Origin of the sequence: Aliterella atlantica CENA595 (assembly GCF_000952155.1) — a bacterium.
Classification (GTDB): Bacteria; Cyanobacteriota; Cyanobacteriia; order Cyanobacteriales; family Chroococcidiopsidaceae; genus Aliterella; species Aliterella atlantica.
In genome coordinates this window covers 1-57,671 of sequence record NZ_JYON01000010.1, presented here as the reverse complement: position 1 = coordinate 57,671, position 57,671 = coordinate 1, and the positions used below count along the sequence as shown (strand labels likewise).

50 protein-coding genes, 19 tRNA genes and 2 pseudogenes (1 of these 71 running past the window's edge) are annotated in these 57,671 nt (G+C 42.8%); 25 read left to right on the top strand and 46 right to left on the bottom strand.

Annotated features, from left to right (window positions below; genetic code table 11):
• The 6 genes from UH38_RS11220 to UH38_RS11195 form a co-directional block, all read left to right on the top strand.
• Positions 1–4: the 3' portion of a 6-carboxytetrahydropterin synthase gene (locus tag UH38_RS11220; RefSeq protein WP_045054738.1), read on the top strand. Its footprint begins 863 nt before the window's first position; 4 of the gene's 867 nt are visible here — the last part of the coding sequence; its start codon lies off the left edge, out of view; it ends in the stop codon at positions 2–4.
• A 138-nt stretch (positions 5–142) separates the two neighbouring features.
• Entirely contained in the window at positions 143–358 is a 216-nt protein-coding gene (gene isiD, locus UH38_RS11215; protein WP_045054737.1) for a protein IsiD, read from the top strand.
• On the top strand, positions 359–1,558 hold the full coding sequence (coaBC, locus tag UH38_RS11210) for a bifunctional phosphopantothenoylcysteine decarboxylase/phosphopantothenate--cysteine ligase CoaBC (protein WP_045054736.1): 1,200 nt from the start codon (positions 359–361) through the stop codon (positions 1,556–1,558).
• 98 nt (positions 1,559–1,656) lie between these two features.
• The gene (locus tag UH38_RS11205) at positions 1,657–2,565 is read left to right on the top strand and encodes a putative selenate ABC transporter substrate-binding protein (protein ID WP_045054735.1); all 909 of its coding nucleotides are present in this window, start codon (positions 1,657–1,659) and stop codon (positions 2,563–2,565) included.
• Positions 2,566–2,765: 200 nt separating this feature from the next.
• Positions 2,766–3,542, top strand: coding sequence for a phosphonate ABC transporter ATP-binding protein (locus tag UH38_RS11200; protein ID WP_045054734.1), 777 nt, complete (start codon positions 2,766–2,768; stop codon positions 3,540–3,542).
• Positions 3,517–5,220, top strand: a complete 1,704-nt coding sequence (locus UH38_RS11195) for a PhnE/PtxC family ABC transporter permease (RefSeq protein ID WP_082065365.1) — start codon at positions 3,517–3,519, stop codon at positions 5,218–5,220. Before UH38_RS11200 ends, UH38_RS11195 begins: the two co-directional genes overlap by 26 nt.
• Here the strand turns inward: UH38_RS11195 and UH38_RS11190 are convergent.
• The 5 genes from UH38_RS11190 to psaA all read right to left on the bottom strand — a co-directional run bounded on the left by UH38_RS11190 (position 5,212) and on the right by psaA (position 12,295).
• Positions 5,212–5,799 carry a gamma-glutamylcyclotransferase gene (locus UH38_RS11190; protein ID WP_045054733.1) on the bottom strand — a complete coding sequence of 196 codons (588 nt, stop codon included), beginning with the start codon at positions 5,797–5,799 and terminating at the stop codon, positions 5,212–5,214. The two genes, UH38_RS11195 and UH38_RS11190, sit on opposite strands and share 9 nt — an antisense overlap.
• A 123-nt stretch (positions 5,800–5,922) precedes the next feature.
• Positions 5,923–6,834 carry a hypothetical protein gene (locus UH38_RS11185; RefSeq protein ID WP_045054732.1) on the bottom strand — a complete coding sequence of 304 codons (912 nt, stop codon included), beginning with the start codon at positions 6,832–6,834 and terminating at the stop codon, positions 5,923–5,925.
• Between the two features lie 156 nt (positions 6,835–6,990).
• Positions 6,991–7,611, bottom strand: coding sequence for a Uma2 family endonuclease (locus UH38_RS11180; RefSeq protein WP_045054731.1), 621 nt, complete (start codon positions 7,609–7,611; stop codon positions 6,991–6,993).
• 133 nt (positions 7,612–7,744) lie between these two features.
• On the bottom strand, positions 7,745–9,958 hold the full coding sequence (gene psaB / locus UH38_RS11175) for a photosystem I core protein PsaB (protein WP_045054730.1): 2,214 nt from the start codon (positions 9,956–9,958) through the stop codon (positions 7,745–7,747).
• A gap of 78 nt (positions 9,959–10,036) precedes the next feature.
• Complete coding sequence (gene psaA, locus UH38_RS11170) at positions 10,037–12,295, bottom strand: photosystem I core protein PsaA (protein WP_045054729.1); 2,259 nt, start codon at positions 12,293–12,295, stop codon at positions 10,037–10,039.
• A gap of 402 nt (positions 12,296–12,697) precedes the next feature.
• On the opposite strand from psaA, the gene UH38_RS11165 reads away from it, so the two are divergent.
• Positions 12,698–14,287 carry a hypothetical protein gene (locus UH38_RS11165; protein WP_072044913.1) on the top strand — a complete coding sequence of 530 codons (1,590 nt, stop codon included), beginning with the start codon at positions 12,698–12,700 and terminating at the stop codon, positions 14,285–14,287.
• Between the two features lie 108 nt (positions 14,288–14,395).
• On the opposite strand, the gene UH38_RS11160 is transcribed toward UH38_RS11165, so the two are convergent.
• From UH38_RS11160 to sufU, 4 genes are read right to left on the bottom strand one after another with little or no spacing between them, the layout of a single operon-like run.
• Positions 14,396–15,613 (bottom strand): aspartate aminotransferase, encoded by a 1,218-nt coding sequence (locus UH38_RS11160; protein WP_045054728.1) that lies wholly within the window; start codon positions 15,611–15,613, stop codon positions 14,396–14,398.
• On the bottom strand, positions 15,610–16,773 hold the full coding sequence (locus UH38_RS11155) for an iron-containing alcohol dehydrogenase family protein (protein ID WP_045054727.1): 1,164 nt from the start codon (positions 16,771–16,773) through the stop codon (positions 15,610–15,612). Before UH38_RS11155 ends, UH38_RS11160 begins: the two co-directional genes overlap by 4 nt.
• Positions 16,774–16,796: 23 nt before the next feature.
• On the bottom strand, positions 16,797–17,315 hold the full coding sequence (locus UH38_RS11150; RefSeq protein WP_045054726.1) for a Ycf51 family protein: 519 nt from the start codon (positions 17,313–17,315) through the stop codon (positions 16,797–16,799).
• 9 nt (positions 17,316–17,324) lie between these two features.
• Positions 17,325–17,798 (bottom strand): Fe-S cluster assembly sulfur transfer protein SufU, encoded by a 474-nt coding sequence (gene sufU / locus UH38_RS11145; RefSeq protein ID WP_045054725.1) that lies wholly within the window; start codon positions 17,796–17,798, stop codon positions 17,325–17,327.
• Between the two features lie 261 nt (positions 17,799–18,059).
• Here sufU and UH38_RS11140 point away from each other — a divergent pair, with 261 nt between their 5' ends.
• The 6 genes from UH38_RS11140 to UH38_RS11120 all read left to right on the top strand — a co-directional run bounded on the left by UH38_RS11140 (position 18,060) and on the right by UH38_RS11120 (position 20,365).
• A complete protein-coding gene (locus tag UH38_RS11140; protein ID WP_160295950.1) occupies positions 18,060–18,821 on the top strand; it encodes a tetratricopeptide repeat protein in 762 nt (253 codons plus the stop codon).
• A 153-nt stretch (positions 18,822–18,974) separates the two neighbouring features.
• On the top strand, positions 18,975–19,211 hold the full coding sequence (gene mazE, locus UH38_RS11135; RefSeq protein ID WP_045054723.1) for a type II toxin-antitoxin system MazE family antitoxin: 237 nt from the start codon (positions 18,975–18,977) through the stop codon (positions 19,209–19,211).
• Positions 19,198–19,554 carry a type II toxin-antitoxin system PemK/MazF family toxin gene (locus UH38_RS11130; protein WP_045054722.1) on the top strand — a complete coding sequence of 119 codons (357 nt, stop codon included), beginning with the start codon at positions 19,198–19,200 and terminating at the stop codon, positions 19,552–19,554. The genes mazE and UH38_RS11130 overlap by 14 nt, the downstream gene beginning before the upstream one ends.
• Before the next feature lie 11 nt (positions 19,555–19,565).
• Positions 19,566–19,700: a hypothetical protein gene (locus UH38_RS27870; RefSeq protein WP_268748875.1), complete on the top strand. Its 135-nt coding sequence runs from the start codon at positions 19,566–19,568 to the stop codon at positions 19,698–19,700.
• 79 nt (positions 19,701–19,779) lie between these two features.
• Positions 19,780–20,043 (top strand): hypothetical protein, encoded by a 264-nt coding sequence (locus tag UH38_RS11125; RefSeq protein WP_045054721.1) that lies wholly within the window; start codon positions 19,780–19,782, stop codon positions 20,041–20,043.
• Complete coding sequence (locus tag UH38_RS11120) at positions 20,027–20,365, top strand: type II toxin-antitoxin system RelE/ParE family toxin (RefSeq protein ID WP_045054720.1); 339 nt, start codon at positions 20,027–20,029, stop codon at positions 20,363–20,365. The genes UH38_RS11125 and UH38_RS11120 overlap by 17 nt, the downstream gene beginning before the upstream one ends.
• Positions 20,366–20,398: 33 nt before the next feature.
• Here UH38_RS11120 and UH38_RS28020 read toward each other — a convergent pair whose 3' ends face one another.
• Complete coding sequence (locus UH38_RS28020; protein ID WP_045054719.1) at positions 20,399–21,358, bottom strand: DnaJ C-terminal domain-containing protein; 960 nt, start codon at positions 21,356–21,358, stop codon at positions 20,399–20,401.
• 145 nt (positions 21,359–21,503) lie between these two features.
• Entirely contained in the window at positions 21,504–23,519 is a 2,016-nt protein-coding gene (gene dnaK, locus UH38_RS11110) for a molecular chaperone DnaK (RefSeq protein WP_045054718.1), read from the bottom strand.
• Positions 23,520–23,779: 260 nt separating this feature from the next.
• Here dnaK and UH38_RS11105 point away from each other — a divergent pair, with 260 nt between their 5' ends.
• Together UH38_RS11105 and UH38_RS11100 are read left to right on the top strand one after the other, a co-directional pair.
• Entirely contained in the window at positions 23,780–26,317 is a 2,538-nt protein-coding gene (locus UH38_RS11105) for a sigma 54-interacting transcriptional regulator (RefSeq protein ID WP_200892395.1), read from the top strand.
• Between the two features lie 75 nt (positions 26,318–26,392).
• Complete coding sequence (locus tag UH38_RS11100; protein WP_045054717.1) at positions 26,393–27,856, top strand: glycoside hydrolase family 13 protein; 1,464 nt, start codon at positions 26,393–26,395, stop codon at positions 27,854–27,856.
• 232 nt (positions 27,857–28,088) lie between these two features.
• Here the strand turns inward: UH38_RS11100 and UH38_RS11095 are convergent, their stop codons facing one another.
• From UH38_RS11095 to glgP, 4 genes are all read right to left on the bottom strand, one after another.
• Positions 28,089–28,403 carry a hypothetical protein gene (locus tag UH38_RS11095; RefSeq protein ID WP_045054716.1) on the bottom strand — a complete coding sequence of 105 codons (315 nt, stop codon included), beginning with the start codon at positions 28,401–28,403 and terminating at the stop codon, positions 28,089–28,091.
• A gap of 376 nt (positions 28,404–28,779) precedes the next feature.
• A complete protein-coding gene (gene crtO / locus UH38_RS11090) occupies positions 28,780–30,462 on the bottom strand; it encodes a beta-carotene ketolase CrtO (RefSeq protein ID WP_045054715.1) in 1,683 nt (560 codons plus the stop codon).
• 363 nt (positions 30,463–30,825) lie between these two features.
• Positions 30,826–31,251: a hypothetical protein gene (locus UH38_RS11085; protein ID WP_045054714.1), complete on the bottom strand. Its 426-nt coding sequence runs from the start codon at positions 31,249–31,251 to the stop codon at positions 30,826–30,828.
• 341 nt (positions 31,252–31,592) lie between these two features.
• Positions 31,593–33,806, bottom strand: coding sequence for an alpha-glucan family phosphorylase (glgP, locus tag UH38_RS11080; RefSeq protein ID WP_045054713.1), 2,214 nt, complete (start codon positions 33,804–33,806; stop codon positions 31,593–31,595).
• Positions 33,807–34,217: 411 nt separating this feature from the next.
• Here glgP and UH38_RS11075 point away from each other — a divergent pair, with 411 nt between their 5' ends.
• The 4 genes from UH38_RS11075 (at position 34,218) to UH38_RS11060 (ending at position 41,294) form a co-directional block, all read left to right on the top strand.
• Positions 34,218–35,501 carry a valine--pyruvate transaminase gene (locus UH38_RS11075; protein WP_045054712.1) on the top strand — a complete coding sequence of 428 codons (1,284 nt, stop codon included), beginning with the start codon at positions 34,218–34,220 and terminating at the stop codon, positions 35,499–35,501.
• 16 nt (positions 35,502–35,517) lie between these two features.
• Complete coding sequence (rimM, locus tag UH38_RS11070; protein ID WP_045054711.1) at positions 35,518–36,105, top strand: ribosome maturation factor RimM; 588 nt, start codon at positions 35,518–35,520, stop codon at positions 36,103–36,105.
• 375 nt (positions 36,106–36,480) lie between these two features.
• On the top strand, positions 36,481–39,177 hold the full coding sequence (locus UH38_RS11065; protein ID WP_045054710.1) for a hybrid sensor histidine kinase/response regulator: 2,697 nt from the start codon (positions 36,481–36,483) through the stop codon (positions 39,175–39,177).
• Positions 39,174–41,294 (top strand): two-component system response regulator, encoded by a 2,121-nt coding sequence (locus tag UH38_RS11060; protein WP_235355197.1) that lies wholly within the window; start codon positions 39,174–39,176, stop codon positions 41,292–41,294. The genes UH38_RS11065 and UH38_RS11060 overlap by 4 nt, the downstream gene beginning before the upstream one ends.
• Positions 41,295–41,432: 138 nt before the next feature.
• On the opposite strand, the pseudogene UH38_RS11055 reads toward UH38_RS11060, so the two are convergent.
• The 24 genes and pseudogenes from UH38_RS11055 to UH38_RS10955 all read right to left on the bottom strand — a co-directional run bounded on the left by UH38_RS11055 (position 41,433) and on the right by UH38_RS10955 (position 47,863).
• Positions 41,433–42,641 (bottom strand): annotated as a pseudogene (locus tag UH38_RS11055) (AAA family ATPase).
• A 10-nt stretch (positions 42,642–42,651) separates the two neighbouring features.
• Entirely contained in the window at positions 42,652–43,641 is a 990-nt protein-coding gene (locus tag UH38_RS11050; protein ID WP_045054709.1) for an RNA ligase (ATP), read from the bottom strand.
• Positions 43,628–44,089 carry a hypothetical protein gene (locus tag UH38_RS11045; RefSeq protein ID WP_045054826.1) on the bottom strand — a complete coding sequence of 154 codons (462 nt, stop codon included), beginning with the start codon at positions 44,087–44,089 and terminating at the stop codon, positions 43,628–43,630. Before UH38_RS11045 ends, UH38_RS11050 begins: the two co-directional genes overlap by 14 nt.
• A 39-nt stretch (positions 44,090–44,128) precedes the next feature.
• A tRNA-Lys gene (locus UH38_RS11040) sits at positions 44,129–44,201 on the bottom strand.
• A 12-nt stretch (positions 44,202–44,213) separates the two neighbouring features.
• Positions 44,214–44,286, bottom strand: a tRNA-Lys gene (locus UH38_RS11035).
• Between the two features lie 442 nt (positions 44,287–44,728).
• Positions 44,729–44,811: transfer RNA gene (locus UH38_RS26575), tRNA-Ser, on the bottom strand.
• 83 nt (positions 44,812–44,894) lie between these two features.
• Positions 44,895–44,968, bottom strand: a tRNA-Ala gene (locus UH38_RS11030).
• A gap of 8 nt (positions 44,969–44,976) precedes the next feature.
• Positions 44,977–45,053, bottom strand: a tRNA-Met gene (locus UH38_RS11025).
• 10 nt (positions 45,054–45,063) lie between these two features.
• A tRNA-Leu gene (locus tag UH38_RS11020) sits at positions 45,064–45,138 on the bottom strand.
• An 8-nt stretch (positions 45,139–45,146) separates the two neighbouring features.
• A tRNA-Leu gene (locus UH38_RS26570) sits at positions 45,147–45,221 on the bottom strand.
• An 8-nt stretch (positions 45,222–45,229) separates the two neighbouring features.
• Positions 45,230–45,301, bottom strand: a tRNA-Pro gene (locus UH38_RS11015).
• 76 nt (positions 45,302–45,377) lie between these two features.
• Positions 45,378–45,453 (bottom strand) — tRNA-Leu (locus UH38_RS11010).
• Positions 45,454–45,459: 6 nt separating this feature from the next.
• Positions 45,460–45,538, bottom strand: a tRNA-Leu gene (locus UH38_RS11005).
• 9 nt (positions 45,539–45,547) lie between these two features.
• Positions 45,548–45,620: transfer RNA gene (locus UH38_RS11000), tRNA-Gln, on the bottom strand.
• A gap of 4 nt (positions 45,621–45,624) precedes the next feature.
• Positions 45,625–45,696: transfer RNA gene (locus UH38_RS10995), tRNA-Gln, on the bottom strand.
• Between the two features lie 5 nt (positions 45,697–45,701).
• Positions 45,702–45,776 (bottom strand) — tRNA-Asn (locus tag UH38_RS10990).
• 31 nt (positions 45,777–45,807) lie between these two features.
• Positions 45,808–45,894 (bottom strand) — tRNA-Ser (locus UH38_RS10985).
• A gap of 4 nt (positions 45,895–45,898) precedes the next feature.
• A tRNA-Tyr gene (locus tag UH38_RS26565) sits at positions 45,899–45,981 on the bottom strand.
• 112 nt (positions 45,982–46,093) lie between these two features.
• Positions 46,094–46,164, bottom strand: a tRNA-Met gene (locus UH38_RS10980).
• A gap of 32 nt (positions 46,165–46,196) precedes the next feature.
• A tRNA-Cys gene (locus UH38_RS10975) sits at positions 46,197–46,270 on the bottom strand.
• 4 nt (positions 46,271–46,274) lie between these two features.
• Positions 46,275–46,348, bottom strand: a tRNA-Asp gene (locus UH38_RS10970).
• 271 nt (positions 46,349–46,619) lie between these two features.
• On the bottom strand, positions 46,620–47,009 hold the full coding sequence (locus tag UH38_RS10965; RefSeq protein ID WP_045054708.1) for an alr0857 family protein: 390 nt from the start codon (positions 47,007–47,009) through the stop codon (positions 46,620–46,622).
• Positions 47,010–47,023: 14 nt separating this feature from the next.
• On the bottom strand, positions 47,024–47,545 hold the full coding sequence (locus tag UH38_RS10960) for an HNH endonuclease (protein ID WP_235355195.1): 522 nt from the start codon (positions 47,543–47,545) through the stop codon (positions 47,024–47,026).
• 81 nt (positions 47,546–47,626) lie between these two features.
• On the bottom strand, positions 47,627–47,863 hold the full coding sequence (locus UH38_RS10955; protein ID WP_144405668.1) for a hypothetical protein: 237 nt from the start codon (positions 47,861–47,863) through the stop codon (positions 47,627–47,629).
• 94 nt (positions 47,864–47,957) lie between these two features.
• On the opposite strand from UH38_RS10955, the gene UH38_RS10950 reads away from it, so the two are divergent.
• The 3 genes from UH38_RS10950 to UH38_RS10940 all read left to right on the top strand — a co-directional run bounded on the left by UH38_RS10950 (position 47,958) and on the right by UH38_RS10940 (position 51,373).
• Positions 47,958–48,296 (top strand): hypothetical protein, encoded by a 339-nt coding sequence (locus tag UH38_RS10950; protein ID WP_045054707.1) that lies wholly within the window; start codon positions 47,958–47,960, stop codon positions 48,294–48,296.
• 297 nt (positions 48,297–48,593) lie between these two features.
• Complete coding sequence (locus UH38_RS10945; RefSeq protein ID WP_082065364.1) at positions 48,594–50,771, top strand: sensor histidine kinase; 2,178 nt, start codon at positions 48,594–48,596, stop codon at positions 50,769–50,771.
• Between the two features lie 23 nt (positions 50,772–50,794).
• Positions 50,795–51,373 carry an SRPBCC family protein gene (locus UH38_RS10940; protein WP_045054706.1) on the top strand — a complete coding sequence of 193 codons (579 nt, stop codon included), beginning with the start codon at positions 50,795–50,797 and terminating at the stop codon, positions 51,371–51,373.
• Positions 51,374–51,534: 161 nt separating this feature from the next.
• On the opposite strand, the gene UH38_RS10935 is transcribed toward UH38_RS10940, so the two are convergent.
• Positions 51,535–51,607, bottom strand: a tRNA-Glu gene (locus tag UH38_RS10935).
• Positions 51,608–51,714: 107 nt separating this feature from the next.
• Complete coding sequence (locus tag UH38_RS10930) at positions 51,715–51,993, bottom strand: Npun_R1517 family heterocyst differentiation transcriptional regulator (protein WP_045054705.1); 279 nt, start codon at positions 51,991–51,993, stop codon at positions 51,715–51,717.
• A 792-nt stretch (positions 51,994–52,785) separates the two neighbouring features.
• On the opposite strand from UH38_RS10930, the gene UH38_RS10925 reads away from it, so the two are divergent.
• Entirely contained in the window at positions 52,786–53,334 is a 549-nt protein-coding gene (locus tag UH38_RS10925; protein WP_045054704.1) for a LeuD/DmdB family oxidoreductase small subunit, read from the top strand.
• A 50-nt stretch (positions 53,335–53,384) separates the two neighbouring features.
• Entirely contained in the window at positions 53,385–53,732 is a 348-nt protein-coding gene (locus UH38_RS10920; protein WP_045054703.1) for an NAD(P)H-quinone oxidoreductase subunit M, read from the top strand.
• A 111-nt stretch (positions 53,733–53,843) separates the two neighbouring features.
• Here UH38_RS10920 and UH38_RS10915 read toward each other — a convergent pair whose 3' ends face one another.
• From UH38_RS10915 to UH38_RS10895, 5 genes are all read right to left on the bottom strand, one after another.
• On the bottom strand, positions 53,844–54,110 hold the full coding sequence (locus UH38_RS10915; RefSeq protein WP_045054702.1) for a hypothetical protein: 267 nt from the start codon (positions 54,108–54,110) through the stop codon (positions 53,844–53,846).
• Positions 54,111–54,320: 210 nt separating this feature from the next.
• Positions 54,321–54,560, bottom strand: a complete 240-nt coding sequence (locus tag UH38_RS10910) for a hypothetical protein (protein WP_045054701.1) — start codon at positions 54,558–54,560, stop codon at positions 54,321–54,323.
• Positions 54,561–54,591: 31 nt separating this feature from the next.
• A complete protein-coding gene (locus UH38_RS10905; RefSeq protein WP_045054700.1) occupies positions 54,592–55,716 on the bottom strand; it encodes a beta-ketoacyl-ACP synthase in 1,125 nt (374 codons plus the stop codon).
• 10 nt (positions 55,717–55,726) lie between these two features.
• On the bottom strand, positions 55,727–56,515 hold the full coding sequence (locus UH38_RS10900) for a peptidylprolyl isomerase (protein WP_235355193.1): 789 nt from the start codon (positions 56,513–56,515) through the stop codon (positions 55,727–55,729).
• A gap of 3 nt (positions 56,516–56,518) precedes the next feature.
• The gene (locus UH38_RS10895; protein ID WP_045054698.1) at positions 56,519–57,112 is read right to left on the bottom strand and encodes a photosystem I assembly protein Ycf4; all 594 of its coding nucleotides are present in this window, start codon (positions 57,110–57,112) and stop codon (positions 56,519–56,521) included.
• Between the two features lie 405 nt (positions 57,113–57,517).
• On the opposite strand from UH38_RS10895, the pseudogene UH38_RS26275 reads away from it, so the two are divergent.
• A pseudogene (locus UH38_RS26275) lies at positions 57,518–57,671 on the top strand (photosystem II D2 protein (photosystem q(a) protein)); the annotation flags it as partial.

Sequence of the window (57,671 nt, the reverse complement as noted above, 5' to 3'; positions counted from 1 at the left end):
GTAAATTTTCAGTGTAAGTGTGACAATAATTTACTTATAGGCTACACAAGATCGCTTCAGCCATTAGAATAGATACGGTAGTCGCGGTAATGCGGCTGTACCTGATGCTGCATTTTAGTGTTGCTCAAGGGAGGTGCAAGATATGCTAGAAACTTTAAGCATTTCCAAACAGGATATTGCTGCGATGTCCGCGATTGACGTGACCCAATTAGCCGCACGTCTAGAGCAAGATAATTACACTAATGCTTTTGACGGGTTGAATGATTGGCATTTACTCAGAGCGATCGCTTTTCAACGCCCTGAATTGGTAGAACCTTTTGTCTACTTGTTAGATTTAGAACCTTACGACGAATCGTAGATGCTCTCTGGTAGGCGCGTTTTAATAGGTGTAGGTGGCGGTATTGCTGCCTACAAAGTTTGTGAATTGGTTTCAACTTTATTCAAGGCTGGGGCTGAAGTTAAGGTAATTTTGACCGATTCAGCCCAACAATTTGTTACTCCTTTAGCTTTAGCTACTTTATCTCGCCATCCGGCTTATACAGATGCAGATTTTTGGCAGCCAACTCATAACCGTCCGTTGCATATAGACTTGGGGGAATGGGCGGAAGTTTTGGCAATCGCGCCTTTGACTGCTAATACTCTAGCTAAATTGGCTTGCGGTATGGCTGATAATTTGCTAACTAATACAGTATTAGCTTCCAACTGTCCGGTCTTGCTAGCGCCAGCTATGAATACTGAGATGTGGGAGCAAGTAGCAGTGCAGCGCAATTGGCAGCAGTTGTTACTAGATAAACGCTATCACCCAATGCAGACGAGTTACGGGTTGCTAGCTTGCGATCGCGTGGGTGCAGGGCGCATGGCGGAACCTGGGGAGATATTTACGCACGTGCGATCGCTTTTGCATACCAGAGGGCGGCGAGACTTGTTAGGGAAGCAAGTTTTAATTAGTGCCGGGGGAACGCGAGAATATTTAGATCCGGTACGATTTATTGGCAATCCCTCTACAGGCAAAATGGGTATAGCTTTAGCCCAAGCTGCATTGCATCGCGCGGCAAATGTGACGCTAGTTCATGCCCCAATTAGTGGGAATGTACCGTCAGGAGTAAAATCAGTTGCGGTTGTAAGTGCCAAAGATATGCGACAGGCGATGTTAGACAATTTCCCTACAGCCGATGTAATTGTCATGTCGGCGGCGGTGGCGGATGTCAAGCCAGCAAATTCTAGCGATCGCAAGTTACCCAAAAAATCGCTACCTACCGAACTACCTTTAGAATTTGTAGCCGATATTGTGGCAGAATTAGGAAGTTTAAAACAGCAGCATCAATATTTAATTGGTTTTGCGGCACAAACAGGCGATATCGTTTCCCCTGCTATGGAGAAGTTACGCACCAAAAAGTTAGATTGCATCGTAGCCAACCCGATCGATCTGCCTGATAGTGGTTTTGGTAGCGATTCTAACCGCGCTGTATTTATAGATAGCCAAGGAAGACAAGTAGACATTCCGCCTTGTAGTAAGTTGCAAATGGCTCATACTTTGTTTGACTTGGTTCAATTTTAACCATATTAAGCAGATTATCTATTAATTATTAAAGTCTAAGTATTTAACTGTGTTATATGTTTTAATGCTAAAGCTAATTATTTCGATCCCAGCTACAAATGTCTAAGTTTAGAAGTGCTATTTGCTTGTTGCTACTATTACCGTTTCTACTATCTGCTTGTGCAAATAAAGAGGCTGCTACTTCTGTGCAAGTGCAACCATTGGTAACAGGTGCAATTCCCGACCAAGATCCGCAAAAATTGCAACGTCAATATAGTAAATTAGGTGCTTATTTAGAAAAGGAATTAGGCGTACCAGTAGAATATAGACCTGTTGTTGACTATACAGCAGCAGTGACAGGGTTTAAAGTTGGCGATTTAGATTTAGTCTGGTTTGGCGGCTTAACTGGAGTACAAGCAAGGTTGCAAGTTAAAGGTGCAGAAGCGATCGCGCAACGAGATGTAGATGCTAAGTTTCATAGCGTATTTATTGCTAATAAAAATAGTGGCTTAAAGCAAATAAAAAATAATCCCGACTTCCAGGAATTAAAAGGGCATACTTTTACTTTTGGTAGCGAATCCTCTACGTCAGGGCGTTTGATGCCGCAATACTTTCTCCAACAAGCTGGTATTAAACTTAACGATTTTAAAGGTGAGGTGGGTTTTTCTGGCGATCACGATAAAACTATCAAGCTTGTGGAAGCTGGTAGTTACGATGTTGGGGCGGTAAATGAGAAAATTTGGCTCAAAAGGTTAGCTGCTAAGGAAGTGAATGTAAATAAGGTAGCTGTAATTTGGCGATCGCCTGCTTATTACGATTATCACTGGGTAATTAATCCTCAAGTCAAACAGCGCTATGGTGCAGATTTTGTAAGTAAGGTACAAACAGCTTTACTTAAGTTAGATCCCAACGTACCGGAACACAAAGAAATCCTCGATCTTTTAGATGCCAATAAGTTTGTTGCTACGCAAAACTCCAACTACTCTCAAATAGAGAAAGTAGGTAGAGAAATTGGCAAAATTAAATAATCTCCTGAAAAATTTTAGTTTAAATAACTTAGCTATTAAAGCTAGATATTTTTGCTCAAAACTATTGCTTTTTGCATGGTAATGCCATACTATAGTAAGTGTATTTCTCTAACTAAATGCTTGTTAAAGGTAGGTAGTTGGAGCGCAGAGGACAATGTCCTCTGCGCGGAAATTTTTAGATTTTAAAATAGTAGCAGGTGATGCAAAATCGAGGTAAAATTACTGCTGCTATAACTAATAACCAATATCCAATATTTGAGTGTAAAAACGTTACTAAGCAGTTTAATAATTTTCCAGTTATTCAAGAAATTACCTTACAGATTTTCCCTGGGCAAAAAGTTGCTTTAGTTGGTTCTAGCGGTGCGGGTAAAAGTACATTAATTAATTTGCTTAATGGCACAATTCGCCCGACTTACGGGCAGGTATGGGTGTTAGGTAGAGATTTATCTCAGTTAAAGCCCCAATCCGTCAGAAAACTGCAAAGTCAAATCGGTACTATTTACCAGCAATTTCATTTAGTTAATAATCTGCAAGTCATTCATAATGTTAATGCTGGGCATTTGGGGCGGTGGTCGTTTCTGCAAGCGGCGTTTTCATTGATGTTTCCTTTGGAAGTGGAAACTGCTGTTGGGGCTTTAAAGCGTGTGGGAATTGCCGAGAAAGTTTATCAGAGGTGCGATCGCCTTTCGGGAGGTCAGCAGCAACGAGTAGCGATCGCGCGGGTGTTGGTGCAAGATCCGGTGGTTATTTTGGCTGATGAACCTGTTGCTAGTTTAGACCCGGAACTTAGTCGAGAAATTATGCAGTTATTGGCGGAGTTGGGGAAAACTTTAGTTGTAAGTTTGCACGATTTTGAGTTGGCGCGGCGGTTTTGCGATCGGATTGTTGGTTTGCGCCAAGGAAGGGTTCTGTTTGATTGTGCTGCTGAGGCTGTGACTTTAGAGATGGTTGATGAGTTGTATAAGAGGGATAATTAAACCGCAAAGACGCAGAGATTGGAGGTTTGGGAGGGTCTTTGCGATTGTGTTGGGGGCGGTTGGTTGGTCGCTATATGCTGCTGGTGTGTTTCGAGGGGACTTGGTAAATGCTGGTGGGTGGGGTTTGGTGGGACAGTTTTTGGCTGCTGCTACTCGCCCTGAAGTTGGTGCTGAGTTTTTGCTGTTGACTTGCGATGCGGCGCTGAAGACTCTTGCTTTTGCTGCGGTTGGAACTTTTTTTAGTCTGATTGTGGGGTTGGTAGGGGGGATTTTTTGCTCTGAGGTTTGGTGGGAGTCGGTTTTAGGGGTTGGGTTTGGGGTTCCTTGGTTGGTTGTACGCGGGCTGTTGGCGATTCCTAGAGCAATTCATGAGTTGATTTGGGGTCTGTTTTTTATTAATATTTTTGGACTCAATCCGCTGGTTGCGGTGCTGGCGATCGCTATCCCTTTTGGGGCGATTACGGCTAAGGTGTTTGCGGAAATTTTGGATGAAACTCCCCGTCAACCAATGCTTGCTTTGCTAAGTAGTGGTGTTCCGCCTCTTAGTGCTTTTCTTTATGGTTTGATTCCTCTAGCTTTTCCTAATTGGCTTGCTTATGCTTTTTATCGCTTTGAATGCTCGATTCGGGCGGCTGCAGTGTTAGGAATTATTGGCGCTGGTGGTTTGGGTTATCAAATTTATCTCAGTCTGCAATCTCTGCGCTATGAGGAGATGTGGACGCTGTTGTTTGCTTTGGTGGTTTTGAGTGGTTGTACGGATTTGTGGAGTGGCTTGCTGCGGCTGCGGATTGGCGCACCTAGTCGGCTGGATTTGAATGTTTTACAGGTTAAGTCCGTGCAAGGTGGAAATAGCGATCGGGTGCTGTCAGGCGATCGCGCTATTCAGTTCTCGCTGTTTGCTGTTGCGGCTTTACTACTATTTTCTTTTTGGTACGTTCAAGCTGATTTTAGTAAACTCTGGATGCCGCGCACAGGTGAATTATTACTGGGAGTTGTAGAAGATGCTTTTCCACCAGATTTTAGCCAATTAGGTCAGCTTTTTATTCTTTGCAGTCAAACTTTGGCGATGTCTATTTTGGCGATCGCTTTTGCTGGCTGTGGGGGGATAATTTTTTCTTTCCTGGCGGCGAATAATTTGTTGCTAGCTGGGGGAATTTTAGCTGCTGGTAGGAATCATAATCGCTGGTGGGGAATTGGTATTTTAGTTTTGTCTAGATTTTTCTTATTGTTTACTCGCGCTATTCCTGCGCCGATTTGGGCGTTGATTTTTCTATTTGTGCTGTTTCCAGGAATATTACCAGGTGCGATCGCTCTTGGCGTTCATAATTTAGGAATTTTGGGGCGGTTGATGGCTGAAGTTACCGAAAATTTGGACGATCGCCCGTCTAAGTCGCTGACTGCTTTGGGTGCTAGTGGCGCTCAAGTCTTTTTGTATGGAGTTTTACCTGCTACTATGCCGAAATTTATTGCTTACATCCTCTACCGCTGGGAAACTTGCATCCGCGCTACTGTAATTGTGGGTTTGGTTGGTGCAGGTGGTTTGGGGCGCGTGCTAACAGAACAAATTAGTAGCTTTGACTATCCTAGTGTCGTTGCTACTTTGCTATGTTTTATTTGCCTAACTTTTGCTGTAGATATGGTGAGCGCTGCTTTGAGGCGAAGTCTGTTTTCAAGCTGATTTTAAAGCTCTGTGGCGCTGTTGTAGTTGGTGCATATGGTTAAACAAATTCCAGCAATATTGTTCTGGTAAGCCGCAAGTTACCGCACCGCGCAATACTACGTTGAAATACCAATCGTTGGGTGCTAGTTCTTCGGTTAGTTTATCGACAACTACATAAGTACGCACGTCTTTGTAGGTTTTACCGCGACTAGAAATTTCTACTTGTTCGTGCCTGTACCAATTGTGATGCACGCCTTCGCGATCGTCTAGGGCGTAGCTGAGACGTTGGGGTAGATAGTACAGTACGCCTTCAACGCAACTATTAGGATCTTCAATAATATCTAGTACGCCGCAGTTGCGAAAAGCTGAATAGCAGTAGAAACCTAGCCTGTAGCCTTTAAGCGTAGCTGGACCAAGTGCGTAGACATGGGTTTTTTCCCCTAGACTTCGCTTTAAATCCACCGGACACATACAAGAACCATAAGCAAAGTAGTAAAACATCGGCTCTTTCTGTTGCTGCTGGTGCATCCTCAAATTTCTGTTTGTTGAATTATAGGATGCCAAATAGTCTTGAATATGTCCAGTTTGAACGCTCATGTCACACTGTGTTTTTTCCTGTTGGGCAAATTCTAACAGAATATCTCATTTGAATCAACTAAATTCCGAGCGACAAACCGTAGATTATGATTGACGAGGAGAATAGAGTAGTTAGGCGATCGCTCAGTTATTATCAATTAGGGCTGAATCTATAGCAGTGCAATCTCCTAAAATGTTAGCTGCAACCAAACGGGCTGTACCGCGACTATTCCAGTAGTAACCATGACCGTCAGCTACTCCTATACCCATTGCTGCGTGAGCTTGACCAAAAGTACGCGCTCCTCTTTCTGCAGCATTAGCATCAGCCCAAATATATTTATCGCGAAAAAAGATAGTTGGGATTAAACTAGCATTCAAGCTGGCTTTGAGTGGATAAGCAATAATATCGGAAGAATGGATAATGTTGAGCCACCTAAGAGGTTGAGATTTATATGTTTCAGTAAAATCCTTAATTTTTATAGAGTTAACATTGAGCATCATATTAAAAAACAAAATAGGGGAACCCATTGTAGTGATGCTCTTCAAATATGTATGCTGCTCGTTCCTATCGATCGTTGCGCGAATTTCATAGGCTGGATCGTCAGGTGCAAACTTGTCAGAAAATAAAACATCCCACAAGACAACGCTACCAAGAGAGTGAGTAACAATATGTAGCTCTTCATCTGTGGGAAAGTTCTTTACAAAATCAGATAAGGCTTGAGCAATTAGTTCTCTAATCTTTCTACCTCGCTCTGTGTTGAAGTAAGTAAGAATATCACCAAAAAACTCAGAAATAAAATCTTGTCTAAATTCTTGATAGCGAAAAACGTCTCTTACATCAACGTTAGGGTGAGACTTTTTAAAGTCCTGCAAATCTTGATGAATCCAGTTCCAAATTTGACCTATTTGCTTCAAAACATTACCCCAGAAACTAGCGTAAAAATGAGGTAATATTTGCTCTTGTTTGATAAGCTCTTGTTTAATCAAAGATTCTAATTTTTTGGAATATCCTGCATCTTTAGTAGCAACACCATGTATAAAAAATACCAATGCCATAAATAAGCTCTAAATAACTATATGTAATATACAAGGTGAGTTATACAAAATTAAGCCATTCTTGAGTACGAATGATACCTTAGTTATCAATTGGCAATAGAGATATACAATGTTTTCAATTCATATGGTAAACAGTTTATTGTTTGGACTTTGTACTTATGAGCTTGGCAAGCCAGCGTTAAAGATTTCTTGTGCTGTTAAATTCAGTTCAGGGAATGTTAGTGATAGGATGCGATCGCTTTCCCTGAACTGACTGACTTGATATTCGCCTTCCACAAGTTGATAAATTGAAATTGTCGGCTGCTTGGGGTTGCCAATAAACCGCCTTCCACCCAACCCTAGATAATCGACAATCCAATATTCGGGAACACCCATTTTCTCATAATCGCCAGCTTTATTTAGGTAATCATCGCGCCAATTGGTACTTACAACTTCTACTACTAATGGAATTGATTCAGCATAACTAACTGTTGCTTGATTCTTCCATCGCGGTTCTGTAGCTAAATTAGGACGATTTAACAACAGGATATCTGGCGAGTATGCTGTTTCACTTTCAAGTGGTTTGATTAAAGCTGTTTTTGGTATTCGATAAGGTAAATTTAAACGGGTATATTCAGTGACTAATTTTTCCACTAAAAACCCAACAATATCTTCATGGTCGCCTAATGGTTGTGACATCTCAACAATTACCCCATTGTGTAGTTCATAGCAACCGTTGCTAGGTTTCCAATTTACAAATTCTTCAAAGCTTACTACTTTAGGTAAAGCTTGTGTCATATACACCTCAGATTTGATATCTGAACTCAAAATCAACTTTGTCTTTAAGTTTATTCGTCTAACTCTATAACTCTACAAAAAATCCCCCACCATTAGGCAGGGGATTTTATTTATTCAACTACCACTAAGTTAATTAACCAAACTTACCAGCAGTAGAAGCAATCAAGAACGCTGCGTAGGTCAAGACATAGCCAACCGTGAAGTGAGCTAGACCAATCAAGCGACCTTGAACGATAGACATAGCAACAGGCTTATCTTTCCAGCGAATTAGGTTAGCAAGCGGTGTACGCTCGTGCGCCCAAACTAGAGTTTCGATTAGCTCTTGCCAGTAACCTCTCCAGGAGATCAAGAACATGAATCCAGTTGCCCATACTAGGTGTCCGAATAAGAACATCCAAGACCAGACAGCCAAGTTATTCATGCCATACGGGTTGTAACCATTGATCAACTGCGCCGAGTACAACCAGAGATAATCGCGCAACCAACCCATCAGGTAAGTTGACGACTCGTTAAATTGAGCGACGTTACCTTGCCAAACACCTAAATGCTTCCAGTGCCAGTAGAACGTTACCCAACCAATAGTATTGAGCATCCAGAACATAGCAAGGTAGAACGCATCCCAAGCAGAGATATCGCAAGTACCGCCACGACCAGGACCATCGCAAGGGAAGGAGTAACCGAAGTCTTTTTTATCCGGCATCAGCTTAGAACCACGCGCATCCAAAGCACCCTTGACCAAAATCAAGACTGTGGTGTGAATACCCAAGGCAAAAGCGTGGTGGACTAAGAAGTCACCAGGTCCAATTGTCAAGAACAGCGAGTTAGTACCGTTATTAATGGCATCTAACCAACCAGGCAACCAAGCAGCGCCAGCAGTTGAAGCTACGCTATCAGGGTTAGAAAGCAACGTGTCGAAGCCGTACAGTACCTTACCATGAGCGCCTTGAACGAACTGAGCAAATACTGGCTCGATCAAGATTTGCTTTTCAGGAGTACCAAAAGCAACTACTACGTCGTTGTGGACGTACAAACCCAAAGTATGGAAACCCAAGAATAAGGAAACCCAACTCAGGTGCGAAATAATCGCTTCTTTGTGCTTAAGTACGCGGTCTAATACGTTGCCTTTATTTTGTTCGGAGTCATAGTCGCGCACCCAGAAAATACCAGCGTGGGCGAATGCTCCTACCATCAAGAAACCAGCAATGTACTGGTGATGGGTATATAAAGCAGCTTGTGTTGTGAAGTCCTGCCCTATAAATGCATAGGGAGGTAGGGCGTACATATGCTGCGCCACTAACGAGAGCGCTGTACCTAAAGCTGCCAAGTGAATAGACAACTGGAAGTGCAGCGAATTGTTATAGGTGTCGTACAAACCCTGGTGTGGTAAGTTGAACTGACCTTCTGTTTTAGCGCCAAAGAAGTTCTTGGCGTTCAGCATTTCTTTGATGCTGTGACCGATACCGAAGTTGGTACGGTACTGGTGTCCAGCAATAATAAAGATGACTGCGATCGCTAAATGGTGGTGCGCCATATCTGTCAGCCACAAAGATTGCGTCTGAGGATGGAAGCCACCTAAGAAGGTCAAAATCGCATCGCCTGAACCCGTAGCAGTTCCGAAGATATGATCTGCGGTATCTGGATTCTGGGCATACACGCCCCAGTCACCTGTAAAGAACGGGCGCAAACCAGCGGGGTGAGGCAATGTTGTTAAGAAGTTGTCCCAGCCTACGTGCTGTCCGCGCGATTCGGGGATAGCAACGTGGATTAGGTGTCCTGCCCATGCTAAAGAACTTACGCCAAACAATCCTGCCAAGTGGTGGTTCAAGCGTGGTTCTGCACTCTTAAACCATGACAAGCTGGGGCGGAATTTGGGTTGGAGGTGCAGCCAGCCAGCAAACAAGAATGTTGCTGCTAATAGCAATAAACCTACCGCACCTGTGTACAAATCGTTGTTTGTCCGCATCCCAATCGTGTACCACCAGTGGTATACACCAGAATAGGCAATATTTACTGGGTATGTTGCCCCTGCTTGTGTAAACGCTTCTACTGCTGCTTTACCGAAGTGCGGGTCCCAGATTGCATGAGCAATTGGACGGACGTTGAGCGGATCTTTAATCCATTGTTCAAAGTTGCCTTGCCAAGCTACGTGGAACAGGAGGCTCGATGTCCACAGGAAGATGATTGCTACGTGACCGAAGTGGGTGGCGAAAATCTTTTGGTAAAGATTCTCTTCTGTCATGCCATCGTGGCTTTCAAAGTCGTTTCCTGTAGCTATCCCGTACCACAGCCGACGCGTGGTCGGGTCTTGGGCAAGGTCCTGGCTAAATTTTGGAAATTTTGTTGCCATAGGTTTAGTGAATTTGCTTCCCAAAAAAGTTATCGGTAGCTAGCTAGTGCTGATTGGCTAGCTACCAACAACCGAACGCTAACCTACTGAAATTATTCGGGCTTCAAAGAATGCCCAAATAGTGACGATCGCTCCCAAGAGGTAGTGTGCCACTCCCACAGCCCGACCCTGAATAATACTCAGAGCGCGAGGCTGGATTGCTGGGGCAAAATTCAGCTTATTGTGCGCCCAAACAATCGACTCGATCAATTCTTGCCAGTAGCCGCGACCGCTGAACAAGAACATCAAACTAAATGCCCAAACAAAGTGAGCGCCCAAGAATAACAGCCCGTAAGCTGACAATGCCGTACCGTAGGACTGAATTACTTGTGCTGCTTGCGCCCACTGGTAGTCGCGCAACCAACCATTGATGTTGATCGCACTTTGGGCAAAGTTGCCTCCAGTGATATGCGCTATGTTGCCATCTGGATCTATAGTCCCCCATACATCCGACTGCATTTTCCAACTGAAGTGGTAAACAGCGATCGCAATTGTGTTGAACATCCAGAACAGACCTAAGAATACGTGGTCCCAACCGGATACTTGGCAAGTGCCGCCCCGTCCTGGACCGTCGCAAGGGAACCGGAAACCCAAGTTCGACTTGTCTGGAATCAAGCGGGAGTTACGGGCAAATAAGAAGCCCTTGAGCAAAATCAATACTGTGACGTGGATTTGGAATGCGTGGATGTGGTGGATCATAAAGTCCGCCGTACCCAACGCCATCGGCATCATGGCAATTTTGCCACCTACCGCGACAATTCCGCCGCCCCAGACGTAGCTGACAGGTTCTAGCTGGTTAGGAGCCGTTGTTCCTGGAGCTAAAGTTTGAATGTTTTGCACGAACTGAGCGAATACAGGCTGCAATTGAATTGCTGTATCCGAGAACATATCTTGAGGACGACCTAAAGCTTGCATCGTGTCGTTATGAATATACAACCCGAAGCTATGGAAGCCCAAGAACATACATACCCAGTTTAAGTGGGAGATAATCGCGTCGCGGTGACGTAGCACTCTATCTAGTACGTTGTTGCGGTTTACGACCGGATCGTAATCGCGCACCATAAAGATCGTAGCGTGGGCTGCTCCTCCAACGATGAAGAAAGCGCCAATCCACATATGGTGGGTGAACAACGATAGCTGAGTCGCGTAGTCTGTAGCCATGTACGGATACGGAGGCATCGCGTACATATGGTGCGCCACAATAATTGTCAAGGAGCCTAGCATTGCCAGGTTTGTCCCTAACTGCGCGTGCCAAGAGGTTGTCATGTTTTCATACAGACCTCTGTGACCGTCGCCAGTGAACGGACCTTTATGGTTTTCTAAAATTTCCCGAAGGCTGTGTCCGATGCCCCAGTTAGTCCGGTACATATGACCAGCAACTATGAACAACACAGCCAAAGCCAGGTGATGGTGTGCTGTATCTGTCAGCCATAAACCACCAGTTTGCGGGTTTAAACCGCCTTTGAAGGTAAGGAAGTCGGCATACTGACCCCAGTTCAACGTCCAGAAAGGTGTTAACCCTTTGGCGAAACTAGGATACAACTCAGCCATTAAACGACTATTCAAAATAAACTCGTGGGGCAAGGGAATGTCCCCAGGAGCTACGCCTGCATCTAATAGCTTGTTTGTTGGCAGCGCTACGTGGATTTGATGACCTGCCCAAGATAGGCATCCCAAACCAAGTAAGCCTGCTAGGTGGTGGTTCAGCATCGACTCCACGTTTTGGAACCATTCCAACTTAGGAGCGCGTTTGTGATAGTGGAACCAACCAGCAAATAGCATTAAAGCTGCTGCAACTAAACCGCCGATAGCAGTTACGTAAAGCTGAAATGTGCTTGTAAAACCAGCAGCCCGCCAAACATGGAATAAACCAGAGGTTATTTGAATTCCGTGGAAGCCGCCGCCAACATCAGCGTTTAAGATGTCTTGACCCACGATGGGCCACACAACTTGAGCGCTAGGTTTGATGTTTAACGGATCGCTCAACCACGCTTCATAATTTGAAAAGCGAGCGCCGTGAAACTCCATCCCGCTGATCCACAAGAAAACTACTGCCAAGTGACCGAAGTGGGCAGCGAAGACTTTGCGGGATATGTCTTCTAAATCGCTCGTATGAGTATCAAAATCATGGGCGAGGGCGTGGAGGTTCCAAATCCAAGTAGTGGTTTTTGGACCTCTAGATAAGGTGCGGTCAAAGTGACCCGGCTCTGCCCACTTCTCGAAAGAAGTAGGTACTGGATCTACATCGACTACAACCCTTGCCTTTTTCTCCTCTCGCTCAGGAGGACTTATCGTCATTCAGACTCTCCTCTCTAGACAAGGAACCAGGAATTGTTAACACCATTTGCCTTAGAGCTAACGCAATGCTACCGCAATATTGAGGCTTAAGCTTTGCTGCTTTGAAGGCAAGGAAGTGAACTTGCTTTCTGATGAATTATAGAGTCTTGACTGTAGGGGTATTAAGGGTTTGTTAACAATAATTCAAAGTTGCTTGCTGGCGGGGTTATTTAGGACTATAAGCGCAGCTAGACTTTAAAAAAAGTCAAGAGAGTTTATACACAAATTACAAAAATTTACATTATTTAAAGTAATTGTCGCGATTAGCGATCGCCATTACCGAGAAAATCTCTAGCTCCAGTTTGCGGGAAGTTTTCAGCAGCTAAGATAATTGAATGGTGTCCTGATGGGAGTTGGATCTAAGTGTTGGCTAAAAACTGGTGGCAGAAAATAACTAAAACTTGCAGTATTAGTCTAGTTGCGATCGCACTAACAGTAATTTTGACAAGTTGTGGCAGCACTAAAGCCACTACACTACTTGCGCCTAGCAATAGCAAAACTGCCCAAGCTGGAGACATAGCCGAAGTTTCCCCACCAGAAGCGATTCAAACTTTACGCCAATCATTAGAAATTTACCAACCACAAGTCAACATCCTCAGCCCCCAAGCTGATGAAGTGTTTCAAGATGACAAAGTAAACGTCCAGTTGCAAGTTCGGGATTTACCAATATTTAAAAATCCCGAACTAAAACTAGGTCCGCATTTGCACGTTATTGTCGATAATCAGCCATATATAGCGGTTTATGACGTAAATGAGCCACTAACAATTCCTGACTTAGCACCAGGTACGCATACTTTGCGCGTCTTCGCCTCGCGTCCTTGGCATGAAAGTTTTAAGAATGCTGGCGCTTATGCTCAAACCACATTCCATATATTTACAAAAACGCAAGACAATAACCCAGACCCAGCCCAGCCACTTTTAACATACAGTCGTCCTAAAGGTAGTTATGGGGCTGAACCAATATTATTAGATTTTTACCTCACAAATGCTCCCCTGCGGCTTGCTGCTAAGGACAATGTTGCTGATTGGCGGATTCGCTGCACAATTAACGGTAACAGCTTTGTTTTAGACCGCTGGCAACCAGTTTATCTCCAAGGCTTCAAACCAGGTAAAAACTGGGTGCAGCTAGAATTTATCGACGAAAAGGGCAATGCTGTTAAAAACGTCTTTAACAATACAGTCCGCATCATTACCTACGAACCTAAAGGTAAAGATACTTTATCTAAGTTAGTTCGAGGCGAACTATCAGCAGACGCAGCCAGGGGCATAGTCAATCAAAATTACACTGCTAAGACACCAACCCCAGAACCTTCCCCAATAGAAACACCTAGCCCTACACCTTCTAGCAGCACAACCCCAGAACCTTCACCAATTCCGACAGAAACACCCACAGCACCAGAAGAAGCAACGCAACAGCCTCAGAAATCAGGTGGCTACTTCAATCGCTTCCGTCGCCAAAATAACCAGCCCTCGCCTCTACCTGATATAACACCACCCATAGTCACACCTAGCCCTATACCTGTAGAACCAACACCTCCAGAAGCACCGTTAGAGGAGGATACAGCAGCCAAGGAAGAAGTAGAAACAGTACAACCAACTCAAAAACCTGGAGGCTATTTTAATCGCTTCCGCCGCCCAGTTCCTCAGCCCTCACCTGAGCCACCAACTTTACCAGAAATTATTGATACGCCAACAGTTGCGCCTAGTCCGATACCTGAAGAACCAGAAAACTTAGACGAATTGATAGAAGAAAAAGCAGTTAAGGAAAAGATAGAAACAACCCAACCATCTCAAAAACTTGGAGGCTATTTTAATCGCTTCCGCCGCCCAACTCCTAAACCATCGCCTGAGTTATCGCCAACTTTACCGGAAGTTACTGAGCAACCTGTGGAATCTGAACCTCAGTCCGATTTAGAACCGAAATTAGATATCAAAGAAATTCTGCTGCCATGAGCAAAAGTGCGGGGCGGTTATAAACTGCCTCTGCACAAATGAAGTCTGTCTAGGCGGACTAAGATAATTTCTTATTGTAATGAGGGATGCGATCGCATCTCTAATTTTTCAAGTAATATCGGCGCTACTCAACATAGCGTCTGGCGAGTAACAAATATTAGCTTGCTTAAAGCGTTGCAGAACTTCCGCCAAGCGATCGCATTCAGCAATTAAACTAATGCGTACATAGCCCTCGCCTGCACTACCAAAAGCATTTCCAGGTGTTACTACTACCCCTGTTTGCTGCAATACCGAAAGCGCGAAATCTGTAGAACCCATTCCCTCAGCACAAGGAACCCATAAATACATAGTTGCCTTAGTTTTAGGAATATTCCAACCTAATTCGCCCAACCCTTGAATCAAAAAGTCTCGACGGCGAATATAGCGATTTTGGACTTCGTGCAAATAAATATCTGGTAACTGCAGCGCCGTTTCTGCTGCTGATTGCAACGCGGCAAAAATGCCGTAGTCTAAATTAGTCTTTAAAGTCCTTAACCCTTGAATAATATGGCGGTTGCCTACAACAAACCCTACACGCCAACCAGCCATATTATAGGTTTTAGATAAAGTGTGAAACTCTACACTAATATCTTTCGCCCCAGGAATTTCTAATAAACTTGTCGGCTGATAACCATCAAAAGCTAACTCCGCATAACACAAGTCATGAACTAGGAGAATTTCGTACTTTTTGGCAAAAGCAACAATTTCCTCAAAAAACTCGCGCGGTGCAGTCGCCGCTGTCGGATTACTCGGATAGTTGAAGTAAAGAATCTTGGCTGCTTTAGCCACATCATCGGGAATTGCTGCTAAGTCGATTAACCAGTCGTTTTCTGGCTTGAGAATTAGACTGTGTATTTTACCACCAGCAATTAAAGGACCGCGAAAATGAGCCGGATAAGCAGGATTGGGGACTAAAACCAAATCTCCAGGGTTGATATATGCGATCGCTAAATGCGTTAATCCTTCTTTAGAACCAATTAACGGCAAAGCTTCACTGTCAGGATCTAGTTCGACATCATAGCGGCGATTGTACCAATTAGTAATCGCGCGGCGAAAACTAGCAGTGCCTTCAAACGGGGGATAACCATGATTTGATGAATTTTGCATTGCTGCAACAGCAGCCTCTACTACAGGCTGAGGCGTTGCGCCATCGGGGTTTCCCATCCCCAAATCGATTAAATCTAGCCCTTGCTCTCTGGCTTTAGCTTTTAATTCATCTAAACGCGCAAATACATAGGGGGGCAAAGCTTGAATGCGCTCTGCTGGACTAATCCAACTTAAACTCATTTTACTACCTCGTCTGTTTCTAGCTTAGAGACGCGGTTAACTGAGTCTTTACTATTATTAGGTGCTGTAGTTGAAACCATCGCCGCCATTAGTTGTTCAACGGTAACTTTAAATGGTAAACGATGTATGTCCGATTTTGGCGCTAAAGCAATTTCTGCTGCTTGTTCTAATTCTTTTAAAGTAATATCGCCTAAGCCCAAATCGCTTAACTTTTGCGCCAATCCCAGTTCGCTGTAGAACTTTAATAACTGTTGTCTTGCTGTAGCAGCTAACTGGTTTCCCTGTACCATTTCTTCTAAGCGCAACTGTACCAAAATTCCATAGGCAACTTTTTCCCCATGAATGCTGCTATGTATTGGTAAATGCGTTAAGCCATTATGAACGGCATGAGCGGCTACTGTGCGACATTGCGCTCCTCCTAAGCCGCCAATTACCCCAGCTAGTAAAACTGTTGCATCGACAACTTCCTTCCATGCGCTACCGCCAGGTTCTTTTAAAGCTGCTGCTGACTTTTGGAATAAGATATCGCGTAGTACCCTAGCTTGCTGCACTGCAGAGATAATTAAAGTTTGCTCCGAATCGCCGCTACTAACAGAAGCTTCGTACCATTTAGCGATCGCATCGCCAATTCCTGCAACTAATGTATATTGAGGTGCAGTTGCGACCAAATCGTAATCGAGGATGAGTAAGTCTGGGCAGCGATCTAAACTGACATCATATAGAAATGCCCCTTGCTCGGAATATACGTTAGAAAGCGCCGTCCACGCCGCGCAGGTAGCTGCTGAAGTAGGAATTGTTACTACTGGTAGCTGACACTGGTAAGCAAGTAACTTTGCTGCATCTAGCGCTTTTCCCCCACCTACACCAATAATTAAATCTGCTTGATGTGCTGTCACTCCTTGGCGCATTGAGGCTAAACTAGCTTCGCTGCAATCTGCGCCGTAGTTGGCAATGCTTACTTGTAGTTGCTGCGCGTCTAAAATCGGCTGCAAGCGCGGTAGCGTAACCGCTAAAGTGCGATCGCCACCCACAACAAGGGGACGAGTACCCAAACGCGGGATCGCACTTCCTGCTTGTTCTAGCACCTGGAAACCGCGTAATACTTGAGCAGGAGCGACACTAAGAGAAAGAATTGGGGAATAAGTAGGAGCTTGGTTCATCAATGAGTTGTTTATCTCAGAAATTAAACAGTAGGTTTGGGTAATTGAGCGAGTTTATCGGGAAAAATGTCAATTTGCATTTGCTCGTCATTGCGCTTAGTAAGCGATCGCTTTACTTGTCCTAAATATAAGGGTTTTGACATTCCTGGTTCGGGATGAATGATAGTTCTAGCGCGAATAGTTAGCTTATCTTCCTCTCTACCCAAGCGCCCATTGGAGTACATATCGCTGGCTGCTTGACGCAAAGTTGCTTCTAGTTCGTTTTCGGTAATTGTGGGCGGTACAGCAATTACTGCTATCTCTGCACCAGTATCGTACACTCTAGAAAACTTAACTGCGCCAGGAATAATCGTGCGTGTAATCGGTACTAACCCTAGCGCAAACAATCCGCCTGTCAGCACGCCAAAAAAGCCAGTCACGCCGACTAATTGGAATCTTGCACCCCATTTAAAAACAAAACCTAATATTGCTAGAACAGCACACAGTAATGTAATAATACCTGCCCAGCTAGAAAAAGTGAGAAATTCGTCAGTAGTTGGCATTAGGTTAATTTACTCGTTTTCGTTACTCACAAATTCATCTTCAGGGTCGCTAGCAGTTTCTAAGGCTGCTTTCAAAGTATGCCAAGTGAGGTTAGCACATTTTATTCTGACAGGAAATTGCGCTACACCTTGCATGACGTTCAGTTTCCGCAATTCTTTGGGAAACTCATCTTCACCCTTCATCATGCGTTGAAAGCGTTGTACCATTTGCAGAGCTTCGTCTACTGGTTTACCGCGTAGTGCATCTGCCATCAAGTCTGCTGAAGCCATTGCGATCGCGCAGCCTTCACCTTCAAACTTAACATCTTGGATAGTATCACCTGTCTCATTTAGCTGCACAGTTAATTCAATCGTATCGCCACAAGAAGGGTTATGTCCCTTCTGTTGCCTATGCACTGGGTCAGTTTTACCCTTATGACGTGGCTTTTTATAGTGTTCTAAAATTACTTGTTGATATAAGTCGCGGACGTTGCTTAAAGCCATGATTTATAACATCTAGACATTATTTTTACTTTCTTTTATCCTATCAGGCTCCTAAATTCGTAGCAGGCAATTTATTTGTTGTTCTGCTGGTTATAAATATGCTGGTTTTGGTAGCATAGGGCGATCGCTCGTGTAGCCAAACACCCTTTGCAACAGAACTGTCTACCAAATCGAGACAATCGTGAATTTATAGGTTAGATCCAGATAAGTTAGTAACGGAAAACTTTAGTGTTAAGTGGAAGAAGGGTTTTTAGTGGTTTATTGATCAGTCTTAGTATAATTGCGACTGCGCTACCTGTTTCTCAACCTATTCAAGCACAGACTCCAAATTTAAGTCATCAAGAAATAGAAAAACTGCAACAGCAAGCATTACAGCAAACGCGACAAGGGCAATCTCAACAAGCCCTCTATACACTTCAAAAACTTCTGAAACTGGCGCAACAACTCAAAAACAGAAAAATAGAATTAGGCGCACTTCTCGGTATTGGTCTTAACTACAAAAATATTGGACAAGTGCGACAGGCACTAAAGTATTACAATCAAGCTTTACTAATTTCAAGAGAAGTACGCTATCGATTGGGAGAGGCTGGGATACTCAATGATATTGGCGAACTGTACGCTAGCGTAGGGAAACCTCAAAAGGCATTGGAGTACCTTAATCAAGCTTTACCAATTTTCAGAGAAATACGTTACCGCTTAGGGGAAGCTATAACACTACATAATATCGGTTTAGTCTACAGCACTATCGGGCAACCGCAGAAGTCACTAAATTATTACGATCGAGTTTTAGCAATTAGCCGAGAAGTACGCGATCGCTCAAGAGAAGCTTGGACACTCAACAATATCAGTGAAATTTACAACACTATCGGGCAAACACGAAAGTCACTAGATTATTTTAATCAGGCTTTACAAATTTTTAGAGCAGTGGGTGACAAAGAAGGGGAAACTACAACGCTGAATAATATCAGTGCAGTCCACGATCCAATTAAGCCGCAGCAAAAGTCACTGAAATACTTTTACTAGACCCTATAGTTCTGTTCGGTCGCTAGCCATGTCTACTAATAAAAAGCTATAAAACAGCCATCAAATGCTGCATTTTAGCCTTGAAAATGCTGGGTATATTTAATTATCGTGTGCTTTGGTATGATAATTTTATCCTATTAACTCTGTTGTCTGATGAAACAAAAAATAGCTGTAACTTTAGATGAGCAACTGGTAGCATTTCTCGATGTGCAAGCTGGTGGTAATCGTAGCGAGTATTTAAACCAACTACTTGCCCAAGAACGCAAACGGACAATTGAAGCCCAAACAATTGCAGCGCTTCAGGAAGACTATGCTGACCCAGAGTATTTGGCGGAAGTTCAACTTTGGGATGCTGTAGTTGCTGATGGGTTAGACGATGCCGAAGGGTAGGCTCGAATATCGCCGAGGTGACATCTATTGGGTAACAATGGACCCCACTGTAGGAGCAGAAGTACAGAAGACCCGTTCCTGCTTAGTCCTGCAAAACAATCTCATGAACCAGTACGGCGACGTTACAATCATCTTGCCCTTTCGTCCTGGGAGCAAACAAGCTCCTTATGCTGTCAACGTCAAAGCTTCTCCAGTAAACGGACTAGATCGAGATCGGTTTTTAGATGTCGGTCAGATACGTGCAGTTAGTTATCAGCGATTACGTAATTTAGCAGGAACGCTAGAAGCCCAATATTGGCAGCAAATCCAGCAAGCCTTGAATATTGTTTTGGGCTTTGATTGACTCGCTAGTTTATGCAAGTTGCTACTTGTAGACAAGTCAAAGACTTAGCGATTAAGTTCTACCAAAATCTGAAAAAGGTTATGACTAAAGGAGAAGCACTGCGTCAGGCAAAACTAAGTTTAATTGACAAGCATCCTTTATATTAGTTGCCATTTATCTTAATTGGGGATGCGCGTTAGCTGAAGTGGGTAGAATTGAAGGAGATATTAACTAGGGCAGCAAACTATGCTCAAAACTATTGAAGGCATCTATCAGGATGGACAAATTGAACTTGTCGAGTCACCACAAGATGTCAGCAACAGATCCAAGGTTATTGTCACTTTTATTGACTCTAGCAAAATCGATCCCACTAAACTACGCCAATTAATAGAGCAGTTAGAGACAATTAAGGAGATTGGGCAAGGCTTTGAGGAACTCAACTCTGGTCAAACTCGCCCTATAGGTGATTTCGTGCAAGAAATGCAGCATAAGTATGGTATTTCAAGTTGAAATTACTCCAATTGCAGAAGCTCAGATTGAACAAGCCTATCGTTGGTATCGAGAAATCAATTCTGAGTTTGCTGACCGTTGGTTTCGAGGATTGATGAATGCTATTGCTACTCTGCAAGAAAAGCCCCAGCGCTGTGCCTTGGCTGTTGAGAATGAAATTTTTTCAGAAGAAGTACGACAACTGCTATTTGGAAAAACTAAAAATGCGTATAAAGTGCTTTTTACAATCCGAACTAGCACAGTTTATGTGTTGTACGTCCGCCATACTGCCCAAGCACCACTAACTATAAATGATATAGAAGAGTTAGAAAATGGCATCTAAATAAATTGCTCATATCTTTGCCCTTTATGTTCCCTAAACTGGCAGATCGGCACGAGGATTAAAAGTTTCGATTCTACGCAGTTGTTCGTACAGTTCCCTTTCTTGAGAACTGATGTTTCTGGGAATAACTATCTGAATTTCTACCAATTGATCGCCGCGTCTACCTTGTTCGTCAATATAACCCTTATTTGCAAGCCGTAACCGTTGCCCTGACCTGACTCCAGCAGGTAAATTCATCTTTACTAACCCATCTAAAGTCGGTACTTCGACGGGATTGCCTAAAACTGCTTCGCTAGGGGTAATTGGCAACCTGACAGCTATATCATTACCCTCGATTTGAAAGTAAGCATGAGGCTGTACGGTAATTTTCAAAAACAAGTCGCCGCCGCCTACACCTTGTTCCCTCAAACGAATAGTTTGCCCTGTAAACATCCCTGGTGGCATATTTACTTCTAAACTACGCCCATCTTCTAACCTGATTCTTTCTATGCCACCTTCGTAAGCTTTCTCTAGAGGTACAGTTAGCCTCGCTTCAATATTGCGCCGACTAGGACGAGAACTAACTGTAGTTGAATATTTTGTCGTACCTGGACGAAAAGGATCGGCAGTTTGAGTTGCGCCGACTCTACTTTCTTTAGTTTTGCGTCCCAATACTTGATCGACAAAGCTGTTGAAATCAGCATATTCGCCTAGATCGACATTATCGCCAGCGCGGTTATTACGACTACCTTTAGCAGATTTGCCGCGAAAGCCACGCTGCTTCCAAAATACGCTAAATTGATCGTATTGCGATCGCTTCCCAGGATCGGACAAAACTTCGTAAGCTTCGCCAATATCCTTAAATTTCTCCTCTGCTTCTTTATTGCCTGGATTTAAATCGGGGTGATACTGTCTTGCTAACCGCCGAAATACTCGTTTAATCTCATCATTGTCAGCCTCTTTAGGTACTCCTAAAATTTCGTAATAGTCTTTAAAATTCTGCAAGTTCTGCATTTGCTATTTATCGTTCTCTACAAGCGGTTAGTTTTGGATGGTGCTACTTCAGAAGCTAAGTAATATTTAGTTTCCTATTGCTGACATACTTGGTATCTGTTTTATCACACCATTATCTCTATAACCTCAAAAGCTGCTGTTTAGGCTACAGCCAGTTATCGTCATCGTCATCCCAATTATCTTGATAACTAGGGCGTTGGGGTCTGCGGGCGGGAGGATAGCTACCACCCCCACCGTTATCATAAGGACGATAAGTTCTCCGCGATGGCGGTTCAAAATCATCGTCATCATCAGTAAAAATCCGCTTAATTGAAGTGAACAAGCCTTCATCTTCGTCATCATCGCTGTAATACTGACGCACTTCGCGATTAAGTTCTGACAGTGCATCCTTAAGATCGGCGTATGATTGATCGATACCGCGATCGTTATCTTGACTGAGATATTCGCGCAGTTGGCGAATCAAAACTTCTATCCTTTGGCGGCGATTTCTAGCAAATTGCATCCCAAAATCTAACGCTACTTGCTTGAGTTCTCTTTCTGCTTCCAACGTCAAAGCTTCCGAACGAGTGCGCTTTTCTACTCTTTCCTTGCGCTGGCGGTCTGATTTAGCATATTGTTCTGCTTCTTGCACCATGCGGTTAACTTCGGCTTCGCTAAGAGTAGAAGCACCTTGAATTGTAATGCTTTGCTCTCTACCTGTAGTTCGATCCAAAGCTGTAACTAATAAAATGCCATTAGCATCAACATCAAAGGCTACCTGAATTTGCGGTACTCCACGCGGCGCTGGTGGAATCCCCGTCAGCTTAAATTTACCCAAAGATTTGTTGTCAGATGCCATTTCCCGTTCGCCTTGGAGGACATGAATTTCTACTAAAGTTTGGTTATTTTGACCTGTAGAAAAAATGTCCGATCGCCTAACAGGTATAGTTGTATTGCGAGGAATCAGTTTCTTCATTACCCCGCTTACAGTTTCCAACCCTACCGACAACGGCGTAACATCCAACAGCAATACATCTTTAAGTTCTCCTGCCAAAATACCAGCTTGAATTGCCGCACCAACAGCAACAACTTCATCAGGATTCACATTTTGATTAGGTTCTCGACCGATCAAACCGCGTACTAATTGCTGTACCATAGGCATCCGCGTACCGCCGCCTACTAATACAATTTCATCAATATCAGCAGGTCTGAGGTTAGCATCAGCTAGCGCTCTTTTGACTGGTTTTCTCAGCCGAGTTACTAAGTCGCCGCACAGTTCTTCAAATTGAGTGCGGTTAAAACGAGTTTCTAAGTGTTTGGGTCCGTCAGCAGTAGCGGTAATAAACGGTAAATTGATATCTGTGATGCTGACGCTAGATAGCTCAATTTTAGCTTTCTCTGCAGCTTCCGTGAGGCGTTGCAACGCTTGGCGATCGCGTCTTAAGTCTATCTCTTCTGCTTCCAAAAATTGCTCTGCTAGCCAATCGACAATTTTTTTGTCAAAATCATTACCACCTAACTGCGTATCGCCGCTTGTCGCTTTAACTTCAAATACGCCATCGCCGACTTCCAGAATCGATACGTCAAACGTACCGCCACCCAAGTCAAATACAAGGATCGTTTGACTTTCCTTACGATCCAAGCCATAAGCTAACGAAGCTGCGGTTGGTTCGTTAAGAATCCGCAATACTTCAAGCCCAGCAATTCTTCCAGCATCGCGCGTAGCTTGCCTTTGCGAGTCGTTAAAATAAGCAGGGACGGTAATTACTGCCTCTGTTACCTTTTCCCCTAGGTAACGGCTAGCATCGTCCGTTAACTTCTTCAACACCATCGCACTAATTTCTTCTGGTGCAAAGTCCTTTTCTAGACGCGGACACCTAATTTTGATATTGCCCATTTCATCGCGGCGAATAGTATAAGCTACACGCTTTGACTCTGGACTGAGTTCTGCATAATTGCGCCCAATAAACCGTTTAATTGCATAAAAGGTGTTTTGAGGGTTAGAGATGCTTTGTCTGCGTGCTAGCTGCCCGACAAGGCGCTCTCCGTCCTTGCTAAAACCTACTACCGAGGGAGTAGTTCGCATTCCTTCTGCATTGGCAATTACAACGGGTTTGCCGCCTTCCATCACGGCGATGACTGAGTTAGTTGTCCCCAAATCTATGCCAACTACTTTGCTCATGCGTAACCGTTCTCCTCGCGTATCTTGTCACTCAATAAAGCCACCGAACCAATCATTAAGATTATTGTATCTTGCTGTTGGGGGATGCATTCTTGCAGTGTTAGTTATTGTTTGCTGCGGCTGAAAAAAACAGCAGCCATAATAATTAAACCTAAAAGTGCCAACGGAACCCAAAGATTAGGCAAATCAGATGCAGTCACAAGCGATCGCTAAAATTTTTCTAGAATGCATAAAGATAAAGTAGCTCGAAAGGAGAATAGATGATTGCATCTCCAGATTTATTTGTATGGCTACAAGAACGCACAGCTTTAGGTAGTCTCTCCCCAACGGTACTAGAAGCGATTGCTCAAGTTATTGAAGAACAAACAGTACCGGCAAATAGTCGCTTAGTTGAAGAAGACTTGCCACCGACAGCGCTTTATATTTTAATTAGCGGGCAAGTTGAAAGCGAATGTAGCAACCAATCTAAGCAAGTAGCAGCTTATGGTCTTTTACCAGGAGCAGTTATCAATCTTCAAGAGCTATTATTAGATCGCCCAGCACAATGCGCGATCGCTACTTTAACAGAATGTCACTTATGGGCAGTTCCAGCAGCAAAATTTCAGGAACTCGTAGCTCAATACCCTGAAATTAGTCAAACCTTCTCTCGCCAACTTGCTGAGGAGTTAGTACAACTATCATCCGCCTTAAATTACGAGCAAGAGCGTTCTGTCGCCTTACGTCCTTACTTAGTTACAAAAGCACAACGAGGAATTGTTGGTGCTAGTCGTTATGCGGTACGCCTGCGCCAAGAAATTAGACAAGCAGCAAGCGATCGCAAATCTGTATTAATATTTGGGGAACCTGGTTTAGAAAAAGATAATGCCGCAGCACTAATTCATTTTGGTTCGCCGCAAAGACGAGAACCAATTATTAAGGTCAACTGCGGTATCTTGCAAACTAGCGGTGCAGACTTATTTGGACGCGCCAACGGCAAATCGGGTTTATTAGAATGGCTAGGAGAAGGAACGTTAATTCTCAACAACATTCAAGACTTACCCCCAGAATTATTACCAGCCTTAGCAAGCTTACTCAAAACAGGCAAATATACTCCTGTTAGTCGTGGGGAAGAATCGCCAGCACAAGAGCGCGTTTCTCATGCCCGTATTTTAATTGTTGCAGAATCCTCGCAGCCGCAAATTGCCCGTTGTATTGGTCACACAATTAAAGTACCTCCTTTACGGGTACGAAAAACTGATATTAAAGCTCAGGTAGATTACTATATCAGTCTCTACTGTCAAGCTAGAAGCTTGCGTAAACCCAAAGTTACACCAGAAGCATTGCGCCGCTTGCAGGCTTATGATTTCCCTGGCAACTTGAAAGAATTGCAAAATTTAGTCGAACGTGCGATCGTTCAATCTGGAGGCGCACCAGAACTTACAGAAGAAATCTTTTGGTCAGCCGAAGCCAAGAAAAAGCGCTTTCGCGTTAATTTATTGAATCTTTATCCTGGTTTACGGCGATTTCTCCGCAGCGATTGGTGGACAGATAGAATTAATTATGGTTTTACATTGACTGCATTTGCGATCGTTGTGGTCATGTTATTTATTGGTCCTCAACATCGCAGCGAAAATGTAGCTCTCAATCTATTTTGGGCTTGGTGGTGGCCCTTGGTACTGCTAGGCTTTCCTTTTGTTGGACGGGTATGGTGCGCTGTTTGTCCGTTTATGATTTACGGCGAAGTCACGCAAAAGCTTTCATTGTGGCTAATTCCCAGACAATTAAAAAGATGGCCCAGACAGCAAGCAGAACAATGGGGAGGATGGTTCCTATTTGGCTTATTTGCCCTAATTTTCTTGTGGGAAGAACTGTGGAATCTGGAAGATACAGCTTATCTTTCTGCTTGTTTGCTGCTTTTAATCACTGCTGGAGCAATGATTTTCTCAGCAATTTTTGAGCGGCGGTTTTGGTGTCGCTATTTGTGTCCAATTGGCGGGATGAACGGTTTATTTGCCAAGTTGTCGATGACTGAGTTGCGGGCGCAGCAAGGTACTTGTTCGGCTGAATGCACTACTTATCAATGCTACAAAGGCGGACCGCAAAAAGGTGAGGGGATGGAAACGGATGGATGTCCCTTATACTCTCATCCAGCGCAACTAGAAGATAACAGAGATTGCGTACTGTGCATGACTTGTCTGAAAGCTTGTCCGCATCGTTCTGTTGAATTTAACCTACGTCCGCCAGGAATTGAGCTATGGACGACGCACGTAGCTTACCACTATGAAGTAGCTTTATTATTTTTGCTATTAGGCGGCGTATTTTTGCACCGCTTACCTGAAATTCAAGCAATGAGTCTAGAAAATATAGATATTAAACCGTTTCTACCGCATTTAGGCGCATCTATACTAGCTTTAACTATTCCCATTATTGTGCCAATAGTTGCTTATAGCTTGATGCAAGTAATTTACAAACTCAAAAACACCAAACCGCGTAGTTTTGTGGAGTTAGCCTACGGCTACTTACCTTTAGTATTGGGTGCAAACTTAGCTCACTACTTGCGCTTGGGGTTAGGAGAAGCAGGGCGCATATTACCCGTAACTCTAGCAACTTTTGGTTACAGTGGTGCATCCATGCCCGTATTGGTAGCACATCCAGCAGTCACAGCATTTTTGCAAGGAGTAACGCTGATTTTTGCAGTTTTCTTGACAGTAGTATTAACACAGAAAATTGCTCGTCAACCGTTGCGAAGTCTTTTACCACAACATCTTGCAACTGTTAGCCTAGCTGCAAGCCTATGGATAATTATTGTCGGAAAGTAAAGTTTTCTATCATAAGTTGGAGCCAGAATTTATTAAGTGCTTGTAACGTAGCTGTGAAGAGGTAAATAGCAAGCTATGCAGATCCAAACCCCTGATTGGGTAAAACACGCAGTTTTCTATCAAATTTTTCCAGACCGTTTTGCCAAAAGTAAGCAACCGCACAAAAAAGTTTTACGCACTATACCTTGGGAAGCGTGGGATGATATGCCTACACTCCAAGGCTACAAGGGTGGAGATTTGTGGGGAGTTTTAGAACAATTAGACTACTTGCAGAATCTTGGCATCAATGCAATTTACTTCACGCCGATATTTCAATCAGCTAGCAATCACCGCTATCACACGCACGACTACTACCAAGTAGATCCGATGTTAGGTGGAAATGAAGCTTTTAGGCAATTGCTTGAGGCTTGCCATCAAAGAGACATGAAAGTTGTCTTAGATGGCGTATTTAATCATGCTAGTCGCGGCTTTTTCTTTTTCCATGACGTATTAGAAAACGGTCCTCATTCGCCTTGGGTAGATTGGTTCAAAATTCACGATTGGCCCTTATCTGCTTATAATGGCGACTTTCCAGCTAACTATGACGGCTGGGATGACAATCGGGCGCTACCAGTATTTAACCATGACAATCCTGAAGTTCGGGAATATATCATGGAAATTGCTGAATATTGGCTTAAATTTGGTATCGATGGCTGGCGCTTAGATGTGCCTTTTGAAGTCAAAACTCCTGGTTTTTGGCAAGAATTTCGCGATCGCGTCAAAGCCATAAATCCCGAAGCATACATTGTTGGCGAAGTCTGGGAAGACTCCAGCGAGTGGCTAGATGGCACGCAATTTGACGGCGTGATGAATTACCTATTTGCCGCGCCTACCATCGCTTTTACCACAGGCGATCGCGTGGATATGGAACAAGTTAAAGGTCGTTCCTACCATCCCTATCCACCTCTATTTGCCCATGAGTATGCGGAAAAAATCCAGCATTTACTCCAACTTTATCCTTGGGAAATCCAGCTTACCCAACTTAACTTATTAGCTAGCCACGATACGGCAAGGCTAATTTCGATTGCTGGGGGCGATCGCGCTAGCGTAGAGTTAGCAAATTTACTTCTACTTACTTTTCCTGGCGCTCCTAGTATCTACTACGGCGATGAAGTAGGTTTACCTGGAAAATTAGACCCTGATTCTCGACGCGGTTTCCCCCTAGAAGCGCACTGGGAACGCGAGGTGTTAGATTATCACCGCAAGTTGATTTATCTGCGTCACGACTACCCAGCACTGAGTACGGGTAGTTACGAAGTTTTACACGCTCAAGGAGCGTTGTATGTCTTTGCACGAATCCAAGACGCACAAGAATTGATTGTCGCTGTCAATGCAGGAACAGAGGAGGCAAAAGCTACATTTACAGTAGATAAGCTTAAATCTCAACCAAGTCAAATGCTTTATGGCAGTGGTGAAGCTGTTTGGAGCGATGATGCAGGCTTCCCACACTTAACTTTACACCTACCACCTCGCAGTGGTTGCATTCTTGCAGTGAGTTAAGTCAAATGATGTAGATGCACATTTCAAGTGCTTCTAAAAACAAAAATCATTCAGATAGCGCCATAGGTTTATATATATAAAAGTAAGAAGCTATCTATTGTTGGTAGCTTCTTACTTAATTGATCGTAGTTTTACGCTATTAGATTGAAATTGGAATATTTTCTGTTTCAGATACAAAATGTACCTAAGTAGAAAAATTGTTCTACGTACTTGGAGAATGTCCAGACTCTAGTTAGAGCGAACCACCAGCTTTAGTTAGCATTTCGCCTAACTGTTGCAGCTTAGTACCTGCATCGCCACCAGCACTTGCACCAGCGCTTGAAGCTTGGCTACCAAGTTTTGCTAATAATTGACCGACAGAAGAGCCAGACGCTCCGCCACCTGTCAAAGCACTCTTGAGTTCTTCAAGGGTACTTGCGACTTCCGGTGCTGCATCTTTTAGTTGCTGCTGCCAACTTTCGATATTTGCTACTGCTGCTTCAGGAGGAAGTGAAGTCAAACCACCTTGCAACGCAGAAATAGTTGTATCGAGATCTGCCTGTGCCATTATTTTGAAACAATTTACTTTTCAAGTTTAACAAGCTTTACAGGTTTGTATGTTGATTTTAAGTTAATTTAGATTTAAATTTTTGATTTTAAATATTTAATTTGCCGATAGTCAAGCGCCTTTTAATTAAACTTATATCTATTAATAGAGGCAGTTTTTTAAAAATAAACTTAGAAGGTCTAACATTAGATTATTTAACTACTTCGATAATGATTAATAGATAGAGCGTCTCAGTAATTGAGATTTACTCAGCAGCAACTACAGCAGGATTAATAAACTATTAATAATACGCATCACACCATTATCAGGTATAAGGTGCGATGCTCAGACATCGCACCTTACTACAGCTTGCTGTATTGTTTAGTTCAAAAAGTTACTAACTTTTAAATACAGACTCTACTGTTGATTTAATCGTGTCTTTTGCATCTTTAAGAGTTTGTGCAATGGGGTGCTGTGCTTGCAAAAATACCCGCGCGCAATTGCGCCCAGGTAAACCTGAAATAGAACCGCCAGGATGAGTTCCTGCACCTGTGAGAAATAGGTTATCGATAGGAGTTTTGTAATTAGCTATTTCTGGCAGAGGACGGAAACAAAGCATTTGGTCTAAAGTCATATCTATGTGGTAGTAATTGCCTTTATAAGAACCTAGCCTTTGTCCTAGTTCCGCTGGGCTTTCGACATGACGGGCAATTATAGAGTGATTGAGATTAGGCGAATACTGGGCTAGTTTTGCGATTACGCGGTCTGCTACTTTATTTTTAAGCTCGTCAGTCCAGCCCGTACCTTTTAACCCCGTACCTTCCGCACCAGCAATTTGATAAGGAGCAAAAAACTCAATCCACAGTGTATGTTTGCCTTCAGGAGCCATTGACGGATCGAGGGCAGTAGGCATAACTAGATACATTGACGGATCTTCGTCAGGTATTTTGCCAATTGTGCAATCGGTATGTGCTTTTTCTACATGATTGACAGAATCAGCAATTAATACCGAACCCATCAAGTATTCATTTCTATGTTCGTGATGTTCAAACTTCAGTGGTTCGGATAAAGCACAGTCGATTTTGAGGATAGTTTCATTGTTGTTGACGATGCGACGATCTAAGCGATCGCGCAAACTCGGATCTACATCGTTTTCATCTACAAGCTGCAAAAATAGCCGTTTAGCATCAATATTGGAAATTACACCCTTATTTGCGCGGTATTCCTTGCCTCCAGCTACTCTTACGCCTACAGCTTTACCATCATCAACTAAGACTTGCTCCACATCTTGCTCGGTTAAAATTACCCCACCCTTGCTTGTAACTAACTTAACCAAAGCATCCACCAATCCTCCAGAACCGCCGCGAGGTCTTGCCATACCTGGATTGTGACGCAGTACCATCATCATCGCCCCAAATGCCATCGCTTTTTGCGAAGGTGGCGAACTCAATTCCGCAGATATGCGTGCTAACGGTGCTTTGATAAATTCAGAATCAAAATACTCGTTGATATTATCTAAAGGGCTGCTCAAAATTGTCCGCAGCAAGTCTAAAGTAGGGTCTACACCACCAATAATTCCAAATAAGTCTTGCAACCTTTTTAAGTCGTAGTTGCCAGCAATATCAACTAATGACTTGGGTGGAGAGTTGAAAAAGGCAACAATTGAGTTGACAAAGCGCTGCCAGTATTCCACGTATTTAGCATATTGTTGGGCATCGCGATCGCTAAATCGAGCAATTTCCTGACAAGTCTTTTCTACAGAACGATGTGCTAAGAAATACTTACCATCGGGATGAGGACAAAATACTACTGGGTCGCAGTACAAATACTCTAATCCATATTTTGTCAATTCGAGTTCTTCTACTACTTGCCCTAGATGAATGAATATATGATTAATCGCACAAGGGTTAAATTTAAATCCTGGTGCTTCTTGGGGCATAATTTCTTCAGTTGTCGAACCACCACCAGGAATCGGACGTTTTTCGAGTAACAAGACGCTATAGCCAGCTTTAAGTAGATAGGCGGCACAAACTAAGCCGTTATGTCCAGCGCCAATAATGACGACATCATACGCTTGCATGGATATTATTTAGGATAAGGTCTCTACTTCTGATGTTAAGAAGCGCTTAACAAAGATAAATCATTCGTCAGTTATATAAATTCTGTGTATGCTTTACTACTTTGTCTAGCCTCTACTGCAAAACCGCTCGGTTGAAATATCTTGGCTATCAAGTGTATGAGCTAAAGCACCGCAGAATTTTCTTAAGTGAGACTTGTGTGATGGATAATTTTAAAAACAGTAGATACAACAATTTAATTCTCTCATTTTATAAGTTTTGAGAAAGTTACCTTTTGTCTTACAAATAGTAGAACTATTTCCATTTATATAAATACATATATATTCTAAAAACACTCAGATAAGCATGAATGTTTTTACAAGTGGTTAAGGTCTTACTGTTAACGGAACTGTTAAGAAGGTACTACCATAGCCAGCATAAATATTTCCGCTAGTAGTTGTACTTTCTTTGTATGTCCTAATATCAAATGATTGACTTACTTTTCCCTTCGGGATTACTACACAATATCCAGGATTAGCTGCATGAAAAGTGCTACCAACCATGATTGTAATACCTCCTGCTGGCGCTGGTGTAGATATCCTTACCTCTCCTTTGGGTTGAGTTCCGCTACTTACAGATGAAGGAGTAACTGATAAAAAATTTAATTTTATATTGGGGTTTTCTGTTTCTAAAACACAAACATTACCTCCTCCTGCTAGAGCTATAGGTGAGTTATAGTGTAAAGTTAAAGACGAACAAAATAATGTAGGAAGTGCAATAGTTAAAACTGGGCGAAGATAATTAAATAGCACGACTGAAGCCCCTTAATTTTACTAAGAAGTGAGTGGAAAAATAAATATTATGATTTTGATGTCTGCTTAGAGATTAAAACTTTACTTATTATTTATCTCGGCTAAAATATAATTTATCAATGCTTCAATTTAAGTAACACCGTAAAATTACTTAAATTGAAGCTGTTTTACATAACAAAGGTAAAAAACTCTGAGAAGACACCTACAAAACAGAATCTTTAGCAGATGAATCGAATGCAAATAATGTTAACTCTAAGTATATATTCACTGCTTACGCCCTAACTCCTAATAAAAAAGGGCAACCTTTTCAGATTGCCCTTTCCGCAAAAATAAGACACCTATTAAGCTATTACTTGAGCCAAACTTGGTGTAGATATCTGAGAACAACCAGGCGCGTAAACCTGCGTCACATAATCAGCAATCATCCGATCTGTGTTAAATAAAGGTGCATTCGTTTTAATCGAAGCCTTCATCATCGCAATCCAACCGTGAGGAACGCCATTAGCATCTTGGTTGTAGTACAAGGGTACGATTTCCTCTTCCAATAACTTGTATAGAGATTGAGAATCGATCCGATCTTGTACTTCCTGATCGCTAGTATGAGCATCTTCGCCGATCGCCCAACCATTAATTCCCTTACCATCAGCACCAGTTTTGTAGCCTTCGCACCACCAGCCGTCTAATACGCTGCAATTAATTCCGCCATTAAAACAAACCTTCTGTCCGCTAGTTCCAGAAGCTTCTAGAGGGCGACGGGGATTATTTAACCACACGTCTACACCTTGAACTAACTTCTGCCCAGTGTATATATCGTAGTCTTCAATCAACGCTACCCGCTTTTGAATAGCAGAATGCCTGCACCATTCCATCAAGCGCTGAATAATTCGCTTACCTTCCTCATCGGCTGGGTGCGCCTTACCTGCAAACACAATTTGTACGGGGCGATCGCTATTGCCAAATATCTTCAACGCCCGTTCTGCGTCGCGCAAAATCAAGTCGCCGCGCTTGTAAGGGCTAAACCGTCTGGCAAAACCAATTGTCAGTACGTGGGGATCTAATAGCGTTTTGGCTGCGTGAATGCGATCGCCATCTTCGCCTCTTTGCTCCCGCGCTTTTGTAACTTTATAGCGTGTATGAGCAATTAACCGCTCCTTTAGCACTTGATGTCGCCACCACAATTCCTCATTAGGAATTTGGTCTACTTTTTCCCACATTGCCGGATCGATAGCGCGAGTTTTCCAATCTGCGCCTAAATACTGCGCGTACAAATCAGATAACAAAGGAGCAGTCCACGTAGGCGCGTGAACGCCATTAGTAATGTAGCCAATTGGCACTTTATTTTCGGGACGTTCTGGATACATCACCGTCCACATTTTGCGGGAAACTTCACCGTGTAACTGACTTACACCATTAGCCGCACGACACATCCGCAATGCCAGTACAGTCATGCCAAATGGCTCCCAAGGATCGCCCAATCTCCTTGCACCCAAGGCTAAAAACTGTTCCCGCGATAGCCCTAAGCCCGACCAATAGTGGGCAAAGTAAGAATCCATCAAATCTGGCGAAAAGACATCGTGACCAGCAGGAACGGGTGTATGCGTGGTAAAAACGCAAGTCTGACGTACTTCTGCTTCTACGTCATAGAAAGATTTGCCAGTTTGCTCAATTTTTTGTTTGGCTACTTCCAAAGTACAGAAAGCCGCATGACCTTCATTGAGGTGATGGATAGAAGGCGCGATTCCCACAGCTTTAAGCGCTCTTACGCCGCCAATACCTAATACTACTTCCTGAGCAATCCGCGTTTCTTGGTTGCCCCCGTAGAGGTGTCCTGTGAGCCAGCGATCGATGGGATCGTTGTCGTGCCTATCTGTATCCAATAAGTACAAGCTGACGCGCCCAACATTTACTCGCCAAATTTGGACTTTGACAACACGCTGGCGAATTTCCAGTTCAATCGTCAAGGGTTCGCCATGCTGATTTTTCAGCAACTCCAAAGGCATTTGATGGAAGGGATTATCAAGATAGACTTCTTCTTGCCAACCACCGCGATTTAAACGCTGCCTAAAGTATCCTTGACGATAGAGCAAGCCTACACCTACTAGCGGTACGCCCAAATCTGAGGCAGATTTGAGGTGATCCCCAGCGAGGATACCTAAACCGCCAGAATAGACAGGTAAAGACTCGTGGATGCCAAATTCCGCACAAAAATATGCGATCGGCGCGTCTTTAGAAATTTGTGGCGCTACTTTGCTCACCCAAGTATCTTGCTGCGCCATGTAGGTATCAAAATCTGCAACCAAACTTTGCAATTGTTTGAGATACAAGGGATCGGTTGCAAGCTGAGTCAAACGCTCGTAAGAAGTAGATTCCAAAATTGCTACGGGGTTGTGTCCGCACTGTTCCCATGCTTGGGGATCGATGCTTTTAAATAGCGTAATCCGGTTATCTGTCCAACTCCACCAATAGTTATAAGCTAAGTCTGCCAAGCGTTTGAGTGGAAACGGTAATTTCTCACGCAAATTTTGCGCTGGGGTCATTGCACCATTATTCGCCATATACTTTAATGCTCTCGTGCTTTTTACTCTGTTTATTTGCAATCAAATTCAACTGCTGGTTCTTCAGGTGATAGCAGCGTTGTCGTGTCGTCTCCCGATCTTGGCGCATTTTGATGGCTTGGTTTAGACGACAATGCTCTCTACTATAACTGCTATATAGCTTGACAGCTAAGGGGCAATTCAGGCAATTTTTTCCAGAATTTACAACTTAAGGGAAAAATTCTCGCCTTTTAGCCTACAAGTATAAGTTTTGTAAAAATATTAGCGACTTTGCTACCAGCATAAGCATTTAGAATTGCTATTTAGAGTTTGAGCTAGATCGACTTAACTACCGAAAACAAACATAATAACTAGGATGCTTTTGCCAGGGACTATCTGTTAACTTAATTAATTAGCGAGATTTTACTGCTTATGAAACCTGCCCTTACTCAAATTGGTATGCAAATGTCTAACCTGACTGGTGTCAGGGCAATTATGAAAGACATTGTTGAAACGCTGCAAGCAGGTAACGGGCAAGAATTTATTAACTTAAGTGCGGGAAATCCGTTAATTTTGCCAGAAGTCGAGCAATTATGGCGCGATTGTACGCAAGAATTGTTAGATGGCTCTGAATATGGCGATGTAGTTTGTCGTTACGGTTCAAGCCAAGGTTATGGTTCGCTAATTAGCGCGATCGCAACAGACTTCAATCGCCGCTACAACCTCAACTTAACAAGTCGCAATATCCTGATTACTCCTGGCAGTCAATCATTATACTTTTATGCCGCTAATGCTTTTGGCGGTTACACGGCTAGCGGTAATCTCAAGCGGATCGTTCTACCGCTTAGTCCTGACTATACTGGCTACGGTGGTGTCAGCTTAGTTCCAGAATCGCTAATTGCTTACAAACCAACTTTAGATATTGATGCAGCTAGCCATCAGTTTAAATATCGCCCTGACTTTAGCCAACTAGAAATAACAGAAGATACAGGCTGCGTTATCTTTTCGCGTCCTTGCAATCCTACAGGTAACGTGATGACAGATGACGAAGTAAGAAAAATTGCTGCTTTGGCTGCACCTTACAATGTACCTGTACTAATTGATTCCGCCTACGGTCCGCCGTTTCCAGCTTTGAACTTTACCGAACTTACACCAGTATTTGGCGATAATATTCTGCATTGCATGAGCTTATCAAAAGCCGGATTACCAGGAGAAAGGATTGGAGTTGCGATTGGTGACGAGCAAATTATTCAGGTGCTAGAGTCATTCCAGACTAATATGTGCATCCACCCGTCGCGCTACGGACAAGCGATCGCATCTCGTGCGATTAATTCTGGTAAGCTTGCAGATATTTCTACTGCTGTTATTCGCCCATTTTACAAAGATAAATTTGCTGTTCTAGAATCTACCCTCAGCCAAGCGATGTCTAAAGATTTGCCTTGGTTGCTTCATCGCGGCGAAGGAGCAATTTTTGCTTGGTTGTGGTTGAAAGATTTACCAATTACTGATTGGGAATTTTACCAACAACTCAAACAAGTAGGTGTGATAGTTGTTCCTGGTTCAACATTTTTCCCTGGCTTGCAGGAAGAATGGACGCACAAACACCAATGTTTGCGTATTAGTTTAACTGCCAGCGATGATGAAATTGTTACAGGAATGCAAAGGTTAGCAAAACTTACCGAGCAAATATATCAATTAACTAGCGTTAAATCTTGAGTTATTTTAGTTTTTAATGAGTAAATCTAAGCCTAGCTCAAAACTCACTCTTCAAAACTCAAAACTACCCGCAGGTTGGTTGCAGATTGGTAAAATTGTTGCTCCTCAAGGCTTGCGCGGTGAAGTGCGCGTTTATCCTGATTCTGATTTTCCCGAACGGTTTGAGTCGCCTGGAACTCGCTGGCTGTGGCGCGGTGGAGAAGAACCACAACCGATTGAATTGGTCAGCGGTCGGTATATTGAAGGTAAGGGGTTATACGTACTAAAGTTGGCTGGTATTGATGATTGCGATCGCGCTGAAGCACTGCGGGGTTGGTTTTTGCTAGTTCCCGAAAGCGATCGCCCAACTTCTTTAAGCGAAGATGAATATCACGTTCTCGATTTAATTGGCTTAGAGGTATTTAACCAGCTAACGCAGACTGTTGTCGGTAAGGTTGTAGATATTATTCCTGCGGGTAACGATTTATTGGAAGTACAGTTAGATTCTCAGGCGAAAACTGTGCTAATTCCTTTCGTTCATGCGATCGCGCCTGTAGTCGATTTAGAAATAGGTCGGATCGAAATTGTTCCGCCTCCAGGCTTGTTAGAACTTGGTAAAGAATAAATAGAATTTGCCTTTTACTTTGACGTAAGTTTATTCAGCAGAATTACGTAGTTTCTTAAACTCATTACATTTATATCCGTAAAAATACGCAGCAACTTATCTATCTAAATGAGTAGTTTTTGCCTAGCTAGAAGCAATTTTGTATAACTTGCAACCAATAGAAATTATCTATGCTGACGCTGAAACTTTAATATAAAGCTAGCGACAAGAATTAACTAAAAACTAAATATCCTATGTTATACCAGGAACGATACAGTTATTTATAAATATCAACCTGGAAGCACCTCAATTTGATGCAACATTCTATACCTTTAGATATAAAAATATTTTGCAATTGATTCAAGTTTAACAAAATAGGTTGTTAGTAAAAATTTCATGAATATAGGTAGATTACTAAAAGTATTAAAACCAAAAGGTATATCATTACGTTCGTTACTTGTAGTGCCTTTCGTTTTACACATCTTTGTAGCAGTAGTTATTGTTGGCTATCTTTCTTTAAAAAACTGTCAAGATACAGTTGACCAACTTGCAAACCAATTGACAGATAAAGTTAGCCATGCTATTGAACGCCACCTAGATAGTTATGTAAAAACTCCTCTACAAATCAATCAGTTAAATAACGATGCGATCGCATCAGGTTCTTTAAATATAGATAATGCCGAGCATCAATTGTTGCAGCAGATGCAGATTTTTGATGCCAGCAAAATTAGTTACAAACTAACAACAGATGAATTTGTAGAAGTTAAACGTCTATCAACAGGAGAAATTACAGTTACAACAACCCAAGCCAATAACAAAAATAAATTTTATACATACAAAACAGACAGCCAAGGCAACAACCGTCAACTTATACAAGTAAATAAATACAAGCCCAATTTAGAAATAGATGCAGTTAAAAATAGTCAGCCTAACTGGAGCCAAATTTATCCTAGTAAAGAACTAGGAAATCCAAATATATTAGTCTCTGCCAATTCTCCTATCTACGATCGCAACCGCCAAATCGTCGGCGTAACCAGCAGCGAACTAGCACTGGAAAATATTAGTAAATTTCTCCGCGACTTAGAAATTAGCAAATCGGGAAAAGTATTCATCATCGAACGCGATGGCTCATTAGTTGCAAGTTCTAGTAACGAAAAGCTAATAACAAGCAGCCAGCGAATTAATGCCCTAAATAGTAGCGATCGCACTATCCAAGCAACAGCAGCATATATACATCAAAAATTTGGCGATTTTAGCGCAATTACAGCTAGCCAAAAAGTTGAATTTGAGCGCGAACATGACTTGCAAGTAGTACGTGTAGAACCTTGGCGCGATCGCTATGGCTTAGATTGGTTAGTTGTCGTTGTCGTGCCTGAAAATGACTTTATGGCACAAGTCCACGCCAATGCTCAAGTAATTATTGTTTTGGGTTTAGTAGCTTTATTTACCTCAACTAGCTTAGGTTTGACGATTTCGCGCTGGATTATTCGCCCTATCCATCGCCTTAGCGCAGCTAGTCAAGCGATCGCTAGTGGCAACTTAGACCAAAATGTGAAGGTTAAAAGCGTTAATGAGTTAGGAGTATTATCGCAGTCTTTTAACCGCATGGCATGGCAGTTAAAAGAGTCCTTCGAGCAATTAGAAACTAGAGTTGAGCAACGGACTATTGAACTTAACCAATCTAAGCAGCTTGCTGAAGCCGCTAATCGGGCAAAAAGTGAATTTTTAGCGAATATGAGTCACGAGTTGCGTACTCCTTTGAATGCGATTCTAGGCTTTGCTCAAATCATGAATCGCGACTCATCCTTTCCGCCACAGCAGCAAGAAAATTTAGGTATTATCAACCGCAGCGGCGAACATCTTTTGTCATTGATTAATGACGTTCTCGATATGTCCAAAATTGAGGCAGGACGGATCGTGCTAACTGAAAATGCCTTTGACTTATACGATCTGCTCAATACAATTTATGAGATGTTCAAGCTTAAAGCCGCCGCCAAAGGGCTACAACTTGAGATCGAGTGCGATGCAAACTTGCCTCAATATGTATATACAGACGAAAGCAAACTAAGGCAAATTCTTCTCAATCTACTAAGTAATGCGATTAAATTTACCGATGCAGGCAAAGTAAACTTGCACGTACAAGGGAAAAAAGGAAGCGATCGCCATTACACGTTATCTTTTGCTGTAGAAGATACAGGACATGGGATTGCCCAGCAAGAATTGACAAGTTTATTCGAGCCATTCGTGCAGACAGAAACAGGACGCAATTCCGGACAAGGTACGGGTTTAGGTCTACCTATTAGTCGCAAATTCGTCCAACTAATGGGTGGAGACATTACCGTTAGTAGTACGTTAGGTAAAGGCACAATCTTTCGCTTTGATACTCAGGTAGAAACTGTCCCAGCCATTGAATCAAAATCTACACCCACTCAACAGGTAATTGGTTTGGAACCTGGACAAAGCGAATATCGCATTTTAGTAGTAGACGATCGCTATGAAAACCGCCGCCTGCTAACAAAACTATTAACACCAATTGGCTTTCAAGTTCGCGAAGCCGAAAATGGTCGAGATGCGATCGCTCTCTGGCAAAGTTGGGAACCGCATCTAATTTGGATGGATATGCGGATGCCAGTAATGAACGGATACGAAGCAACTAAGCAGATTAAATCGCACCTGCAAGGACAAGCAACAGCGATTTTGGCGCTAACAGCCAGCATTTTAGAGGAAGAAAAAGCGATCGTTCTAGCCGCAGGTTGCGATGACTTTGTTCGCAAGCCATTTCGGGAAGAAGTAATTTGGGAAAAAATGGCTCAATATCTCGGAGTGCGTTACATCTACGCACAAAAAGCAGAAATTAGCACTCAACCTGTTTCGGAATTAATCCTCGAACCTTCAAGCTTAGAAGTCATGTCTAGTGAGTGGATAGAAAAACTCCACTATGCTGCCAACCAATTAGATGCCGAACAAATATTAGAACTAATTGCTCAAATTCCTAAAACATATAACACTTTGGCTGCGGCGCTGCGGCAAAAGGTTAATGACTTTGATTTCGACCAGATTGTACATCTTACTGCCTGCATTCCCTCAGTATGAATAGCTATCAATTTAATGCCGCCGAGCAAATTATCTTAATCGTTGACGACTTACCAGACAATTTGCGCGTTTTATCTAGCACGTTAACTAAGCAAGGCTATCAAGTACGGTGCGCTAAAAACGGAGCGATGGCGCTGCGGGGAGTGCAAGCTGCTGTCCCAGATTTAATTTTACTGGATATCAAGATGCCGGATATGGATGGCTATCAAGTTTGTCAGCACCTCAAAGCAATGCCTGCAAGTAGAGACATTCCAGTAATTTTTATGAGTGCTTTGGATGATGTTTTAGATAAAGTCAAAGCTTTTGAGGTGGGAGGGGTAGACTACATTACCAAACCCTTTCAAGTAGAAGAAGTTTTAGCTCGCGTCAAAAGTCAACTCGCTTTGCAAGCGGCGAACAAAGAAATTCATCAACTAAATGCAGCGCTTGAGTTGCGAATCCAACAACGTACAGCGCAACTAGCAACCGCTAACAAAGAATTGCAAAAAGAAGTAGCCGATCGCAAATTAGCAGAACATCTGTTGCAAGAAAGCGAAGAAAAGCTAGAAGGTATTTTAAGTTCTTTAGAAGAGGTAGTTTGGTCTATTTGTGCTACAACCAAGGAACTGCTTTATATTAACCCTGCGGCGCAAAGAGTTTACGGTCATCCGCCTACAGCATTTTTCAATAATCCTCACTTGTGGCTAGAATTAGTACATCCAGACGATCGCCAAAAATTTACCCTATTTCACCACAACTTACTAAATGTAGGGCAAACAAAATTAGAATACAGAATTTTACGCTCTGATGGCGAAGTGCGGTGGTTGAGTTTACGCAGTCATGTCACATATAACAAACAGGGTACAGCCAACCGCATAGACGGAATTATTGAAGATATCACCCAGCGCAAGCAAGTAGAAGCGCAATTGGTTCACGATGCTTTGCATGACGATTTGACAAATTTGCCCAATCGTACATTATTTATAGAACGAGTAGAACAAGCATTGCAAACAGCTAAAAAGTGCAGAGACTATTCATTTGCTGTGCTGTTTATCGATTTAGATCGCTTTAAGCTGATTAATGATAGCTTAGGACACGCAATGGGCGATCGCCTACTAATCGAAATTGCTCAAGTATTCCAGCAATGCCTGCGTCCAGGAGATACTATAGCGCGGTTAGGAGGGGATGAATTTACCGTTTTATTAGATGGCATCAAAAACATTCAAGATGCTCTTAGAGTTGCCCACAGGCTTCAAGAAGAACTCAAATCCACATTTGAGCTAGATAATTACCAAGTACATACTAGCGCCAGTATTGGGATTGTCTTTAGTTCTCCCCACTACCAGCAAGCCGCCGATTTACTCCGCGATGCTGACATTGCTATGTATCGCGCCAAAGAGCAAGGTAAAGCGCGTTACGCAATTTTTGATGCAGCAATGTACGAACAAACGCGCGAACTCCTGCAACTAGAAAGCGATTTACGCATAGCACTAGAACGCCAAGAGTTTTGTCTGCACTATCAACCAATAGTTTCGCTAGCAACTGGTAAATTAACTGGCTTTGAAGCATTAGTGCGTTGGTTGCATCCCCAGCATGGTTTGATTTCCCCTGCTAAATTTATTCCCGTTGCCGAAGATACAGGCTTAATTGTACCTTTGGGTGAATGGGTGCTACGCGAGGCTTGCCGTCAACTGCAAGCTTGGCAAACAAAGTTTCCAGCTTTTGCATCGTTAAATATCAGTGTCAATTTAGCTAGCAGGCAACTTCAAGAACCTAATTTAATTGCTCGAATTGAGCAGATTTTGACTGATACTGGCTTAGATGGCAGTTATCTAAAATTAGAACTTACTGAAAGTATGCTGATGGATCTGCCTAAAACTATTGATACGCTTTTGCAGCTTAAAGCTATGCGGATTAAGTTAAGTATTGATGATTTTGGCACGGGATATTCATCTTTAAGCTATTTACATCAATTCCCAATTGATACTTTAAAGATAGACCGCTCTTTTATCAATAAGATTGGTGCTGAACGCGAAGAATGTGCAGTAGTAAAAACAATTATTACCCTTGCCCATACTTTAGGAATGGAGGCGATCGCAGAAGGTGTAGAAAAGTCCGAACAATCAACCAAATTGTAATCTTGGGGGTGTGAATTTGGTCAAGGATACTTCTTCGCTAAACCCCTAAACTTCTCTGCTGTAGAGATGTTATTATCAGCTTAAATTGCCAAATGCGATCGCGCTTTTTTAACCTAAATCAATTACTTTCCTCCTTTTCTAAACGAAACGCTGAGTAAATTCGTACATTAAATCTACTCTTCCTTTACGCAAAATAGCTGGATCTAATCTTTCTGTAGTATTGCAAGTCATCAATACAACCAATCTTTGTTGAGCTTGAATCCCTGCCTGGTCAACTACGCTTTGATACAATGTGCCATCAAGTAAACTCAAAATATGCTCGGTCTTGTTATTAGACTAAGCAGCAATATTTGCTCGATTTTGAGCTAAGTTATCAGCCTCATTGATAATCAAACAAATCCGTTCTAAGTAACTAGGTGGCACAAAGTTTTCTACAGCGTCGTGGTCTAAAATAAAAATTACGTATCCAAGAGGTATCAAAACTTCTTTGGCTACCGCTTGCGTCCATGCAGTTTTACCAGTACCAGGATCGCCTTGAACTAATACAGCTACTCGATTTCGATCTAAAATTGCTTGCTGCACTACATCAGTAAAACTTTGAATATCACTAGGAAAAGTGCGAATATGAAATTCGCTAAAAATCTTACCGACACGGCTTTGATATCCACTAAGCATTACTGCCAAATTGTAAGTAGCTTTATTAACTATTTGCCCTAATTCTTTAGCAATTAAAGTATATCGGCGTTGAGTTAAGCTAGCATGATTAATTTGCAGCCAAATCTCATGTTTAGACCAATAAGCTAATACAGTCCCCACATTTTCAATTCGTTTCCAGTCAACAAAGCGTTCTACAGGGTAATAAAAATACCGATCTTGAAAGCATTGAGTAATAGAGTCAGGACGTCCTAAAATATCTAATACTTTAAGTACAGTAATTTCTTGCAAGCGATTGAGTACGTATTCAATCGGTATGCTGTCGCGGCTAACTTCTTGCTTGACAGGTGTTTCCGTACTCAATACATCTTTGTATTGATAGTCTGGTGCGTTGGGTTCGGGGGTAATGTAGTCCCAAAACTCATCTATATCCGATCGCGTATAATCAGAAAAAACGTTGAGTATATTCGCCCACCAGCTATAATCTTTACGAGTGAGTGCATCTGCAAGATCGCTAGCCAAATCTACAGCTTTGTGAGTAAGTTCGCCAGGATCGTTTTGCACGATATTGAAGAGATATCCCCAATCCAATTCTCGACGCTTAGGTTGCCAACCTGCACCTAGTAAATCGCTATCCTTGCGATCGCGGTATTGAGGATTACCCTGATAATTACTAAAATGTCTAATGCCCATAATTCTTCTATTATTGTAGTTCAGTACCGCCACTACGCAGCAAATAGCGATCGCTAATTAACTTCAGTACCACTCGACCAATTTCAGGATGAGTTCTTTCGCGCACAGGCTGAATGATGACACCCTCCATAATCGAGTTTTCATCTACAACACTACTCGCATTGTTAAACTGCGATATTACTTCCCGACTGTAAGCACCTCGATAAAGTAAAGGTACTTGAGGTAAAGAATAGCGAGCGCAAAATGCTACAAATTCGTCGTAGTCTAGAAAATTACCGTTATTTTTAACAGCAAATACAGCAATGCCTATTTTGCCGTTAGATAATCCATACTTAATATCTTGAACGCCATATATCTCTCCAAATACTTGAGTATTTATTGGTAAATTTTGCAAACAATTAAATTCGTTGTAGGCACGAACATAAACTAAGTTTTTGTTAATTACATTATTTTTCCAAAAGTAGTTATGACTACTGACATGAGTACCATTTTCATCAACTAAAATTGTAAAATTAGTCCCATGAATTTTTTCTGTAACTACTACTTCTTCCCCTATTTGTAAAACATCGGGGTAGCGCTTGAGATGTTCGGGACTAGGAAACTTGTATTGCCCAATATGAGATTCTACCTCACCACTCATATTTTGAGGTATAGGGTACTCGTATTTTTTTACGCCAAAATACTCTGTAAGGTCGTCTCCTACATTGCCGTTAAAATCTCCATCAACAGGAATAAGCAAACCTTCAGAAAACATACCTCTTAGTTTAGCAGCCCGTAACTTCTTGCTGTAGTAAGAACGGATACCAAATTTGTCTAAATAATCATCGGGAATAACACTATCAATAGGAAAGTAAAAAGCTAAGTCACTAACTTGAAAATTTCCTTTAGCAGTAATTACTTGATAAGCCATACCGTTAATAGTGACAATATCTAAGCGGTCGGCATTAGGGTGAGGATTGACACTATTAATTTGGACTACTTCTACTTTAAATATGCTCATTTATCTTGCTATTTTCAAACAGATATGATAAGGGCTTAAGATTTGGCTCGATCCAGTTACTACGAGCCACAAAAGACAACAATAAATTGCGACTGTAATATTCAAATACAAGTCCAGAATTTTTGTATGTATTGAGTAACTTATTAGCTATATCTACAAGCTCATAGACTTGAATTTCAGAAATAAGATAGTTGGAAATAACCCGCAGCCAAAATAAAGTTATTGTCTCGTGATAGCCGCTATTTTTTGTGTTTTCAACTCCGGTGGCAACGTTGTATTTACGAATGCGATCGCGCATACAGTTAATTGCTTGTTCCTCTGAAAAATGCGTAAGATACCATAAAGCAACAGTCAAATGAGCTTGATGAGTCCAACAGGAACGAGGCAGCACGCAATCTTCAAAAGCTCCAACTAGACTTTCAATTTCCGCTAATGTTTTGTAGGTCATAGACGAATAAGTAAAAGCGATCGCGCCTCTCAAATAAAATGGGCGGTAGAGGAGTCGAACCTCTCTAGTGCGAATTAAAAGTTCGCTGCACGAGCCGCTATGCCAACCACCCGATAAAATTAAATGGGGATAACAGGGATCGAACCTGCAACCATGAAATTAAGAGTTTCCTGCTCTACCAACTGAGCTATATCCCCAAAAAACATCATCTAAACTAACCCCTTGTCTAGGAATTGAACCTAGCTACTAATCTTTCGTAGAGATAAGTCTGCATCCAGCAGCCAAGGGAAAAAGGAGAGGACGGGACTCGAACCCGCATCGTACTGACAGCAACTTTTAGGAAACGCGCTTTCTTACAACCCGTAGGTTAATGGGAACTACCCCCATCTCGGACTATTAATTCCTTTCAGTGCTTCTGTAACCTGTCGCCAATTTGCCGTTTTTGGGGAACGTCGCGAAGCAACTTTATTACCCTACTTAACAAACTCAGCCGTCGTTTTAGGAGCCGCTTCACAACATTTTTGCGGTGCCATTCCACATTAGGCGACCTCCCCACAAGTATCCACCGAGGAGGTACTGCCCCTCCTACAACACAGTTATCGGCTGTGCGCGTCACTATTTCCGCCTTCAGTGGTCATAAGGAAGATGGAGGAATCGAACCCCTAGGTGTTACCCTACCCTGATTTTCAAGACCAGTTGCCGACCATTTAGCGGCATCTTCCGAGGGTGTCTGAGGAGACTTGAACTCCCTAATTACTTGTTCCACAAACAAGCGTCTCGACCGCTTTGACTTCAGACACCACAGTGGATACTGATGGGAATCGAACCCACATCTTTCTACTTGCAAGGTAGACGCTTTCCCAGTTAAGCTACAGACCCGTGTGATTTGGTGGCGGGGGTAGGAGTCGAACCTACTGATTTCCAGGGTATGAACCTGGCAAGCCGCCTTTGCTTCATCCCCGCATTATCACCAATACCCCTGACTGGACTTGAACCAGCAATATCTACGTTCTAAGCGCAGCGCCTCGTGCCAATTGGGCTACAGGGGTAAATTTGATACTCCCGACCAGATTTGAACTGGTACTAATTAGGCTCTCGACCTAACGCCTCTGCCTAGTTGGGCTACGGGAGTATGGCAAATCGGAGTGGTAGGATTTGAACCCACGACATTCTGCTCCCAAAGCAGGCGCTCTCCCCCTGAGCTACACCCCGTTGACAGTGACCAGTAACCAGTGACCAGCGACCAGTTAATACTCTTGAGTCCGTATGTAAAGTCCGATCGCTTGTATGCTCCTGAAGGGACTCGAACCCTTACATAAACAGATTTTAAGTCTGTCGCCTTCTTCCAATTGGGCTACAGGAGCCAAATTTGGTACTCCTGGTGGGAGTCGAACCCACACATGAACTGTTTTTGAGACAGTCGCCTACTACCAATTGGGCTACAGGAGTAGAATTTGACAGCCCCGCCAGGACTCGAACCTGGAGTCATCTGAGCCAAATTCAGATGTGTTGCCAATTACACCACAGGGCTATAGATGCCGAGACAGGGTTTGAACCTGTAATCTCATGGTTCAGAGCCATGCGACTTGCCATTCGTCCACTCGGCAATAAATGGCTGCCTCAGTAGGATTTGAACCTACAACATTCCCGTTAACAGCGGGACGCTCTGCCGTTGAGCTATGAGGCATCAAATTTGATTTGCGATCGCCCTAATTGCACGGAGAAGGGGGGATTTGAACCCCCGACGGGTTTTAAACCGTGTCTTCTTAGCAGGAAGATACTATAAGCCTCTCAGTCACTTCTCCACAATGGGTTGGGCTAGATTTGAACCAGCAAAGCAATTAAGCGGCGGTTTTACAGACCGCTACCCGCACCCATAGGTGAGCCAACCCAATACAGTAGCCCTAACGGGACTCGTAGGCGAAGCCTTCTCGTAGAGTACCCGTGTTCTCCGAAAGTCGGATGTCCTTGACCGCTAGACAATAGAGCCATATTAGGCACAGGTGACAGCAGTGGGATTTGCACCCGCATCGACCAAGTTATGAGCTTGGCGCTCTACTGTTAAGCTACGCTGCGATACCTTCGGTAAGCTTCGCTAACGCATTCAAGACTGAGGTGAGATTTGAACTCACGTATAGAAGGTTTGCAATCTTCCCCCTTGAGCCGCTTGGGTACTCAGTCTTTACCACGGTGACGAGACTCGAACTCGCAACTTTCCGGCAGACAACCGGACGCTCTAACCAATTGAGCTACACCGCGATTAATCGTGGAATTATTCAGTTTTCAAGGTTCCAATTGCTTGAGATCAAAGTTTTTAGCTCTTTGTCTCTTGCCTTACATTTATACTACAAAAATACTACAAAAATGTCAAGGGGTAGGAGAAAAGATTTTTAAAAATGCTACACCGTAGTAGCGTTAAACCACGTAAAGGCGCAATGCATTGCGCCCTTACCCATTGCGCCCATATATACGATCGCGCATTCCCAAAAAATAGGGGCGCTGATTGTGCCCCCACTACGCGCATCCGTACCTACTCGCTCAAAACAGAAGCGCTAACTTGAGAAGCTTGCCACAACTTGAGCAAGAAAAACTCAATTGAGTGAGACATCGCGGCGACAAACACGCCCTCATTGCTATCTGTATCAGAACTTACCCAAGTACCTTTGATACTGACTTCAACATACTCAGCATCGCAGAGACTCAAAGTAATAGCATCTGGCTCTTGCCGTCTGACTTCAACAGCCAATGTATCTAAACCTGGTAGATCCGCAGGGAGCAGAAAGGCAGCCGTACTAGGTTCGATGCACAAACACTCGCCAACCCTTAGCGCCAAAATTACTCGCCCTTGTACCCACTCCTCTAAGGATTTAGCTATGTATTCCAAATAAAAACCAGTCTCAATGTAAGTTAGTTTCAGCATTGTCCTTAATCCTCCTATTGGGAGCAGGCATTTTCGTTGTGCCAGAAGTTTTCGGCAAAAGCTACAGTGGGATGCATTGGCGCTTTTGGTTTGGTGTGTAGCGGCATATTAGCTTCACTAGGCGTGCGATCGCGTTTGCGCTGGTTGCACGGTTCGCAGGCTGTGACGACGTTATCCCATTTATGCTGACCGCCTTTTGATACCGGAATGACATGATCTAGCGTCAAATGTTTGTTGCTACCGCAGTATTGGCAACTGTGGTTATCCCTCTTCAAGACTTCGCGCCGATTTACTGGGGGTACTTTCCAAATCCGTTCGGTGCTGGCAATCGTTAGACGGATATGTTGCGGTACGGCAATTACCAAATTAGGCGATCGCACTAACCACGCCGTTTCGTCCGTCAAGTCTAGTGCTTCAGCTTTACCTGTAACCATCAGCGCGATCGCGCGTTTGATATTGACGCGGCTAATCGGCAAATAGTTCTTGGAAAATACCACTACAGAATGGTCTAACACTTGAGCCAAAGCGCTCGTCACAACTTTACTCCTTATAGAAAAACCCCCGCTTCTACTATTTAGAGGCGGGGGCTGACAATGACTAAATAAAAGTCTTTATTTTTATATTGGTACGGCGACTCTGTGCCTGTACCTCCCGCTTCTTTGCTTATTTGGCAGTGCTTGGTTTAGCGCACCGCTGCCGATATATGCCAAATTTTCATGATTTCCTGCTGCGATCTGTCGCCGACTGAGGCGATCGTCTGTAAATAGACACTCCACTCCCAAAGCTGCCAATTCCCAACTCAAATGCATTGAGCCGGAGGGCGACGGTTTGGAAATAGAGGTTTGAGGTTTCACAGAAAATTTCACTAAGTTAAAGAGCGACTTGAACATTCCTTTAAACATACTACACTTGTATTACTATCCTGTCCAGATATTGGAGAAATTAAAGATGCATACACTCACGCGCACCACTACGACAGAAATGGAAGTCACTAGCATCCGGCTAGAGAGGGAGTTGAAAGACAAACTTAAAGAACTTTCAGGCAATGTTGGATATCAAGCTCTAATTAGAGATATTTTGTGGAACTACGTGCAGCAGAAATCTGGCGATTACAAATCCCAATATTCCAGTGAGGATATTCGAGCGAGTTTTGCTGCTACAGCCCAAAAAGAGGAACGTTGCGTACTTTCAGGACAAATAATTCGACCGCAAGAATCAATGTTACTAGGACTTACCACTACTGGCGATTTGGTTCCTTTACGTACAGAAAGCTTACCTATGGCATAAAAATTACAAGGGCGTACTTAAATAGTACGCCCTTATTATTTGGGCAATTGCTAATCCAAATTAATGTAATTGGGAACAAAAGCTTACCTCAGTCACTATACGGAAATTGTTGAATCAAAGCTATGAGAATCGGTAATATTGCTGATTCTGTGCGTTTACTATCCAGGATAATCTGGAGCTATCAGTAACTGAAGTTATGTTGAGTCAAAAATCGCTCTATATTTGTCTAACTTCAGCGCTTAAGTCATAAAACTTTCATCAGTTTAGACATTGTCGGCGAATAGGAGGCAAATACAGGTGATAAAGCGCTTTCGCAAAAAATTGGTTGCCAATCGAGAAATTGCGACAATAAACTCAACTAGAGGTAAGACGCAGAGTGTGCCTGCAAAAAATGTAGGGGCATTATCGTCCAAAGTACAAACAATCAAAGAGCCTTCCCTAGCACCAACAGATTGCTTAAATCGAATAGAATCTTTGCAAACCCACCCAATCAGACTGATGCAGCATCAAGAAGAGTCCCTAGCTTTGGGTCAACAGATTAATCATATTATTCTGAATAGCTCTGATGCCAAATCAGTGTTACAGCAGATTGCTCAGGTATTAGGAGAAGCTTTTGCAGTAGATAGCTGCGCGATCGTCATTACCAATGAAGAAAAGCAGCAGTCTCAAGAGCAAATTGGTTATTGGAGCAATGAAGACATTGTTCAGGTTGTACCACCACAGCAAAAAAGCGGGGTGGAGGCACTAGCATCATTGTTAAAAGCTGACTTTGAGCCACTAGCAATCGATGACGTACAGGCAACTGCGAGGACAGGTAATTTAAGGCAATGGCAAGAACTATCGCTACCATTAAGGGCTGTTTTAAAAATTCCCACGTATTTTCAAGGCAGGCAAAATGGGGTAATTGCTTTAGGGCGATTTCAACGCCATCACTGGAGCGATTCTGAACGAGAAAGCGCCCAAATAGCTGCCGAATCAGTAGCAATTGCCATATTGCAAATAGTACAAACTCAAACGATCGCCTCTTTAGAACGTTACGTAGATAATTCCACTCAATACCAAAATGCGATCGATCGGTTAATTATGGCAAGCCGCACTTCCTCAGATTTAAATCATATTCTCCAGCTAGCGATTTCTGGAACTTCTCAAGCATTGCAGGTCGAGCGCGGCTTGATTATTACAATCAAATACACCGATCCTGTATTTAGACACCGCCCTACTCAAACTATTCCCAAAGCCAAAGTGACGGTAATCTCGGAATGGTTCGGCAACTCCCAGTTAGACGCGTCAACAGTGGAGGCAAGCGATTCTGCGATCGCAGCCAATATTAATAATTCTAGTGTTGTCAATCAATCATTTTGGTTGGCTGAATGCTCTTTATGTCAGCAAGCATTAACTACTTCTCACCCGCCGCTGATCGTCAATTCTGTTGCGGAACTAGGAGAGATCGATCCGCAAACTGATGTTGCGTCAATTTTTGATTTTGCTAACTTTCCCAATGTTTTGATGTTTCCTTTAGAAAGTCAAAATGCAATATTTGGGTTTATAGTGCTGCAACAAAATCATGCTCGCCTTTGGCAATCCGAAGATTTATCGTTATTAGAATTAGTCAGCGCCCAAGTTAGTACATCAATTATTCAAAATCAAACATTAAGGCAAGTTCAATCTTTAGTTGAGGAACGTACAGCGCAATTACAGCGAAGTCTAGATGTTCAGTCTAAGTTGTTTGAAAAAACTCGCCAGCAAATCGACCAACTGCGGCAGTTAAATCAATTAAAAGACGAATTTATTAATACTATTAGTCATGAGTTGCGGACACCTTTAACTAGCATGAATCTAGCGATTCGGATGTTGCGTCAACCAGGGATTCCAGCAGAACGTCAAGCAAAATATTTAGATATTTTAGAAGAACAATGCACCCAAGAAATTAATCTTATTAACGATTTATTGACTTTGCAAAAGTTGGAGTCTCACCAAGCTCCCCTAAATTTACAAACCATTCCAATCAATACAAAGCTAAATGAGCTAGCTCAGATGTTTGTCGAGCAATGGTCAGAGAAAGAAGTAGGCATGGTATTAGACTTACCAGAAAATTTATTGAGCCTGCAAACTGATAGCGATAGTTTCGATCGCATACTACACGAACTACTAACTAATGCTGGTAAATACGCTAATCCCGATACTGATGCGATCTTAAAAGCTAGCCAACAAGGTAGTCAAATCATCTTGAGCATTACTAATATTGGTCCGGCTATTCCCCCAGAGGATGCTAGCTATATATTTGATAAATTCCGTCGCGGACAGGGAGTTACCGATCAAGCGATTAAAGGTACAGGTTTGGGACTAGCACTGGTAAAAAGTTTGGTACAACATTTAAATGGCACTATTGAAGTTGTAAGTACGCCGATTGAAAATTCATCATCGGCTCAAGTCTGCTTTACTCTCACTTTGCCTCAATTGTCTGCTTCTAATTAAAAAAATCAAACTTATTAATTTTTGTGACTGAACAAAACAACCTCGATTTAGAACTTAATACCCTCGCCGAGTCAGAAGATATTGGCATCGATCCAGCTTTACTAGATACTGTAGAAGTACAAATTGAACCAATAGCCCAGAGGAAAAGACGGATATCTGCCAAACTATTAATTCCTCACCCAATTGAACCTATTTGGCGAGTGCTGACTAATTATGAAGCCTTGGCTGACTTTATTCCTAATCTTGCTATTAGTCGGCGGATAGAACATCCAACTGGAGGTATTCGCCTCGAACAAGTTGGAACGCAAAGGTTGCTACGCTTCAATTTCTCCGCCCGCGTAGTTTTGGATTTAGAAGAGAAATTTCCCCACGAAATTAATTTCAATTTGGTAGAGGGCGATTTAAAAGATTTTTCTGGCGCTTGGCGGTTAGAATCAGACGCACAATCAAACCAATTTGCAACTAATCTTTCCTATACAGTGTGCGTTCTCCCCAAACGGACTATGCCTGTGGCAATTATTGAGCGTCGCTTATCTAATGATTTGCGAATCAACCTTTTGGCTGTCCGCCAGCGAGTAAACGAGTTGTTTGCTGCAAGTTGAAGTCATCCTAATCTTCAACATCTGCTTCGGCGCTGCTACTTAAAAGTTATTTTTATATGATTATGGGCTGACATTTGCGGTATGCCAGCCATTTTAATATACCTATTGGTTGAAAGCGGAAAAGAGAATAACTTTTCTTTTCCTGTTTCCCTAATTTTCTATACCCCCAGGGGAATTCGAATCCCCGTCGCCTCCGTGAAAGGGAGGTGTCCTAGGCCTCTAGACGATGGGGGCATCTAAAGTCGCACTTTTACTAATATAGTGAATATATAAACTGGTGTCAATACCTGAGTTAGAGAAAATATAGTGCTGCCTGGGTTGATTGCCAGTATGTGTATACTTTATGCTAAGTCTGAGGAGTTCCGTAGGCGCATGAGTTGGCGGCGCATTTGCGGAGAAGCTTCTAAATCAGAAATTTCTTGAGTTTTGACGCAGCTTTGCAGAGGCTCTAGATATTCATCTGCACCGATTGTAAATGCTTCGAGCAACAAATCTAACAACTTATCGCGATCGCATAACACAGCTTTTTCTTCAATGAGACGAAACTTTAACTTGATTTCGCACTCGTAAACAGCAACTTCGACTTTTTTGGGTTGTGGTGATGCGGTGTCTGACTTCATTGCAAACGATCCTGATTTGGTAGAAAGTGGTAGGCGATATTTGCGACTTCAGCAAAAAAATTTGCTGTTTATTCATGGCTGTGGTAAAGGGAAGCAAGACACAATCTATTCCTGGTTAATAGCATTGCGCTCAAATTTGTAAACTTCTCCTCATCTTGTAAAAAGATCGACCAACTTTTGCCGCGCTTATTTATGTATATGACTTCTATTATTCAGCTTTTAAGAGCAGATATAGTAAAGTTTGTGTAAGGAGTTTGTAAGTCTTTCAAAAGGTTTTTTGAAAGACTTACTTTTACGGATACACCGAAGTTACAGTTATTACAAATATTTAGTTAATTTTTAGTATCTATTGATGCTGCGGATACTATAAGTATGCAAATTATCCACCTATTTCCAGCGCTACAGCAATACGTAATTTGCAATTTATCTATATTAATTGAGCCAGTATTTTATAAATACCCAGTACAATTAATAGTTATTAAAAACTAGCTGTAAATATACTAAAATCGCATCAATAGCTAAACCTAGCTGACAAATACAAGCAAAGGCTTGGTTAGAATCTTGTGACTTAACCGCAAGTTTTATAATTGTTCGCCAGTGTTTTTACGTAAATTAACAAGTGTTTTAAATTACTATAAGCTGCGATCGCCAACGTTCGCCAATCTAGAATGTTGTAGAATTTATAGCTGTAAGCTGTTTGATTTGATGAAGGTCGCTCCTAAAGATTAAAGTTCATCAAGGATAAACAGTTAATTTACTACATACTTAATTTGTTATTAAGTGAAATTTCTCATGAGCAATCTAATTCGCGGCACAATCTTTGTTGTTGATGATAATATCGATACCGATCAAATTATTCCGGCAGAGTATTTAACTTTAGTCCCCTCTAAACCGGATGAGTATGAAAAGTTAGGTAGCTATGCTTTAATTGGGCTACCCGATCGCTATGGTAAGTTTATCGCCCCAGGCGCAATGAAAACGAATTATCCGATTATCATTGCTGGCGAAAACTTTGGTTGTGGTTCATCGCGCGAACACGCCCCGATTGCGTTGGGTGCGGCAGGTGTAAAAGCAGTAGTCGCCCAGTCTTACGCGCGGATCTTCTTTCGCAATTGTACGGCAACTGGCGAACTTTATCCTTGGGAAACTCCAGAGCGCTTGTGCGATAAGTTTGAGACAGGACAAGAGGTAACAATAGACTTCGAGCAAAATCAGCTTACCAACCATACGTTAGGCAAAGTTTATCAATTGCAGTCACTAGGAGAAGTTAAGCCTGTAATTGATGCTGGGGGGATTTTTGCTTATGCTCGTGCGACTGGCATGATTGCTAAAGCCAAGTAATGGTTTAAGATAATTCAAAGTGCGATCTAGTTCAGCTAAATCTTTGATTCATGGAAGAGCAGTTACTCAAGTCTACAACTCGCCACATTCGGATCTTTTCTGCGGAAGTTAACAAGGAAGGGGAATTAGTTCCTAGCAGCCAAGTTTTAACTTTGGATGTCGATCCTGATAATGAATTTAGTTGGAGTGAAGACAGTTTACAAAAGGTGTACCGTAAATTTGACGAACTGGTAGAGGCTTATAGCGGAGCAGATTTAACCGACTATAACTTGCGCCGGATCGGTTCGGAGTTAGAACATTTGGTGCGGAATCTATTGCAAAGCGGTCAAATTGGCTACAATCTTAATGGGCGTGTAATCAATTACAGTATGGGCGTACCTCAAGTTGCTGTCGAATAGTAATTAGGTAGCACAAATGTATTTCGGCTTAAATATAAAGTTGATGGCAGCTTTTAAGGCTGCCACTTTTATTGATTTATTCTCGGAAAAGTTCAAGACTTTTGGACTAAATTACCAGATTCTTTCTCCATTCTCGTCTACTCTGGCTTGACGAATAACATCTGAGATTTCTTCTGCATCTCTAACGTGGTGCAAGGCTTTTTCTTCACCGTCTGGTTCTTCAACCATAACGTATGTATTGACAGTAATATGGTCGCCTGTAATATCAGGTGAGTCTACGGCAACTTGCTTTGACTTTTCTTCAACACTTTTAGATTCATCAATTACATCGCCAGGATTGACTGCACGATTAACTTCCGGTTCTTGATTATTATTCATAGGTTTCAGGCTTATTTCTTATCTACACGTAGATTAAAGAAATACAGATGCGATCGCATCTTTCCAATGGTGTAATTGCACTCAAGACAATTATCAGCTACAACCTGTGCTACGCAAGCTTTGTAGCTTTATTAAAACAATTATTACCTATAAATATAGACCAATTGGTATAGGCAACTTTATATTCACGGCAATTGCTAGGTTACCAATCTAAATATTTGGTTTAGCAGTAAGTGTCATCTCAGTCATTCCCCAAGTTTTGTAAAATTGGCGAAATAGTTCTTCACTTGCTTGGGTTAAGTCGCCATCAGCGTCAATTGTACCGCCTGGAATTAGCTTTCCTCGATCTGTTTGAAACACTAGAGTTTGCTGTCCATCTTCATTTGTTTGAATAATCAAACTTCCTCTAGCTAAAACTTGACCAGCACGACTAGAAATAGCACAGCGCATTGTCTTTGACTCCTAGGGTATTTATAGCGATCTACTCATATTTAGCTACAGCCATAACTGCATTTTGACCGCCAAAGCCAAAGCTAAAACACAGCGCTCGATTAATCTTACTGCAATCGCCCGTAGTAACTAAATTTATATCGAATTCCGAGCGTTCTAAGCCCACGCAAGGCGGTAATAATTGCTGCTGCAATGCTTTGAGACAAAATGCTGCCCCTAACGCCCCAGAAGCTCCTAAAGTATGCCCTGTAGCTCCTTTTGTCGAACTGACAGGAACTTGAGGAAATAAATAGCTAATTAACCCTGCTTCGTGGCGATCGCCTATTGGGGTGGCTGTACCGTGAGCGTGGATGTAGTCTATATCTGTGGGCGATAATTGGGCGCGATCCAAACATTGCTTGACAGCCGCGATCGCACTTTTGCCTTCAATATCTGGTTTAGTAGCATAATAAGCATCTGCGCTCAAGCCAAAACTAAGGATTTGACCGTAAATTCGCGCAGAGCGCTGTTTAGCTAATTCGGCAGATTCTAGTACCAATACAGATGCACCTTCCCCTAATACCAACCCTTGACGCTGGAGATCGAAAGGATAAGAGCCAGTTTGAGCTAAAGCGCCCATGCGCTCGAAGCCAGCAAGAGTAAGAGGGGTAACGGGGGCTTCGGCTGCGCCAGCGATCGCTCGCTGACATTGCCCAGTTTTAATTAATTCGTAGCCTTGAAAAAGCGCCCAAATTCCAGTCGCACAAGCCGCCATTGGAGCAAGAACTGGTACTAAGGAAGCGCCAATTTGCCTAGCTGAGGCGATCGCGTTCATGTGGGGCAATGTATTTAGCCATTCCTCACTCCTATCGTGCCTTCTTGCTAGCCGTTCCCAAGTTGCTTGCTGGCTACGACTTGAGCCAACGACTACGCCACAATCAGTCAGAGGTAGTTTTAGCCCTGCATCGGCAATAGCAGCACTGACAACCAGCCTAGTTAGGGCTTGTAAATAGACTGGTTGCTGCCCAATTAGCGCTAAAGGTAGTTGTTTTAGTTCGGCAAAAGGCTGCTGCAATCTAATTGCCGACTTGCCTGCTAATAGTTGCCGCCAGCTAGCCTCTAAGCTGTCACCTAAAGGGGAAACTAAACCGATACCAGTAACAACAACTTCTACCAAAGATTACTTACTACTTGCCGCCGTTTCTTAAGTTTTCAGCACCTTGGGTAACTTTGGCTGTCTCAATACGATCGCCTTGTTGAATTTTGTCAACTACATCCATGCCGTTAGTAACATAGCCAAAGACAGCATAACTACCATCTAAAAAGGCTAAATCTGTAAGGGTAAAGTAGAATTGTGACGAAGCAGAATCAGGAGATTGCGATCGCGCCATTGCCACCGCGCCACGAGTATGTCTTAGCTGTGGAGGGCTAGAAACTCCTTCGCTTTCAAATGTTTGGCTGTAGAGCGGCGTTTTTGCCCCTTCTGGCTTAATTTCTAGAGGAATAGTACGTTCTCTACCTGTTTTGGGGTCTTTAAAACCGCTTGTACCCAATAATTGCGGTGGAACTTTAGGATCTTTACTTTGGGGGTCGCCGCCTTGGACGACAAAAGGTTCGGGCGTGCGGACAACGCGGTGAAATACTAGACCATCATATACGCCTCTTTGTACTAGGTCGACAAAATTGCCAGCGGTGATCGGTGCATTTGTGCCATCAACTTCAATAGTAATTGGCGCACCATTTACGGTCATTACTACGGTGGCTTTGCCTTCTAATACTGGTAAATCTTTCATTTGCGGGCTACTTACCTCAGTAGGTACAGATGTTGTTTCGGTGACTGATGCGGGGGTAGAAGTTTCGGTTGCGGTTCCATTTGACGTACATCCCCCGACGATGAACGCTACTAAAAGCGCAAACGAGAGCAAACATTTTTTCAACTGCATTGTTAGTTTTGTGCGATCGCAGTCCATCATCATATTTTATAAACCTTCAAGTTGCACGCCCAAAAATCGAGCAAGTTCGGCAGCTTGATTTTCTAATTGTGTCAAAGATAAAGGTTGACCAACTCGCGTTAGGGGAATATCTCTGCGCCCTTTGACGCGCAGATACAGCGCTCTGCGGGGATTAATGCCTTCCTTAATATCTACGCGCACTGCTTGCACGTCTTGAGTTTTGCAGTTAATCTCAATGCGGCGATTTTTGCCTAAAAATCCCCAACGAAAAATTTTTACTTGTCCAGTTTGTTGATTAAATTCGTTGTAACCGCCACCGACATCCAAAGCGACAACGAACCATAGATAGGCAGCTAGGAGCAATCCAGCTACACCATAAAAGCCCATTGCTACGCCTTGAGGGACAAAAATTAATTCGGTGGGGTTAGCAAAAGGCAGTAAGTTGACTTTGAGGTAGCTAGATAGCGCTGCTAGTAAAAAACCGCTAGCTCCAACCGTGACAACTGTTGCCCACCAGTAATTGCTCAATCGCCGCGAGCCTAAAATTGGTTGATGGAGAATCGGCGAAGCTAATTTATCTCCTGATGGAGATTTGCCTTTATCGGCGGTTGATACGCTCATATAAACACCTTGTTTGCTAAAGCTAAAAAAAATTGTTGATTCATGTGGCGATCCAATGCAAGTTTAGCGGCTTAAGTTTGGCGATCGCGCTTTAACCTTGTGTCAAATTGTAAATTTTTCTGATATTTATTATATTAATAGACGCAATGCTCAAGTCCTGAAAACACAAGTGTGGAATCGGGACTTTAGCATGAAAAATGTGATAAGTTAACAAACATTAAGCAGCGATCGCTGGATTGCCAGCAAGTGGCAAGGGCGAGTTGACATACCCAGTGAGATAATTAGTTAGCGGCGATCGCTAGGAATTTTCTCATAAATCTCGAAAGCTTCGGCAACTAGAGGATGTCAAAGTGCTAATTCCTCAGAAACGTTGCAATTTTTAGTAAACGAGAGGATTTTGATTCAATGACAATTGCAGTTGGCAGCGCACCGAGTCGCGGCATATTTGATACCGTAGACGACTGGCTAAAGCGCGACAGATTCGTATTCGTAGGCTGGAGCGGCATATTGCTATTTCCCTGCGCATACCTAGCCTTGGGCGGATGGCTCACAGGGACAA

What these genes read in the sequence shown, in the direction of transcription:
- UH38_RS11045 (WP_045054826.1), bottom strand. Translation starts at nt 44,089, where the DNA reads ATGACCTACAAAACATTAGCGGAAATTGAAAGTCTAGTTGGAGCTTTT.
- sufU (WP_045054725.1), bottom strand. Translation starts at nt 17,798, where the DNA reads ATGGCTTTAAGCAACGTCCGCGACTTATATCAACAAGTAATTTTAGAA.
- UH38_RS11190 (WP_045054733.1), bottom strand. Translation starts at nt 5,799, where the DNA reads ATGAGCGTTCAAACTGGACATATTCAAGACTATTTGGCATCCTATAAT.
- UH38_RS11130 (WP_045054722.1), top strand. Translation starts at nt 19,198, where the DNA reads ATGCCGAAGGGTAGGCTCGAATATCGCCGAGGTGACATCTATTGGGTA.
- psaB (WP_045054730.1), bottom strand. Translation starts at nt 9,958, where the DNA reads ATGGCAACAAAATTTCCAAAATTTAGCCAGGACCTTGCCCAAGACCCG.
- UH38_RS11150 (WP_045054726.1), bottom strand. Translation starts at nt 17,315, where the DNA reads ATGCCAACTACTGACGAATTTCTCACTTTTTCTAGCTGGGCAGGTATT.
- UH38_RS11195 (WP_082065365.1), top strand. Translation starts at nt 3,517, where the DNA reads ATGAGTTGTATAAGAGGGATAATTAAACCGCAAAGACGCAGAGATTGG.
- UH38_RS11075 (WP_045054712.1), top strand. Translation starts at nt 34,218, where the DNA reads ATGAAACCTGCCCTTACTCAAATTGGTATGCAAATGTCTAACCTGACT.
- UH38_RS11060 (WP_235355197.1), top strand. Translation starts at nt 39,174, where the DNA reads ATGAATAGCTATCAATTTAATGCCGCCGAGCAAATTATCTTAATCGTT.
- UH38_RS11050 (WP_045054709.1), bottom strand. Translation starts at nt 43,641, where the DNA reads ATGAGCATATTTAAAGTAGAAGTAGTCCAAATTAATAGTGTCAATCCT.
- glgP (WP_045054713.1), bottom strand. Translation starts at nt 33,806, where the DNA reads ATGGCGAATAATGGTGCAATGACCCCAGCGCAAAATTTGCGTGAGAAA.
- UH38_RS11185 (WP_045054732.1), bottom strand. Translation starts at nt 6,834, where the DNA reads ATGGCATTGGTATTTTTTATACATGGTGTTGCTACTAAAGATGCAGGA.
- UH38_RS11105 (WP_200892395.1), top strand. Translation starts at nt 23,780, where the DNA reads ATGATTGCATCTCCAGATTTATTTGTATGGCTACAAGAACGCACAGCT.
- UH38_RS10915 (WP_045054702.1), bottom strand. Translation starts at nt 54,110, where the DNA reads ATGAATAATAATCAAGAACCGGAAGTTAATCGTGCAGTCAATCCTGGC.
- UH38_RS10965 (WP_045054708.1), bottom strand. Translation starts at nt 47,009, where the DNA reads ATGCTGAAACTAACTTACATTGAGACTGGTTTTTATTTGGAATACATA.
- UH38_RS10910 (WP_045054701.1), bottom strand. Translation starts at nt 54,560, where the DNA reads ATGCGCTGTGCTATTTCTAGTCGTGCTGGTCAAGTTTTAGCTAGAGGA.
- UH38_RS11155 (WP_045054727.1), bottom strand. Translation starts at nt 16,773, where the DNA reads ATGAACCAAGCTCCTACTTATTCCCCAATTCTTTCTCTTAGTGTCGCT.
- dnaK (WP_045054718.1), bottom strand. Translation starts at nt 23,519, where the DNA reads ATGAGCAAAGTAGTTGGCATAGATTTGGGGACAACTAACTCAGTCATC.
- UH38_RS11120 (WP_045054720.1), top strand. Translation starts at nt 20,027, where the DNA reads ATGGTATTTCAAGTTGAAATTACTCCAATTGCAGAAGCTCAGATTGAA.
- UH38_RS10950 (WP_045054707.1), top strand. Translation starts at nt 47,958, where the DNA reads ATGCATACACTCACGCGCACCACTACGACAGAAATGGAAGTCACTAGC.
- UH38_RS11100 (WP_045054717.1), top strand. Translation starts at nt 26,393, where the DNA reads ATGCAGATCCAAACCCCTGATTGGGTAAAACACGCAGTTTTCTATCAA.
- psaA (WP_045054729.1), bottom strand. Translation starts at nt 12,295, where the DNA reads ATGACGATAAGTCCTCCTGAGCGAGAGGAGAAAAAGGCAAGGGTTGTA.
- UH38_RS11180 (WP_045054731.1), bottom strand. Translation starts at nt 7,611, where the DNA reads ATGACACAAGCTTTACCTAAAGTAGTAAGCTTTGAAGAATTTGTAAAT.
- crtO (WP_045054715.1), bottom strand. Translation starts at nt 30,462, where the DNA reads ATGCAAGCGTATGATGTCGTCATTATTGGCGCTGGACATAACGGCTTA.
- isiD (WP_045054737.1), top strand. Translation starts at nt 143, where the DNA reads ATGCTAGAAACTTTAAGCATTTCCAAACAGGATATTGCTGCGATGTCC.
- UH38_RS11160 (WP_045054728.1), bottom strand. Translation starts at nt 15,613, where the DNA reads ATGAGTTTAAGTTGGATTAGTCCAGCAGAGCGCATTCAAGCTTTGCCC.
- UH38_RS11205 (WP_045054735.1), top strand. Translation starts at nt 1,657, where the DNA reads ATGTCTAAGTTTAGAAGTGCTATTTGCTTGTTGCTACTATTACCGTTT.
- UH38_RS10925 (WP_045054704.1), top strand. Translation starts at nt 52,786, where the DNA reads ATGAGCAATCTAATTCGCGGCACAATCTTTGTTGTTGATGATAATATC.
- UH38_RS11200 (WP_045054734.1), top strand. Translation starts at nt 2,766, where the DNA reads ATGCAAAATCGAGGTAAAATTACTGCTGCTATAACTAATAACCAATAT.
- coaBC (WP_045054736.1), top strand. Translation starts at nt 359, where the DNA reads ATGCTCTCTGGTAGGCGCGTTTTAATAGGTGTAGGTGGCGGTATTGCT.
- UH38_RS10900 (WP_235355193.1), bottom strand. Translation starts at nt 56,515, where the DNA reads ATGATGATGGACTGCGATCGCACAAAACTAACAATGCAGTTGAAAAAA.
- UH38_RS28020 (WP_045054719.1), bottom strand. Translation starts at nt 21,358, where the DNA reads ATGCAGAACTTGCAGAATTTTAAAGACTATTACGAAATTTTAGGAGTA.
- UH38_RS10920 (WP_045054703.1), top strand. Translation starts at nt 53,385, where the DNA reads ATGGAAGAGCAGTTACTCAAGTCTACAACTCGCCACATTCGGATCTTT.
- mazE (WP_045054723.1), top strand. Translation starts at nt 18,975, where the DNA reads ATGAAACAAAAAATAGCTGTAACTTTAGATGAGCAACTGGTAGCATTT.
- UH38_RS27870 (WP_268748875.1), top strand. Translation starts at nt 19,566, where the DNA reads ATGCAAGTTGCTACTTGTAGACAAGTCAAAGACTTAGCGATTAAGTTC.
- UH38_RS11065 (WP_045054710.1), top strand. Translation starts at nt 36,481, where the DNA reads ATGAATATAGGTAGATTACTAAAAGTATTAAAACCAAAAGGTATATCA.
- UH38_RS11125 (WP_045054721.1), top strand. Translation starts at nt 19,780, where the DNA reads ATGCTCAAAACTATTGAAGGCATCTATCAGGATGGACAAATTGAACTT.
- UH38_RS10930 (WP_045054705.1), bottom strand. Translation starts at nt 51,993, where the DNA reads ATGAAGTCAGACACCGCATCACCACAACCCAAAAAAGTCGAAGTTGCT.
- UH38_RS10895 (WP_045054698.1), bottom strand. Translation starts at nt 57,112, where the DNA reads ATGAGCGTATCAACCGCCGATAAAGGCAAATCTCCATCAGGAGATAAA.
- UH38_RS11095 (WP_045054716.1), bottom strand. Translation starts at nt 28,403, where the DNA reads ATGGCACAGGCAGATCTCGATACAACTATTTCTGCGTTGCAAGGTGGT.
- rimM (WP_045054711.1), top strand. Translation starts at nt 35,518, where the DNA reads ATGAGTAAATCTAAGCCTAGCTCAAAACTCACTCTTCAAAACTCAAAA.